This is a genomic window from Microvirga lenta (genome assembly GCF_020532555.1).
Taxonomy (GTDB): Bacteria; Pseudomonadota; Alphaproteobacteria; order Rhizobiales; family Beijerinckiaceae; genus Microvirga; species Microvirga lenta.
Genome location: NZ_JAJBBR010000009.1, coordinates 170,697 through 225,242, shown reverse-complemented (window position 1 = coordinate 225,242; position 54,546 = coordinate 170,697). Strand labels below are relative to the sequence as shown.

At 66.2% G+C, this 54,546-nt stretch carries 58 protein-coding genes, 1 tRNA gene and 1 riboswitch (2 of these 60 running past the window's edge); of the genes, 25 read left to right on the top strand and 34 right to left on the bottom strand.

Annotated features, from left to right (window positions below):
• The 3 genes from LGR44_RS15840 to LGR44_RS15830 form a co-directional block, all read left to right on the top strand.
• A protein-coding gene (locus tag LGR44_RS15840; protein ID WP_226741710.1) for a YfhO family protein crosses the window boundary here: on the top strand, window positions 1-1,511 show its 3' portion. The gene continues 949 nt to the left of window position 1, outside the view; the window shows 1,511 of its 2,460 coding nt (coding positions 950-2,460); its start codon lies off the left edge, out of view; it ends in the stop codon at window positions 1,509-1,511.
• Window positions 1,511-2,392, top strand: coding sequence for a hypothetical protein (locus LGR44_RS15835; protein WP_404809933.1), 882 nt, complete (start codon window positions 1,511-1,513; stop codon window positions 2,390-2,392). Before LGR44_RS15840 ends, LGR44_RS15835 begins: the two co-directional genes overlap by 1 nt.
• Window positions 2,393-2,492: 100 nt before the next feature.
• Entirely contained in the window at window positions 2,493-3,869 is a 1,377-nt protein-coding gene (locus LGR44_RS15830) for a CBS domain-containing protein (RefSeq protein ID WP_226741679.1), read from the top strand.
• Between the two features lie 94 nt (window positions 3,870-3,963).
• Here LGR44_RS15830 and thrS read toward each other — a convergent pair whose 3' ends face one another.
• The 3 genes from thrS to LGR44_RS15815 form a co-directional block, all read right to left on the bottom strand.
• Window positions 3,964-5,976 carry a threonine--tRNA ligase gene (thrS, locus tag LGR44_RS15825; RefSeq protein WP_226741678.1) on the bottom strand — a complete coding sequence of 671 codons (2,013 nt, stop codon included), beginning with the start codon at window positions 5,974-5,976 and terminating at the stop codon, window positions 3,964-3,966.
• 76 nt (window positions 5,977-6,052) lie between these two features.
• Entirely contained in the window at window positions 6,053-6,382 is a 330-nt protein-coding gene (gene yidD / locus LGR44_RS15820; protein ID WP_226741677.1) for a membrane protein insertion efficiency factor YidD, read from the bottom strand.
• 2 nt (window positions 6,383-6,384) lie between these two features.
• Window positions 6,385-6,831: an iron-sulfur cluster assembly scaffold protein gene (locus tag LGR44_RS15815; RefSeq protein ID WP_226741676.1), complete on the bottom strand. Its 447-nt coding sequence runs from the start codon at window positions 6,829-6,831 to the stop codon at window positions 6,385-6,387.
• A gap of 151 nt (window positions 6,832-6,982) precedes the next feature.
• Between LGR44_RS15815 and folE the strand changes: the two genes are divergently transcribed.
• On the top strand, window positions 6,983-7,615 hold the full coding sequence (gene folE, locus LGR44_RS15810; RefSeq protein ID WP_226741675.1) for a GTP cyclohydrolase I FolE: 633 nt from the start codon (window positions 6,983-6,985) through the stop codon (window positions 7,613-7,615).
• A gap of 55 nt (window positions 7,616-7,670) precedes the next feature.
• Window positions 7,671-8,102: a phosphoribosyl-AMP cyclohydrolase gene (gene hisI / locus LGR44_RS15805; RefSeq protein ID WP_226741674.1), complete on the top strand. Its 432-nt coding sequence runs from the start codon at window positions 7,671-7,673 to the stop codon at window positions 8,100-8,102.
• Here the strand turns inward: hisI and LGR44_RS15800 are convergent.
• The 3 genes from LGR44_RS15800 to LGR44_RS15790 form a co-directional block, all read right to left on the bottom strand.
• Window positions 8,087-10,522, bottom strand: a complete 2,436-nt coding sequence (locus tag LGR44_RS15800; protein WP_226741673.1) for an AI-2E family transporter — start codon at window positions 10,520-10,522, stop codon at window positions 8,087-8,089. The genes hisI and LGR44_RS15800 overlap by 16 nt on opposite strands.
• Before the next feature lie 144 nt (window positions 10,523-10,666).
• Entirely contained in the window at window positions 10,667-12,079 is a 1,413-nt protein-coding gene (gene chrA, locus LGR44_RS15795) for a chromate efflux transporter (RefSeq protein WP_226741672.1), read from the bottom strand.
• A complete protein-coding gene (locus LGR44_RS15790) occupies window positions 12,076-12,924 on the bottom strand; it encodes a chromate resistance protein ChrB domain-containing protein (RefSeq protein WP_226741671.1) in 849 nt (282 codons plus the stop codon). The genes chrA and LGR44_RS15790 overlap by 4 nt, the downstream gene beginning before the upstream one ends.
• A gap of 184 nt (window positions 12,925-13,108) precedes the next feature.
• On the opposite strand from LGR44_RS15790, the gene LGR44_RS15785 reads away from it, so the two are divergent.
• The gene (locus LGR44_RS15785) at window positions 13,109-14,254 is read left to right on the top strand and encodes an MFS transporter (RefSeq protein ID WP_226741670.1); all 1,146 of its coding nucleotides are present in this window, start codon (window positions 13,109-13,111) and stop codon (window positions 14,252-14,254) included.
• A 97-nt stretch (window positions 14,255-14,351) separates the two neighbouring features.
• A complete protein-coding gene (locus LGR44_RS15780; RefSeq protein WP_226741669.1) occupies window positions 14,352-15,368 on the top strand; it encodes a patatin-like phospholipase family protein in 1,017 nt (338 codons plus the stop codon).
• Here LGR44_RS15780 and LGR44_RS15775 read toward each other — a convergent pair.
• Window positions 15,365-15,796, bottom strand: a complete 432-nt coding sequence (locus LGR44_RS15775; protein WP_226741668.1) for a CBS domain-containing protein — start codon at window positions 15,794-15,796, stop codon at window positions 15,365-15,367. The genes LGR44_RS15780 and LGR44_RS15775 overlap by 4 nt on opposite strands.
• 134 nt (window positions 15,797-15,930) lie before the next feature.
• The gene (locus tag LGR44_RS15770; RefSeq protein ID WP_226741667.1) at window positions 15,931-16,752 is read right to left on the bottom strand and encodes a rhomboid family intramembrane serine protease; all 822 of its coding nucleotides are present in this window, start codon (window positions 16,750-16,752) and stop codon (window positions 15,931-15,933) included.
• Between the two features lie 397 nt (window positions 16,753-17,149).
• Between LGR44_RS15770 and LGR44_RS15765 the strand changes: the two genes are divergently transcribed.
• Entirely contained in the window at window positions 17,150-17,734 is a 585-nt protein-coding gene (locus LGR44_RS15765) for a transglutaminase-like cysteine peptidase (RefSeq protein ID WP_226741666.1), read from the top strand.
• Between the two features lie 79 nt (window positions 17,735-17,813).
• Here the strand turns inward: LGR44_RS15765 and LGR44_RS15760 are convergent, their stop codons facing one another.
• From LGR44_RS15760 to cysE, 3 genes are all read right to left on the bottom strand, one after another.
• Complete coding sequence (locus LGR44_RS15760) at window positions 17,814-18,344, bottom strand: gamma carbonic anhydrase family protein (RefSeq protein WP_226741665.1); 531 nt, start codon at window positions 18,342-18,344, stop codon at window positions 17,814-17,816.
• Between the two features lie 90 nt (window positions 18,345-18,434).
• A complete protein-coding gene (locus tag LGR44_RS15755; RefSeq protein WP_264196570.1) occupies window positions 18,435-18,632 on the bottom strand; it encodes a DUF3126 family protein in 198 nt (65 codons plus the stop codon).
• Window positions 18,633-18,714: 82 nt separating this feature from the next.
• Window positions 18,715-19,545 carry a serine O-acetyltransferase gene (gene cysE, locus LGR44_RS15750; protein WP_226741664.1) on the bottom strand — a complete coding sequence of 277 codons (831 nt, stop codon included), beginning with the start codon at window positions 19,543-19,545 and terminating at the stop codon, window positions 18,715-18,717.
• Between the two features lie 82 nt (window positions 19,546-19,627).
• Between cysE and LGR44_RS15745 the strand changes: the two genes are divergently transcribed.
• Both LGR44_RS15745 and LGR44_RS15740 read left to right on the top strand, forming a co-directional pair.
• Window positions 19,628-20,428 carry an enoyl-CoA hydratase gene (locus tag LGR44_RS15745; RefSeq protein ID WP_226741663.1) on the top strand — a complete coding sequence of 267 codons (801 nt, stop codon included), beginning with the start codon at window positions 19,628-19,630 and terminating at the stop codon, window positions 20,426-20,428.
• 281 nt (window positions 20,429-20,709) lie between these two features.
• A complete protein-coding gene (locus tag LGR44_RS15740) occupies window positions 20,710-21,186 on the top strand; it encodes a PRC-barrel domain-containing protein (protein WP_226741662.1) in 477 nt (158 codons plus the stop codon).
• A gap of 57 nt (window positions 21,187-21,243) precedes the next feature.
• On the opposite strand, the gene LGR44_RS15735 is transcribed toward LGR44_RS15740, so the two are convergent.
• Window positions 21,244-21,735, bottom strand: a complete 492-nt coding sequence (locus LGR44_RS15735) for a class I SAM-dependent methyltransferase (protein WP_226741661.1) — start codon at window positions 21,733-21,735, stop codon at window positions 21,244-21,246.
• A gap of 171 nt (window positions 21,736-21,906) precedes the next feature.
• Complete coding sequence (locus tag LGR44_RS15730) at window positions 21,907-22,671, bottom strand: alpha/beta fold hydrolase (protein ID WP_226741660.1); 765 nt, start codon at window positions 22,669-22,671, stop codon at window positions 21,907-21,909.
• Between the two features lie 232 nt (window positions 22,672-22,903).
• Here LGR44_RS15730 and LGR44_RS15725 point away from each other — a divergent pair, with 232 nt between their 5' ends.
• From LGR44_RS15725 to LGR44_RS15715, 3 genes are all read left to right on the top strand, one after another.
• On the top strand, window positions 22,904-23,167 hold the full coding sequence (locus tag LGR44_RS15725; protein WP_226741659.1) for a zinc-finger domain-containing protein: 264 nt from the start codon (window positions 22,904-22,906) through the stop codon (window positions 23,165-23,167).
• A 1-nt stretch (window position 23,168) separates the two neighbouring features.
• Window positions 23,169-24,356, top strand: a complete 1,188-nt coding sequence (locus LGR44_RS15720) for an FAD-dependent oxidoreductase (protein WP_226741658.1) — start codon at window positions 23,169-23,171, stop codon at window positions 24,354-24,356.
• A gap of 52 nt (window positions 24,357-24,408) precedes the next feature.
• A tRNA-Leu gene (locus LGR44_RS15715) sits at window positions 24,409-24,494 on the top strand.
• Between the two features lie 1,098 nt (window positions 24,495-25,592).
• Here LGR44_RS15715 and LGR44_RS15710 read toward each other — a convergent pair.
• The 6 genes from LGR44_RS15710 to LGR44_RS15685 all read right to left on the bottom strand — a co-directional run bounded on the left by LGR44_RS15710 (window position 25,593) and on the right by LGR44_RS15685 (window position 29,588).
• Window positions 25,593-26,519 (bottom strand): sensor histidine kinase, encoded by a 927-nt coding sequence (locus LGR44_RS15710; protein ID WP_226741657.1) that lies wholly within the window; start codon window positions 26,517-26,519, stop codon window positions 25,593-25,595.
• Between the two features lie 108 nt (window positions 26,520-26,627).
• Window positions 26,628-26,882: a DUF6894 family protein gene (locus LGR44_RS15705; protein WP_226741656.1), complete on the bottom strand. Its 255-nt coding sequence runs from the start codon at window positions 26,880-26,882 to the stop codon at window positions 26,628-26,630.
• Between the two features lie 132 nt (window positions 26,883-27,014).
• Window positions 27,015-27,419 carry a response regulator transcription factor gene (locus LGR44_RS15700; protein WP_226741655.1) on the bottom strand — a complete coding sequence of 135 codons (405 nt, stop codon included), beginning with the start codon at window positions 27,417-27,419 and terminating at the stop codon, window positions 27,015-27,017.
• 161 nt (window positions 27,420-27,580) lie between these two features.
• Complete coding sequence (locus LGR44_RS15695) at window positions 27,581-27,808, bottom strand: DUF6894 family protein (RefSeq protein ID WP_226741654.1); 228 nt, start codon at window positions 27,806-27,808, stop codon at window positions 27,581-27,583.
• Between the two features lie 97 nt (window positions 27,809-27,905).
• Window positions 27,906-28,328, bottom strand: a complete 423-nt coding sequence (locus tag LGR44_RS15690; protein WP_226741653.1) for a hypothetical protein — start codon at window positions 28,326-28,328, stop codon at window positions 27,906-27,908.
• A 297-nt stretch (window positions 28,329-28,625) separates the two neighbouring features.
• Window positions 28,626-29,588 carry a sensor histidine kinase gene (locus LGR44_RS15685; RefSeq protein WP_226741652.1) on the bottom strand — a complete coding sequence of 321 codons (963 nt, stop codon included), beginning with the start codon at window positions 29,586-29,588 and terminating at the stop codon, window positions 28,626-28,628.
• A 694-nt stretch (window positions 29,589-30,282) separates the two neighbouring features.
• Here LGR44_RS15685 and LGR44_RS15680 point away from each other — a divergent pair.
• Entirely contained in the window at window positions 30,283-32,553 is a 2,271-nt protein-coding gene (locus LGR44_RS15680; protein WP_226741651.1) for a putative bifunctional diguanylate cyclase/phosphodiesterase, read from the top strand.
• Between the two features lie 83 nt (window positions 32,554-32,636).
• Here the strand turns inward: LGR44_RS15680 and LGR44_RS15675 are convergent, their stop codons facing one another.
• Both LGR44_RS15675 and LGR44_RS15670 read right to left on the bottom strand, forming a co-directional pair.
• Window positions 32,637-33,035, bottom strand: a complete 399-nt coding sequence (locus LGR44_RS15675) for a response regulator (RefSeq protein ID WP_226741650.1) — start codon at window positions 33,033-33,035, stop codon at window positions 32,637-32,639.
• Window positions 33,025-33,249: a NepR family anti-sigma factor gene (locus LGR44_RS15670; protein WP_226741649.1), complete on the bottom strand. Its 225-nt coding sequence runs from the start codon at window positions 33,247-33,249 to the stop codon at window positions 33,025-33,027. The genes LGR44_RS15675 and LGR44_RS15670 overlap by 11 nt, the downstream gene beginning before the upstream one ends.
• Before the next feature lie 235 nt (window positions 33,250-33,484).
• On the opposite strand from LGR44_RS15670, the gene LGR44_RS15665 reads away from it, so the two are divergent.
• Window positions 33,485-33,673 (top strand): hypothetical protein, encoded by a 189-nt coding sequence (locus tag LGR44_RS15665; RefSeq protein ID WP_226741648.1) that lies wholly within the window; start codon window positions 33,485-33,487, stop codon window positions 33,671-33,673.
• 38 nt (window positions 33,674-33,711) lie between these two features.
• Here LGR44_RS15665 and LGR44_RS15660 read toward each other — a convergent pair whose 3' ends face one another.
• Entirely contained in the window at window positions 33,712-33,996 is a 285-nt protein-coding gene (locus LGR44_RS15660) for a hypothetical protein (protein WP_226741647.1), read from the bottom strand.
• Between the two features lie 196 nt (window positions 33,997-34,192).
• On the opposite strand from LGR44_RS15660, the gene LGR44_RS15655 reads away from it, so the two are divergent.
• The gene (locus LGR44_RS15655; RefSeq protein ID WP_226741646.1) at window positions 34,193-34,336 is read left to right on the top strand and encodes a hypothetical protein; all 144 of its coding nucleotides are present in this window, start codon (window positions 34,193-34,195) and stop codon (window positions 34,334-34,336) included.
• 72 nt (window positions 34,337-34,408) lie between these two features.
• On the opposite strand, the gene LGR44_RS15650 is transcribed toward LGR44_RS15655, so the two are convergent.
• From LGR44_RS15650 to LGR44_RS15625, 6 genes are all read right to left on the bottom strand, one after another.
• Window positions 34,409-35,533 (bottom strand): ribonucleotide-diphosphate reductase subunit beta, encoded by a 1,125-nt coding sequence (locus LGR44_RS15650; RefSeq protein ID WP_226741645.1) that lies wholly within the window; start codon window positions 35,531-35,533, stop codon window positions 34,409-34,411.
• 26 nt (window positions 35,534-35,559) lie between these two features.
• Window positions 35,560-38,436: a ribonucleoside-diphosphate reductase subunit alpha gene (locus LGR44_RS15645; RefSeq protein ID WP_226741644.1), complete on the bottom strand. Its 2,877-nt coding sequence runs from the start codon at window positions 38,434-38,436 to the stop codon at window positions 35,560-35,562.
• 114 nt (window positions 38,437-38,550) lie between these two features.
• A riboswitch (cobalamin riboswitch) is annotated at window positions 38,551-38,755 on the bottom strand.
• 171 nt (window positions 38,756-38,926) lie between these two features.
• Window positions 38,927-39,217 (bottom strand): hypothetical protein, encoded by a 291-nt coding sequence (locus LGR44_RS15640; RefSeq protein WP_226741643.1) that lies wholly within the window; start codon window positions 39,215-39,217, stop codon window positions 38,927-38,929.
• A gap of 88 nt (window positions 39,218-39,305) precedes the next feature.
• Window positions 39,306-40,862, bottom strand: coding sequence for an AMP-binding protein (locus LGR44_RS15635; protein ID WP_226741642.1), 1,557 nt, complete (start codon window positions 40,860-40,862; stop codon window positions 39,306-39,308).
• Between the two features lie 21 nt (window positions 40,863-40,883).
• On the bottom strand, window positions 40,884-41,390 hold the full coding sequence (gpt, locus tag LGR44_RS15630; RefSeq protein ID WP_226741641.1) for a xanthine phosphoribosyltransferase: 507 nt from the start codon (window positions 41,388-41,390) through the stop codon (window positions 40,884-40,886).
• Between the two features lie 38 nt (window positions 41,391-41,428).
• Window positions 41,429-42,175 (bottom strand): competence/damage-inducible protein A, encoded by a 747-nt coding sequence (locus LGR44_RS15625; protein ID WP_226741640.1) that lies wholly within the window; start codon window positions 42,173-42,175, stop codon window positions 41,429-41,431.
• A gap of 121 nt (window positions 42,176-42,296) precedes the next feature.
• Between LGR44_RS15625 and sfsA the strand changes: the two genes are divergently transcribed.
• Window positions 42,297-43,016, top strand: coding sequence for a DNA/RNA nuclease SfsA (gene sfsA / locus LGR44_RS15620; protein ID WP_226741639.1), 720 nt, complete (start codon window positions 42,297-42,299; stop codon window positions 43,014-43,016).
• Between the two features lie 31 nt (window positions 43,017-43,047).
• On the opposite strand, the gene LGR44_RS15615 is transcribed toward sfsA, so the two are convergent.
• Window positions 43,048-43,872, bottom strand: a complete 825-nt coding sequence (locus LGR44_RS15615; RefSeq protein ID WP_226741638.1) for an FkbM family methyltransferase — start codon at window positions 43,870-43,872, stop codon at window positions 43,048-43,050.
• A 200-nt stretch (window positions 43,873-44,072) separates the two neighbouring features.
• Between LGR44_RS15615 and map the strand changes: the two genes are divergently transcribed.
• Window positions 44,073-44,894: a type I methionyl aminopeptidase gene (gene map, locus LGR44_RS15610; RefSeq protein ID WP_226741637.1), complete on the top strand. Its 822-nt coding sequence runs from the start codon at window positions 44,073-44,075 to the stop codon at window positions 44,892-44,894.
• Window positions 44,895-44,934: 40 nt separating this feature from the next.
• On the opposite strand, the gene LGR44_RS15605 is transcribed toward map, so the two are convergent.
• Window positions 44,935-45,186, bottom strand: a complete 252-nt coding sequence (locus tag LGR44_RS15605) for a hypothetical protein (protein WP_226741636.1) — start codon at window positions 45,184-45,186, stop codon at window positions 44,935-44,937.
• A 123-nt stretch (window positions 45,187-45,309) separates the two neighbouring features.
• On the opposite strand from LGR44_RS15605, the gene radC reads away from it, so the two are divergent.
• On the top strand, window positions 45,310-45,996 hold the full coding sequence (gene radC / locus LGR44_RS15600; RefSeq protein ID WP_226741635.1) for a RadC family protein: 687 nt from the start codon (window positions 45,310-45,312) through the stop codon (window positions 45,994-45,996).
• Here the strand turns inward: radC and LGR44_RS15595 are convergent.
• From LGR44_RS15595 to LGR44_RS15585, 3 genes are all read right to left on the bottom strand, one after another.
• Window positions 45,993-46,703 (bottom strand): 2-phosphosulfolactate phosphatase, encoded by a 711-nt coding sequence (locus tag LGR44_RS15595; RefSeq protein ID WP_226741634.1) that lies wholly within the window; start codon window positions 46,701-46,703, stop codon window positions 45,993-45,995. The two genes, radC and LGR44_RS15595, sit on opposite strands and share 4 nt — an antisense overlap.
• Before the next feature lie 42 nt (window positions 46,704-46,745).
• Window positions 46,746-47,342, bottom strand: a complete 597-nt coding sequence (locus LGR44_RS15590; RefSeq protein WP_226741633.1) for an exopolysaccharide biosynthesis protein — start codon at window positions 47,340-47,342, stop codon at window positions 46,746-46,748.
• A 100-nt stretch (window positions 47,343-47,442) separates the two neighbouring features.
• Complete coding sequence (locus LGR44_RS15585) at window positions 47,443-47,712, bottom strand: usg protein (protein WP_226741632.1); 270 nt, start codon at window positions 47,710-47,712, stop codon at window positions 47,443-47,445.
• Window positions 47,713-47,949: 237 nt separating this feature from the next.
• On the opposite strand from LGR44_RS15585, the gene LGR44_RS15580 reads away from it, so the two are divergent.
• Window positions 47,950-49,413, top strand: coding sequence for a patatin-like phospholipase family protein (locus tag LGR44_RS15580; RefSeq protein ID WP_226741631.1), 1,464 nt, complete (start codon window positions 47,950-47,952; stop codon window positions 49,411-49,413).
• Between the two features lie 27 nt (window positions 49,414-49,440).
• Window positions 49,441-50,295 carry a methionyl-tRNA formyltransferase gene (locus LGR44_RS15575; protein WP_226741630.1) on the top strand — a complete coding sequence of 285 codons (855 nt, stop codon included), beginning with the start codon at window positions 49,441-49,443 and terminating at the stop codon, window positions 50,293-50,295.
• On the opposite strand, the gene LGR44_RS15570 is transcribed toward LGR44_RS15575, so the two are convergent.
• Complete coding sequence (locus tag LGR44_RS15570; protein ID WP_226741629.1) at window positions 50,292-50,816, bottom strand: flavin reductase family protein; 525 nt, start codon at window positions 50,814-50,816, stop codon at window positions 50,292-50,294. The genes LGR44_RS15575 and LGR44_RS15570 overlap by 4 nt on opposite strands.
• 273 nt (window positions 50,817-51,089) lie before the next feature.
• On the opposite strand from LGR44_RS15570, the gene LGR44_RS15565 reads away from it, so the two are divergent.
• The 4 genes in view from LGR44_RS15565 to LGR44_RS15550 are tightly spaced (at most 14 nt apart) and all read left to right on the top strand, a layout consistent with a single transcriptional unit that may run on beyond the window.
• Complete coding sequence (locus LGR44_RS15565; RefSeq protein ID WP_226741628.1) at window positions 51,090-52,010, top strand: branched-chain amino acid ABC transporter permease; 921 nt, start codon at window positions 51,090-51,092, stop codon at window positions 52,008-52,010.
• A 14-nt stretch (window positions 52,011-52,024) separates the two neighbouring features.
• Window positions 52,025-53,440, top strand: coding sequence for a high-affinity branched-chain amino acid ABC transporter permease LivM (gene livM / locus LGR44_RS15560; protein ID WP_226741627.1), 1,416 nt, complete (start codon window positions 52,025-52,027; stop codon window positions 53,438-53,440).
• Window positions 53,440-54,282, top strand: a complete 843-nt coding sequence (locus tag LGR44_RS15555) for an ABC transporter ATP-binding protein (RefSeq protein WP_226741626.1) — start codon at window positions 53,440-53,442, stop codon at window positions 54,280-54,282. The genes livM and LGR44_RS15555 overlap by 1 nt, the downstream gene beginning before the upstream one ends.
• A protein-coding gene (locus LGR44_RS15550; RefSeq protein WP_226741625.1) for an ABC transporter ATP-binding protein crosses the window boundary here: on the top strand, window positions 54,279-54,546 show its 5' portion. Its footprint extends 512 nt past the window's final position; the window shows 268 of its 780 coding nt (coding positions 1-268); its start codon is at window positions 54,279-54,281; its stop codon lies off the right edge, out of view. Before LGR44_RS15555 ends, LGR44_RS15550 begins: the two co-directional genes overlap by 4 nt.

Sequence of the window (54,546 nt, the reverse complement as noted above, 5' to 3'; positions counted from 1 at the left end):
GGGCCACGAACTACCTGTTCATCGGCACGCTTCCGGCCCTCCTCCTCATCTGGCACGGCATCGCCGGAGGGCGCCTCTTCGCCCGCGAATTCCGCTTCTTCCTCGTCGTCGGCATCATTGCCCTGTTCTACGCCCTGGGCCGCTACACTCCCGGATTCGAGGTCATCTTCGACTACATGCCGGGCGTGAACCTCTACCGCCGCCCGGCCGATGCGACCTTCCTCATCAACATCGCCCTCGCCTTCTCGGTCGGCTACCTGGTCCACCGCTATGTCACGGACGGGCTCCCGCAATGGAGCAGGGCCGCGTTGGGCCGCCTCCGGCTCGTCCTGCCCGGCCTCGCCGTCACGCTCGTCCTCGCCGCCATGGCGAGCGCCCTCGTCTTCGCCGTGAAGGCCGGGCAAGCCCCGGCGGCCCTGCGGGAGATCGGGATCGGCCTCCTTGCTGCCACGGCCGGCATCGTGTTGCTGCAGCGCTTCAGTGGCCCCTCCCGCTGGCGCGAGGCCGCCGCCCTTGCCCTCATCGCCCTGACCGGCACCGAACTCGTCTGGCGCCATGCGGCGTCAGCCCTCAATGCGGAGCCCGCGGAACGCTACGCGGTATTCCGCGAGCTGCCGCCGGAGCAGCTTCAGGGGCTGCGGATCCTGAAGAAGGAACTGGCCGGCCGGCATGCCCGCGGCGAGTACCCCCGCGTCGAGATCCTCGGCCTGCGCGGTCCGTGGCAGAACGCCTCGATGGTGCTGCAGATCGAGGACATCATCGGCTACAACCCGCTGCGCCTGGCCGATTACGAACGCGCCGTGGGGCCCGGCGAGAACGCGGAAGACCCCAACCTGCGCACCTTCCCGGCCACCTTCCGCGGCTACAAGTGCCGTCTCGCCAGCCTGCTCGGACTCGAATATCTGGTGCTCGACCGGCCCATCGAGAAGCTGCCGCGCCATTTCCCCCGCCTGCCGGGCGCCGAGGTGGTCTACGGTGCCGGCCAGATGTGGATCTATCGGGTGAACACGGCGAGCCCCCGGGCCTATGTCGCGCATCACGCGCATGTGGTCGATTCCGAAGCCGTGCTCGATCAGGAGGAGCTGCCCGAGTTCAACCGCCAGACGGAGGCCCTGATCGACGACGAGAGCGCTCCCCTGCTCAAGGCCAGCTTCGGTCCGTCCCCGGCCGAACCGGCCCAAAGCCGGGCCCGCATCGTCAGCTATCAGCGCAACTCGGTCGTGATCGAGGTCGAGACGGGCAAGCCGGGCATTCTCGTGCTCCACGACATCTATTACCCGGGCTGGGAGGTGCGGGTCGACGGGGAGCGCAGGCCGCTCCTGCGCGCCAACCTCCTGTTCCGCGGCGTCGAGGTTCCGGCAGGCCGGCACCGCGTCGAGTTCGAATTTCGCCCTCTTTCCCTGGACAATCTGGTTGCGGCCGCGTCCGAACTCGTGGACAGCGAGGAGGAAGCGATCAGGACGGCCGCCGCCCCCTGGTCCGCCGCCGGATCCCGAACCGACCAAGAATGATGCGTTTGTCGAACTCCCTGAGCCGCCTTCTCGGCTGTCTGGTGCTTCTCGCCGCCTCCGGCGCCGTCGCCCAGACGCCTGCCGTCCCGTCCCTGACCCAGACCCCTCCTCCGGTGGCGACAGGCCGGGTCACGGTCAATGCCAGCGCCGCCTTCGCGGACAACAACGAGCCGATCCGCTCCGGCCTCGTCTGGCGCGTCTACGAGGACCGGGGCGACACGACCCCGCCGACCATCGTCGCCCGGTCGAGCAGTCCGACACCGGGCTTCACCCTGCCGCCCGGCAACTACATCATGCATTTGTCCTACGGGTTCGCGAGCGCCTCCAAGCGGCTCAGCGTCCGATCGGGGCAGGTGAACGAACGGCTGACCGTGAGCGCGGGAGCGCTCAAGCTGAAGGGCGCCGTCGGCGACAGCCCCATCGCGCCGAACCGGCTGTCCTTCACGGTCTACGTTCCCAGCGGCCAGAACTCCGAAGGCCGCCTGGTCATCGCCAACGCCAAGGCGAACGACATCATCCGCCTGCCGGAGGGCACCTATCACGTGGTGTCCACCTATGGCGACGCCAACGCCATCATGCGCAGCGACCTCAAGGTGGAATCCGGCCGCGTCACGGAAGCGACCCTCAACCACCGCGCCGCGACGGTGACGCTGAAGCTCGTCGGCACGGAAGGCGGCGAGGCCTTCGCCGGAACGGCCTTCAGCGTGCTCACCCCGGGCGGCGACGTGATTCGCGAGGCCATCGGCGCCTTTCCGTCCGTGACCCTGGCCGAAGGCGAATACGTGCTGATCGCCCGGCACGAGGGCAAGGTCTATACCCGCGACTTCACGGTCGAGAGCGGGCTCGACCGGGATATCGAGATCGTCGTCCCGCCGACCTGAACCTTTTCCGCCTTCCCCGCATTGACCGGTCTCTGACGATCGGTCGCGCCGGGCAGGGACATCGAGCTCTCATGGCGTGGCCCTTACCGGGAGGACACCCATGAAGATTTCGGAAATCATGACACGCAACGTGCGCGTGGTCGCGCCCGACAAGACGATCCAGGAAGCCGCGAGGCTGATGGACGAGATGAATGTCGGCGTCTTGCCCGTCTGCGACGGCCGCCGGCTGCGGGGCATGATCACCGACCGCGACATCACCGTGCGCGCCACGGCGGCCGGCCTGCCGCCCGACACGACCCGCGTGCGCGACGTGATGTCCGACAATGTGTGGTGGTGCTTCGACGACGACGACGTGGATCACATCGTCGAGCTCATGAGCGATCACCAGATCCGCCGCCTCCCCGTCGTCGATCACGACAAGCACCTCGTCGGCATCGTCGCCCTCGGCGACCTTGCCACCGACCGGGAGGATCAGGCTTCCCACGCCCTGCATCGCATTTCGATTCCCTCCGAGCCGGACCGCACGGGCACGCTCAGTTCCTCCCGCGCCGATCAGACCCGGGACCGCAGGCCTTCTCCCCTCACCGGGGACGAGCGCCGCGAGCTGGAGCGCCGGATGCGCGGGGACGATGACGACTGGCGTCACCGTCCCAACGATTACCGCGAGCGCGAGGGCCGCGGGCAGTCCGGCCGGGCCCGTGGCGGAGACCAGTTCCGCTTCCGCGAGGAGGACGACGTGCGGGCGGCCTTCGGATCCTTCGGCTATCCGGGCCAGGAACCGCGGCGCGACGCCCGGATGCGCGGCGGCTACGGCGGCGAGGGATACCAGAATTACGGGGACGAATTCGCCGGTCGCGGCTCCGCCGGAAGAGGCTTCCATCCCCCGCGCTACGGCGCCTCGACCATCACGGGCGAGCGCGCCCGTCCCGGCGACGACAGCAGCGAGACCGACCGCCGGATGCAGGACCGCGAGCGCACCTGGAGCCTCGTGAACGAGCGCCGCGACCACAGCAACTACGGCAGCGGCCCCGGCAACAACCGGTTCAGCAACGATGCCACCGGAAGCTTCGGCGAGGTCCGCCGGGGCGAGCATAGCGGCCGCGGCCCGCGCAACTATCAGCGCTCCGACGACCGCATCCGGGAAGACATCAACGAGCGCCTGACGGACGATCCCCTCATCGACGCGTCCGAGATCGAGGTGACGGTGGAGAACCGCGAAGTGACCTTGAGCGGCACCGTCCGCGACCGCGGCGAGCGGCGCCGGGCGGAGGATCTGGCCGAGTCGGTTTCAGGCGTAAACCACGTGCAGAACAACCTGCGCGTCGGACAGCAGCAGGCAGGACACGGGACGGGAACGGAAGCGGGCGATGCCGGTGCCGCCACCGGCAATCCCGGCATCGGCCAGACAGGCTCCCGCGCCGGATCCCCTGCCGGCGGACGCAGCTCGGGGTCGGGACGCCAGCGCCAGACGACGTAAGGCCGCTTGGACGCGTCCCCTTGAAAAGCGATGGCCGGGGCTTGCCCCGGCCATCCTCGTTTGCAAACCTGAGGAAGATCGCTCTTCCGGCCGATCAAGCCACCGTGCGCTCGACCACGTGTTGCCCGTCGAGCGTCAGGTGGCCTTCGGGCTCCGCCGCGGCCTGGGACGCGCGCTTGCGGTCCGGCGTAATCGCCTCGGCGGCGAGCGCCCTGAGCGCGTCGCCGAGGGTCATGGTCCTCTGGTCGGGGCTGCCGAGGCGGCGGATCGACACCGTCCCTTCGGCGGCTTCCTTCTTTCCGACCACGAGCAGCACCGGCACCTTGGCGAGCGAGTGCTCGCGCACCTTGTAGGTGATCTTCTCGTTGCGCAGGTCGGCCTCGACCCGAAGCCCCATCCGCTCGGCGGCCCGCACCACCTCGGTGGCGTAGGCATCACCCTCCGAGGTGATGGTGGCGACCACGACCTGGACCGGAGCGAGCCAGAGCGGGAAATGGCCCGCGAAGTGCTCGATCAGGATGCCGGTGAAGCGCTCCATGGAACCGCAGATGGCCCGGTGGACCATGACCGGAGTCTTCTTCTGGCCGTCCTGATCGACATAGAACGCGCCGAACCGCTCCGGCAGGTTGAAGTCGACCTGGGTCGTGCCGCACTGCCAGTCGCGGCCGATGGCGTCGCGCAGCACATACTCGAACTTCGGCCCGTAGAACGCGCCCTCGCCCGGGTTGATCGCCGTCTTGATGCGTCCGCCCGACTGCTCCTCGATCTGCTTGAGCACGCGGGTCATCACCTCCTCGGCGTGATCCCACATCTCGTCGGTGCCGACGCGCTTCTCCGGCCGGGTCGAGAGCTTCACGACGATCTCCTCGAAGCCGAAATCGGCATAGGTCGAGAGGATCAGGTCGTTGATCTTCAGGCACTCGGAATCGAGCTGGTCTTCCGTGCAGAAGATGTGGGCGTCGTCCTGCGTGAAGCCGCGCACGCGCATCAGCCCGTGCAGGGCGCCGGAGGGCTCGTAGCGGTGCACGTTGCCGAACTCCGCCAGCCTGAGCGGCAGGTCGCGGTAGGATTTCAGCCCGTGCTTGAAGATCTGCACGTGGCCGGGGCAGTTCATCGGCTTGATGGCGAAGACGCGGTCGTCCTCGGTCTGGGTCGCGAACATGTTCTCGCGGTACCAGCCCCAGTGACCGGAGGTCTCCCACAGGGCCTTGTCGAGGATCTGCGGAGCGTTGACCTCCTGATAGTCGCCCTTGAGGCGGCGGCGCATGTAGGAGATCAGCTCCTGGAACAGGGTCCAGCCCTTGGCGTGCCAGAAGACGACGCCCGGCCCTTCCTCCTGGAAATGGAACAGGTCCATCTCGCGGCCGAGCCGCCGGTGGTCGCGCTTCTCGGCCTCCTCGAGCTGCTTGAGATAGGCGTCGAGCTCCTCCTGGTTCGCCCAGGCGGTGGCGTAGATGCGGGTCAGCATCGGGTTGTTCGAGTCGCCGCGCCAATAGGCGCCCGCCACCTTCATGAGCTTGAAGGCGTTGCCGATCTTGCCCGTGGAGGTCATGTGCGGGCCGCGGCAGAGATCGAACCAGTCGCCCTGGAAATAGATCTTGAGGTCCTGGCCTTCGGGGATCGCGTCGACGAGCTCGACCTTGTAGCTTTCGCCCTTTTCGGCGAAGACCTGCTTGGCCTTGTCGCGGCTCCACACCTCTTTGGTGAAGGGTTTGTCGCGCGCGATGATCTCGCGCATCTTCGCCTCGATGGCGGGAAAATCCTCGGGGGTGAAGGGCTCAGGGCGCGCGAAATCGTAATAGAAGCCGTTCTCGATCACCGGCCCGATGGTCACCTGCGTTCCCGGAAAGAGCTCCTGCACGGCCTCGGCCAGCACGTGGGCGCAATCGTGCCGGATCAGCTCCAGCGAGCGCGGGTCCTCGCGATTGAGGAATTCGATCCTGGCGTCCTGCGCGATGGGGTCGTTCAGGTCGGCGACGGTGCCGTCCAGAGCCATGGCGACGGTACGCTTGGCGAGGGACTTGGCGATGCCCTCCACAACCTCGCGGCCGGTCGTGCCGGGGCTGTACTGCTTCTGGGCGCCATCGGGAAAGGTCAGGGTAATCATGAGTGCGTTCTCCTGGCTCACTCCTGCCAACGGAGCAGGTAAGCGGGGGCCGACGGTTTGTTGGATGGGAGCGAGATCAGCCGCCGTCAGGTTCGACTGCCTCGCAGACGATCGGGGGAGCGTTCACGCCCCGCCAGCGACCATAGGCCCAGGGCTTATACCAGCCGGCCCCTTCGGGCAATGTTTCGGGCACCACATCGAGCCCGGACGTGCCGAAGGGCCCGCAACGGCAGATCCGCGACACGCCCATCCAGCCTCCGGCCCAGAAGCCGTGCCGCTGGATCGCCTCGTCGGTGTATTCCGAACAGGACGGCATGTGCCGGCACTGGCGGCCGATGAGGCCGGACAGGGTCAGCTGGTAGCCTCGGATCGCCCAGTGCGCTGCCCGTTGAGCGGGGCTCGCCATGCCTAGCCCGCCTCCTTCGTCCGCCCGGCCTCGATCTGGTCGAGGGCATCGACGACGGCATCGAAGGTGAGCATGATCGAGGGGTGGCGGGCCTTGTAGTCCCGCAGGGGCTCGAGGACCTTCAAGTCCTCCCACTTGCCTTCCGGGGCCTCTCCCCCGGCCCTGAGCATACGGCTCGCGATCTCCCGGACCTCGCGCAATTCCGCGGCGGTCGAGCCCAGCACGTGCCGGCCCATGATGGAGGAGGAGGCCTGGCCGAGGGCGCAGGCCTTCACGTCATGGGCGAAGCCCGTCACCACATCCCCGTCCAGGGCGAGGTCGACCGTGACGGTGGAGCCGCAGAGCTTCGACCGCGCGGTCGCAGTGGCCTGGGGCTCCGGCAGCCGTCCGAGGAGCGGAATGTCCGCAGCGAGCTCGAGGATGCGACGATTGTAGATGTCGTTCAGCATTTGGGCCTGATGACGCGTGGATGTCTCAGCCAATATATAGGAAACATCACTGAACTCTGCGACTGGGCTCCTGACGGCGCTTTCGCGGAAAGGGAATGGAAACGCCGGAGGCCTAGGGCCTCCCCAGTTCACGAGTTGAGAAAGGCACCGCATGAACGATGTGGTTAAGCCCTTGTCCCCGCGCCTGTCCGCAGTCGCCGACAAGCCAGGCGACCGGCCCAGCCGGGAGGAGGCGGAAGCCGCCGTCCGCACCCTGATCCGCTGGGCGGGGGACGATCCGCAGCTGGAGGGCCTGCGCGAGACGCCCAAGCGCGTCGCCAAGGCGTTCAGGGAGTTCTACTCGGGCTACGAGGACGACCCGCACGAGGTCCTGAACAAGATCTTCGCCGAGGTCGAGGGCTACGACGACATCGTTCTCGTGCGGGACATCCCGTTCTATTCCCATTGCGAGCACCACATGGTGCCGTTCTTCGGCATGGCCCACATCGCCTATTATCCCACGAAGGGCGTGGTCGGCCTGTCCAAGCTCGCCCGGCTGGTGGAGGTCTTCGCCAGGCGTCTCCAGACGCAGGAAACCATGACGGCCCAGATCGCCGATGCCATGGAGACCGCGCTCGAACCCCGCGGCGTCGCCGTGATGATCGAGGCCGAGCACATGTGCATGTCCATGCGCGGCGTGCAGAAGGCGGGAGCCATGACCCTGACGACCCAATTCACCGGCGCCTTCAAGGACCCTGCCGAACAGGTGCGCTTCCTGACCCTGGTGCGGCACGGAAAGGCTTGAGTTTTCGCGCCGTCCGGCGTTCTGAAGGGCATGTCCCCACCATCGAAGGTTTCCCATGTGCGCGTCCCACCCCTTCCCGGCTCCCGGTTCCAAGGCCGACCTTGAAGAAGGAGCGGCCCTCACCCCGCGTTTCGGCGCCGACGGCCTGATCACCTGCGTCACGACCGAGGCCGAGACCGGCGAACTCCTCATGGTCGCGCACATGAACGCGCAGGCCCTGGCGAAGACCCTTGAGACCGGAGAAGCCTGGTACTGGTCCCGCTCGCGGGGCGAACTCTGGCACAAGGGCGCCACGAGCGGCCAGATCCAGACCGTCGTCGAGATGAGGGTCGATTGCGACCAGGACGCCCTATGGCTCAAGGTCAAGGTCGCCGGCGACGGCGGCTGCTGCCACACGGGGCGGCAATCCTGCTTCTACCGGAAGGTGGAGTCTACGGAGGACGGGCCGAAGCTCGCATTGGCGGAAGCGACCTATCCGACCTCGTGACCCTGAGGCTCCGCGGATGAGCGGCTCGCCGGAACAGCGTCAGGGGAAGGATCCGCATCCTTCCTTGACCGGCCCTCCAGGTCCGCCATCAATGCGTCGGCCATCTGCTGGAGCCGCTGGCGATCCGGCTCCGGAAACTCGCGCGGCTTCGTGTCGATCAGGCACAGGGAGCCGATGACCACTCCGGAGGAGGCGCGCAGCGGAGCCCCGGCATAGAAGCGGATTCCCTTCTCCAGCACGATCGGGTCGTCGGCAAAGCGCGGATCCTTGGTCACATCCTCGGACACCAGCGCCTCGTTCGCCGCAATCACGTAGGCATCGAGCGATTCCCCGTGAGGATTCGGGCCATCCGCATGGCCGCCCTGGGGCGAAGCGGCCTCGTTCGAGGGCCGATGGACCTGATCGACGAGAGAAACGAGGGCGATGGGCGTGCCGAAGGCCTGAGCGACCTCCCTCGACACCCTGTCGAACTGCCGCTCCTTGACAGAGGTCAGACCGAGTTCCTCCAGCGCCGCGAGTTGCTCGTGTTCGGCGTCCTGAATGACCGGAGCCGCCCCGGTGGGCGAGGCCGGGCGGGAGACCCACGCATCCATCTGGTCGAGACAGGCCTCCAGGGAGGTGAACACCGCATCGGCCGCCATCTGCTTCGCGGGATCCTCCGGCCGCTCGGTCGCTGAGACCGGGTTCCAGCAGCAGACGACGAGCTTCACATGAGGCGCCCGGCGGCGCAGGCGGCGGCAGATGTAGCGCGCATAGACCTGCGGCTGCGGGTGCAGATAGGACAGGCACACCACATCCACGCCCTGGAGGTCGAGCTGTCCCAGGGCTCCCTGGCTGACGGCGATCGGCGGCAGGACGCGGGCGCCGATGCCCCGTTCATGGAGCACCTGAGACATCATCTCGGCCGCCGCGCGGTCGAGTTCCGTGCGCCCCGCCACGCAGAGGACGGCGGACGGCTTTGCCGCCCCTGTTGCCGACCGGCCTTCGCCCGTGTCCGCTTCGTCGTCCTTGTCGCGGATGTGGTCCTCGATCTCCCGGACGACGCAGATCGCCGTATCGGCGACAAGCCGCCGGTAATTCGTTTCCGTGGTGCTGCGCTGGCGGTCGTTCTCCGCCAGCCGGAGAGCGGGTATGGCCACGTTGTCGTAGAACTCGCGCGAGGAGCGTTCGTCGACGTAGTCTTCGGCCATTTCCACCGCCTCCTCCAGGTTGCCCGCCAAAAGGCGCTGGTAAAGGCGCTCCTCCGGCGCCAGCACCGGATCGCTGCCGAGGAGAACGCCGAGGAATTCGAGCTGGGGCACGTAGCGGCCGATCACCACGAGGCAGACCGTCAGGGGCGTTGCGAGAAACAGCCCGACCGGCCCCCACAGGCTGGTCCAGAAGATCGCCGCCATGATGATGGCGAGCGACGACAGGCCGGTGCTGGAGCCGTAGAGCCACGGCTCGATCACGTTGTTGCTGATGAGCTCCGCCATGAGGAAGAGCCCCACGACCCACAGCAGCATGGTCCAGCCCGGATCCACCGCGACCGCCAGGGCGATGGGGAAGAGAGCCGCCAGGAACGGCCCGAGATAGGGGATGAAACGCAGCACGGCCGCCAGCAGCCCCCACAGCACCGCATTGGGCACGCCGATGAAGTAGAGGGCGATGCCGATGGGAATGCCGTAGGTCAGGTTCACGACGAGCTGCATCAGGAGATAGCGGCTGACCCGCGCGGCCGCGTCGTTGATGGCTTGCGTGCTCTTCTGGAGATCGCCCGCCCCGGCAAGCTTGATGAAACGGTCGCGCAGGTCCTCCCGCTCGAGCAGCACGAAGATCACGAAGATGATGACTAGGCCGGCCGTGGCGAGCGGCGCCAGCAGCGGGCCGATAATGGTCTGGATCACCTCCAGCGGGCGCGGGCGTGGGGGCTCCAGCCTCACGGTGACGGGCTCCTCCAAGGTCCCCGCGCCGAGCGCGGAGCCCGGCGCCTGCGCCGGCTCGTCCTCGGGCTTCTCCTCGCCGGCAATCTCCTTGCCGAGATCCTCGATAGTCGTGGTGACTCTCTCGACCACGCCGCCGCCGGGCGCGGATTGCTGCAGGGACCGGATCTTTTGCGTGATGGTGGTCTGGTAGGCCGGAAGGTTGCTGGCGAGCTGCACGAGTTGACGGCCGACGACGAAGCCGATCCCGCCGATGAGGACGAAGGCAAGGGCAACGGCAACGAGCACTGCTGCGACCCGCGGCAGCTTCAGGCGCCGGAACCAGTTCACGAGAGGCGCGAGAGCGAAGCTCAGGAGAATGGCGAGCGCGAAGGGGATGAAGATATCCCGGCCGAAATAGAGGCCCCCGATGGCAAGGACGATGCCGCCGGCGGTCAAGACGGGAGAACTTGCGGGCCGCACGGCCGACGGGGGAGGAGGCAGAGCCGGATCGGCCATAGATGACGCCCTCAGCGACATTTCGCTGGAGACAACTCGACACGGTTTCTTTTGATCCGGTTTCGGCCGTAGAGCCCGTCCCGCACCCGGCGGACGGATCGCGCCTTCCTGCTGGCCTGGACCCGCAACGGCGCAGGCCGGTCCCTACAGGGGCGCTCCCGCAAGATAGAGGGCGATGCCCGCAACCGAGCTGGCCGCCAGGGTCGTCATCATGCCCGCCTTGAGCCGAATGACCGCGATCACCGCCGCTCCCGAGAGCAGGAGAGCCCACGGGTTGACGCTCGCGAGCACAGGGGCGTCGAAGGAGAGCCCGAAAGCGCGCACGGGCCATGTCTCGCGGAAGACCGTGTGAATCGCGAACCAGACGGCAAGGTTCAGGACGACGCCGACCACTGCCGCGGTAATGGCGGAAAGCGCCCCGTGCAGCGCCTGGTTGCCCCGCAGGGACTCGATCCAGGGTGCACCGAGAAAGATGAACAGGAAGCACGGGACGAAGGTGACCCATGTGGCGAGAAGGCCTCCGAGCACCCCGGCCGTCAGGGGCGACAGCGCCCCGGGATCCCGGAAGGCGCCCATGAAGCCCACGAACTGCAGCACCATGATGAGGGGTCCGGGCGTCGTCTCGGCCATGCCGAGGCCGTCGAGCATCTCGCCGGGGGCGAGCCAGCCGTAATTCTCCACGGCCTGCTGCGCCACGTAGGCCAGCACCGCATAGGCGCCTCCGAAGGTGACGACGGCCATTGTCGAGAAGAACGTGGCGATTTGGCTGAACACGTTGCCGGAGCCCAAGCCCGCCATCAGAAGCGCCACCGGGACCAGCCACAGCGTCATGCAGATTGCAGAGACCCGAAGGGCCCGGGCGACGGTCGGACGGGCGTGGTCCGGCAGTTCCTCCCCGAGCAGGGTCTCGGCATCGGCGACCTCCCTGCCTCCTCTCGCCGGGCCATGTCCGTTCCTCACCTGGAAAGCGGGAACGCCAGCGCGTCCTGCGAGAAACCCGATGATGCCCGCCGTGAAGATGATCGCCGGAAACGGAACGCCGAAGAAGAAGATCGCGCAGAACCCGGCGACGGCGATCACGACCATGACGCGGTTCTTCAGAGCCTTCGATCCGATGCGGAGAACCGCCTGCAGCACGACGGCGAGGACGGCGGCCTTGAGGCCGAAGAACAGGGCCGACACGATGCCGACCTTGCCGAACAGCGCATAGACGATGCTGAGCGCCATGATCGAGACGACGCCCGGCAGGACGAAGAGGACGCCCGCCATCACGCCGCCCAGGGTTCTGTGCATCAGCCAGCCGATATAGGTCGCAAGCTGCTGCGCCTCGGGCCCCGGCAGAAGCATGCAGTAGTTCAGCGCGTGCAGAAAGCGGTGCTCGCCGATCCACCGCTTCTCCTCCACGATGATGCGATGCATCACGGCGATCTGCCCGGCCGGGCCGCCGAAGGACAGCAAAGCAACCCGGATCCAGACCTTGAGAGCCTCCCGCAGGCTCACCCCATGCGACGGGGCCGCTTCCGTCGCGCACGTGGGAGTGGGAATGGACGCACTCATCGCGAACCCTCGAGCAGACGCCGGCTCTGCGGCTTGGTTCCCGGCCAGTTATGCGTCTCGTCGACCGCGTCACGGCACCAGCGGTAGAACGCATCGTAGAGGGTCATTCCCGCCTCGAGCTGCTCCAGGTCGTCCGCATACATGCGCGACAATCCGAGCGAGGCGGCGAGCAGGCCGGGCGCCTCAGGGGCGAGTTCGGGCCTGCCCGTATCGGCGCCCCGCACGATTGCGGCCAGTCGTAGGAGAGGCTCCGTCGCCAGGCCGAATTCCTCGACCATCGTGTCGAACGTGCAGTTCTCGCCCCGGTGGCTCCAGAACACGGTCTCGCCTTCGATGTCGAAGGGCGTTGCGGCAAAGCGCTCGGCAACTCCGGCGACGGCGGAGGGGCTGACGAACAGAAAGACGGCCTGTCGGTCGACGAAGCGACGGATGAGCCAGGGACATGCGATCCGGTCGATCTTGGGGCGCGAGCGCGTGACCCAGACGGTGCGTCCCTCGCGGTTGCGCGGAGGCAGTTTGGCTTCGGGAACCATCGGCAGCCCGGCCTGGGCCCATCCTGAGGAGCCTTCATCGAGATAGTCGGCGGGCGCACCCGTTTGGCGAAGCCAGGCAGCCACACCCTGGCTGAGCTTGAGGCCCCTGTGGCAGATGACGATGGCGGGCCGGCCGCGATAATCGGGAGCCCAGTCCGCGACAGCAGCCCATGGCCGGCGCACGGCCCCGGGGACCATGCGCGGATCGCACGCGAAGTCTTCATCGGTGCGCACGTCGATCAGGACGGGGCAGTCCGGCCTTCCGATGAGGCGCGCAAGCTTGTCTGTTGAGATGGAGTTGACTGACGACATGGGGCGTCCCCTTGAAAAAGAGATAGGACGCGATGCTTGGGCATGTCGCCTCGTGGGGAGATCGCATTCCCCATGGTGGGAACGGTTATCCCCTCGCCCGAAGTTGTCAAGACGCAGGGCTGACCGCCTCCCGGCGAAAATTGCCGGGGTGCAAAACCCGGTCTCCCGGTCTATGTCCCCGGGAATGAGACACCGTCACCTCCTCCCGGCGCGGGTGGCCGCGAGCGCCATCTTCTTCGGCAACGGCTTCGGCATCGGCACCTGGGCCGCCCAGCTGCCCCGGATCAAGGCCGCCCTCGGCCTGTCGGACGGGGAGCTGAGCCTCGCCCTTCTGGCCTTCGCCCTGGGAGCCATCGTGCTCATGCCCACCGTCGGCTGGCTGGTGGCGCGGGCAGGCAGCCGCAACGTCACGCTGACCGCCGCCTTCGCGTTCGCAGCCTGCCTGCTCCTTCCGGGTCTCGCCCCCGGGCTGCCGCTGCTCATCGGCGCCTCCCTGCTGGCCGGAGCCTCCAACGGGGCCATGGACGTGTCCATGAACACCAACGCCACGGAGGTGGAGCGCGCCTGGGGCGAGCCGATCATGTCGTCGTTCCACGCCTTCTTCAGCCTCGGGGGACTGACCGGCGCGGCGGCCTCGGGACTGATGATCGCGGCCGGGATCGGGATCCCCTCGACCCTGACCCTGTCCTGCGCCGCCATGGGCCTGCTGTTCCTGGCCGCCTCGTTCTGGACCCTGAACGAGACGGAGCGGCATGGCGGGGGACATGCCTTCGCCCTGCCCCGCCTGGAGATCATGGGGCTGGCCATGCTGACGCTGCTCTGCCTTCTGGTGGAGGGCGCCATGGTCGACTGGACCGCGATCTACCTCCAGACCGTCGCCGGGGCGAGCCTGGAAACCGCGGTCGCCGGCTTCGCGGCCTTCTCGCTGACCATGACCATCTGCCGGTTCATGGGCGACCTCGTAGTCCGGCGCCTCGGGCGGGCCGTCACCGTCAAGCTCGGCGGCCTTCTGGCGGCGCTGGGCCTCGGGCTCGCCATGGCCCTGCCCTATCCCGTCACGGCCACCATCGGCTTCGCTCTCGTCGGCCTGGGCTTGGCGAACGCGGTGCCGGTGCTGTTCAGCACGGCGGGCGAGACCAAAGGCATCCCGCCGAGCATGGGCGTGGCGATGGTGGCCACGATGGGCTATGCGGGGCTGCTCCTCGGCCCGCCCCTCATCGGCTTCGGCGGCGACCTCATGGGACTGCGCAATACCCTCGGCGTGCTGATCCTTTTCGCCGTGGTCATCATGCTCCTCTCCCGAAGGGTTCTGCGTCCCTCTACCGTTTAGTTTGGCCAAGCGTGACCTAAATGAAACTCTGAGGCGTTGTTCATGAGGTCTTCATGAGCGTGTGGCATGAAGGCTCGAGGCCTTGGAGTTCGCAGTCATGTTGTGGGACGGGATCACCCGGCGCAGCGCCGGGTCTGGCGGTGGCGGGGGGATCGCGGAAATGAACGCTCCGATCGAGCGCGACCCGCGGACGAAGGTGAAAATCGGCCTCGCCCTCGGCGGCGGTGCGGCGCGGGGCTGGTCCCATATCGGCGTGCTGCGCGTCCTGGCCGAGGCCGGAATCGTGCCGGACGTCATCGCCGGCTGCTCCATCGGGGCGGTGGTCGGCGGCTGCTACGCCGCCGGAAAGCTCGACGAGCTCGAGGCCTTCGCCCTCTCCCTGACCAAGCGGCGGGTCATGGGGCTTCTCGACTTCCATTTCAGCGGCGCCGGCCTGATCGCGGGCGGGCGGCTGCAGCGCCTTCTCGACCAGGATCTCATGGACCGCCGGGTCGAGACGCTCCCGATCAAGTTCTGCACCATCGCGACCGAACTCACCAGCGGTCACGAAATCTGGCTCACGCGGGGGCCGCTGGTCCAGGCGATGCGCGCCTCCTATGCCCTGCCGGGCGTCTTCGACCCGGTGATGATCGGCGGGCGCTGGCTCATGGACGGCGCCCTGGTCAACCCCATCCCGATCACCGCGGCCCGCGCTCTCGGCGCCGACATCGTGATCTGCGTCAACCTCAATGGCGAGATCCGCGTCCGCGGCACGGTCATCCAGTCCTACGACGCCGACACCAGCGACGAGAAGGAGATCGAGGAGGCCCTCGAGACCGCACCGCGGCGCTGGGGCCTGTTCTCCCCCTCGCGAGACGAGAAACCGCGCAAGCCCAACGCGCCGGGCCTCGCCACGGTCATGGTCGACGCCTTCAACATCACCCAGGACCGGATCGCCCGCTCCCGGCTCGCCGGCGACCCGCCGGACATCATGGTCGCCCCCAAGCTCGCGAAGATGGGCCTGTTCGAATTCCATCGCGCTCAGGAATGCATCGCCCTGGGCCGGCAGGCCACGGAGCGCGCCCTGCCGGACATCATGGAGATCCTGCAGGAGGCCCAGAGCGTACGGAGCTAGGCGGTGGCGATATATTCCCTGATCGCCTGAGCCTCGGCCTCGACCTCCTCGACCCGCAGCTTCACCACGTCGCCGATCGAGACGATCCCCCGCAGCGACCCGCCCTCGACCACCGGAACGTGCCGGAACTTGCCCTGGGTCATGACCTCCATCACGTCGTTGATGGAGGTGTCGCCCGTGCAGGTCACCACCTTCTCGGTCATGTAGCGGGAGACGGGCTCGTCCAGAGCCGCGGCTCCTCGGGCGGCTATCGCCCTGACGATGTCGCGCTCCGAGATGATGCCGAGGAACGGCCGGTCTCCGTCGCGGACGAGAACGGCGCCGATCCGCTTCTCGGACAGCGTCCGGGCGGCCTCGCTGAGGCTCCGGTCCGGCCCGATGGCGACGACGTCGCGGCCTTTGATGGAAAGGATGCGGTTGACGATCATGTTCGCCTCCGTTGCAGGGATGCGAAGGCCGTCATGCTTCGCGTCCGCAAGGCTGAAGACGAGTTTCACGTCCCATGACGGCGGGATAGTGACCCTGCGTCAGCTCTTGATGATCCGGCTAAACCGCGGCGGTTTCAAGCCAGGATGCGCCCCGGCCGCGGCGGGAGAGGATCGAGCAGGGGAAAAAGGGCCAGCCCGACCAGGAATCCGCCGAGATGCGCCTCCCACGCGATGCTCGCATCGGTGACGCCCAGCGGCTGGACGAAGGCGAAGACGTAGTTGGCCGCGAACCAGACGCCGAGGAAGATCAGGACCTGCCGGTTGCGGAACATGTCGAGAAGGCCCTCCCGGAGCCTCTCGTGCGGCTGGGTCAGGCGGCCTTCCGGCAGCCAGTCCGCCGGGGCGAACATGAACCAGGAAGCCGCCGCCATCATGCCCGAGACGGCGCCCGAGGCGCCGATCATCGGCAGGATCTGCAGGGGGTTCATGAAGGCGTACACAGCCGCCCCGCCGACGGCCGAAGCCGCCGCCAGGGTGAAGAAGCGCACTGCTCCGATGCGGCGGACGAGCGGCGTTCCGAAAGCCGCGAGCCAGACGCAGTTGATGAGGACATGGGCCCAGGATCCGTGCAGGAAGGCATAGGTCAGCCCCGTCCAGGGCCGCCCCTCGCCGTCGGCCAGCACGTATTGGGCCAGGGCCGCGAAAGGCGACAACCCGTCCTCGCTCCCGCCCGGTCCCTGGAGGGCATTCACGATCTCGTCGGCCTGGACGCTGCCGAACGCCACCGACCACCGGGCGGGAATCACGGCCCAGTCGATGATGAGGGTGAAGTCGGTCTCGTCGGACAGAAGCAGCCGGAGGGCGTGGATCCCCACCAGGGCCGCGACGCTGAGGGCGACGACGGTCGGGAGATTGAAGATCGGCTCGCGAGCCGGGCGGTCGGTGTGAGGCGGCATGGACAAGTTCTACGATCCGATTGCGCGGCAGACCACAATCGGCCACGTTCCAGGGTGACGGGATGACCTAGCGTTGATTCTCGACAGGGGTCGAGTCGCGCCGGTTTCGAACGGCTTTCGAAGGGTTTGGCCCGGCCGGATTAAAGAACGCCCGGAGCCATCAATCTTCGTAAATTTTTCGTTAACGTTAATGGAACTAGACGGGCCCGCGACGCGTTAACTCACCTTTTACTTTTCACTTGAGCCCCGCCCGCAACCGTGTCAGCTTGGTTAAAAGAACATTACCGGCTGGTGGGGCATGCAGCAGGATTATTTCGCAAACAAAGGTTTTAACGGTCGTAAGGCAAAGGCTTCCTTAACGGCCAAGTTCGTCAAAACGGCATTTATCGGCCTGTCCATGATGTTTCTGGGCTCGGCCGCCCAGGCACAGACCGTGGCGGCCCTCCCCGTGGCGAGCAATCCGATCATGAATCTGGGATCCGCCAAGCCGATCCTCGGCTGGGTGAAATTCTGCGACAGCTTTCCGTCGGAATGCGCCGTGAATGTGTCGGAGCCGGATATCATCCAGCTGACGCCGCAGATCTGGAGGACGATCGTTTCCGTGAACCAGCGCGTGAATTCCGGCATCAAGGCCATCACGGACGCGGATCACTGGGGTGTCGTCGATGCGTGGGGCTTCCCCGACGACGGCCAGGGCGATTGCGAGGATTTCCAGCTTCTCAAGCGCCGCATCCTGGTCGAGAGCGGGCTGCCGCGCCGCGCCATGCGCATGACGGTCGTCATCGACGAACTCGGCGAGGGTCACGCCGTCCTGATGATTCGCACCAACCAGGGCGACTACGTTCTCGACAACAAGACCTCGGCGGTTCTTCCCTGGTACCGGACCGGCTACGCCTACGTGAAGCGCGAGAGCGAGAACGCGGTGGGCTGGGTTTCGCTGGGCGGCATCACCACCTCGCCGACCACCACGGCGAATCGCTGAGACTTCAGTGGCTCAGAAAAGAAAGGAGCCGCCTCCACGTCGGTGGAAGCGGCCCTGACGACCGGAAAACGGCGGCGGGTCAATCGATCCGCCGCATTCCTTTTGCGTAGCGCTTCCAATTCTCCACATAGTGACGGGCCGACCAGCGCAGCCGCTCGATGGCGGCCTCGTCGAGCACCCGGATGGCCTTCGCCGGAGCACCGACGATGAGGGAATTGTCAGGGAATTCCTTGCCTTCCGTCACCAGCGCATTGGCACCGACGAGGCTGTTGGCGCCGATCCGCGCGTGGTTGAGGACGGTCGCCCCCATCCCGATCAGGGAGTTCTCGCCAATGGTGCAGCCGTGCAGGATCGCATGGTGGCCGATGGTGCAGCCCGCCCCCACGGTCAGGGGCGCCCCCTCGTCCGTGTGAAGGAGGGAGCCTTCCTGGATGTTGGTCGCCTCACCGATGTCGATCAGCTCGTTGTCGCCGCGAAGCACGGACCCGAACCAGATCCCCACGTCCCGTCCAAGCCGGACCCGCCCGATCACGTGGGCGTCCGGCGCAATCCAGAACCGGTCCGGCTCGGGCAGAATCGGGGAGACATCGTCGAGGCTGTAGATCGGCATCGCTTGCTGGATTCCTGAGCTGACGGGACGAATCGCCCCCCGAAACGACGGCAGCAGGATCCGGGTGAGGATTCTGCTGCGGCAGGCTGATCAGTCTTCCAGATCCGTGTCGAGGATCGCCATGGTGAAGTTGTAGGAGCGATCCCCGTCCTCGTCGTCGACGAACAGGACGCCCACGAACTCCTCGCCGATATAGACCTCTGCCGAATCGGTCTTCTTCGGGCGACCGACCACGCGAATCGAGTGGTTTGCAAAAGTCTGGCGCATGTACCGCTCGACCTTCGCCATCTCCGATTTATCCACCACGAACCCTTTCTTCGTTTTCAAGGATGCTGCACTTGCCACGCCGGGCCAACGTGAGCAAGCGCCGTTAGATCCCCTCGGACAGGAAGTGATCCATGGAGCGGAACGGCTCCGGGCACCCGGCGGAGCCGACGACCTTGGCCGGAACGCCGGCGACCGTGGCATTGTGGGGCACGGGCTTGAGCACCACCGAGCCGGCGGCGATGCGGGCGCAGTGGCCGATCTCGATATTGCCGAGGATCTTCGCTCCGGCCCCGATCAGCACCCCGTGACGGATCTTGGGATGGCGGTCTCCCCGCTCCTTCCCGGTGCCGCCGAGCGTCACGTCCTGGAGCATGGAGACGTTGTCCTCGATGACCGCCGTCGAGCCGACCACCAGGCCGGTGGCATGGTCGAGGAAGATTCCGCGGCCGATTCGGGCGGCCGGGTGAATGTCGGTCTGGAACACCTCGGACGAGCGGCTCTGCAGGTAGAGCGCGAAATCCTGCCGGTCGTGGCGCCACAGCCAATGGGCCAGCCGGTGAGTCTGAATCGCGTGGAAACCCTTGAAGTAGAGCACGGGCTCGACGACCCGGTTCGTGGCCGGATCGCGGTCGAGGACGGCGCTGATATCCGCCCGGAAAGCCGCTCCGATGGCCGGGTCGCGCTCGACCGCCTCCAGGAAGGTCTGCTCGACGATGTCGGCGGCGACGGCGGGATGACCCAGGCGGCAGGCGACCCGATGGATCACGGCGGCTTCGAGGCTCGGCTGCTGGAGAATGGCGCCGTGGATGAAGCTTGCCAGGGCAGGCTCGTCGTGCAGGATGATCTCCGCCTCCTGCCGCAGCCGATCCCATAGAGGATCCACGGTTCCAGCGACCAGTTCCGGTGCTCCAGGCTTCATTTTGGTCTGCGCCATGACGGTCTCCCTGCCGGCCCGAGGCCGAATGAACATGGATGAGATAAGAAGTCCCCGCCCTTTACCCTAGATCACACGCCCCATGAGTGTCTTTTTTTCGTCGCCCACGCCCAAGCTCGCGGTTTCCCTGGACGATTCCGTCGCGACGGTCGCCGTCGACAACCCCTCCAAGCACAACGCCTTCGACCTCGAGATGTGGAAGGCCCTGCCGCCGATCTTCAGCGCGCTCGACCAGGACGAGCGGGTCCGGGCGGTCATCCTGCGCGGCGCGGGGGCACACGCCTTCGCGTCCGGCGCGGATATCGGGGAGTTCGCCACCTTAAGGGCCGACGCCGAAGGCGGGCGCCTCTACGAGGCCGAGAACGAGGCCGCCTTCTGGGCCGTGGCGCGATGCTCGAAACCCGTCATCGCCATGATCCGCAGCTTCTGCCTGGGAGGCGGCTTCGGCCTCGCCCTCTCCTGCGACCTGCGCATCGCGGCGGACAATGCGGTCTTCGGCATTCCGGCCGCGCGGCTCGGCATCGCATACCCGCCGGGCGCGATGAGGATCGTCACCGCGGCCGTCGGAGCCCCGGCCGCGCGGGACCTGTTCTATACCGCGCGCCGGATCGGCGCCGCCGAGGCCGAGCGTCTGGGCGTCGTCCAACGGGTCGTGCCGGATGCGGATCTCGAAACCGCCACCCTGTCCCTGGTCCGGCAGATCGCGGAGAACGCACCGCTGACCATCAGGGCCGCGAAGGCGGCGATCGACCGCTCCGTGGGCATCGCCGCGCCGGACACGGATCCGGTGGCGCTCGCCGATCTCTGTTTCGACAGCGCGGATGCGGCGGAAGGCCGGAACGCCTTTCTGGAGAAGCGCGCGCCCGTGTTCAAGGGGCGGTGACGGACCGCAGGCGAAGCATTGCGGAGAGACGAGAATGATCTTTTCGCGTGCTTCGAAATACTCATCCCGAGCTCACGCCCTGTCATGGAGTACAGTTTCCACTGTTTCACAGGGAAGGCGACTTTTGCATTGTCGCTTACCGTACTGACAACTCGACTCCCACGCCGACGATCCTCGGATCGTCTCGGGAACGACCGCTCGGGACGACCATTAGTCCCCATATGGAAACGGTCTGCGCGCGGTTACCGCCGTGCCGATCGAATCGAGCATAGGAGGAGAGAATGCGTCTTCTGACGAGCGTTGCTGTACTTGCCCTTCTGGCAGGACCGGCCGTGGCTCAGGTCTCGAATCCCGTCGCTACCGCCGCCGATCCGGCCGGCTTCCGGGATATCGACGTGATCGAGCTCGAGGATACCGAGGTGGTGAGCATCGAAGGCGAGGAACTCGGCGAGATCGAGGATGTGGTTCGCGGTCCGAACGGGAACCTCTTCGCCGTGATGGAATTCGGCGGCTTCCTCGACATCGGCGAGGAGAAGCGGATGGTCGATCTGAGCCGCATGTACTGGCGTGACAATGCCCTCGTCCTGCCCGGCGTCACCGAGGCCGAGCTGGAGGCCCTGCCGGAATGGCAGGACGGCATGGCCGGCTACACGGCGCTGGACGACGATTACGGGGCTCGGGTCTCCCTGTACGAGGACGAGCCGGTCGCCACGGGCGCCATCGGGAACGAGCCCGCCATCGGCGAGGTGAACGAGTAAGTCGTCTCTGCCCCACTCCCGGGAAGGGCCGCGCCGAAGCGGCCCTTTTCCTTTGCCCTAGGCATCCCGGCGATAGACGAAGTAGCGCCCCTGCGCCACGCCGATCTCGGACGAGATGTCGGTGCAGCTCGGCAGGTCGAAGGCCCTGTCGCCGAGGAGAAGCCCTCCCGGCTGCAGCAGCGATTCGAGGAGCGGAGACAGGCGCCTCGCGACCTCGCGGTTCCGCGTCTCGTCGCCGGTCCCGATATCGATATGGATCAACGCGGCCACCCCCTCCCCGAAGCGCTGCGTGAACGACGGCAGCGTCTCGAACACGTCGCCGACGATGAGCTTTTCTTCCGGAGGCATGCAGTCGGGATGGGCAGCGGGCGAACGCTCGAAAACGTAGATCTCGCGCCCCGGAAGCCGGGAGCGCAGGTGATCGTAGGTCCTGCCGTTGCCGAGGCCGACCTCCAGAACCAGCCCTGCGGGAGCAATCTCCCGGCTGGCCCAGTCCAGCAGATCGCGTTGTGCCGTCAATCTCCTGATGGCGCTGTCGAGACGGGTCATACGATTCTCCTGAAGCAACCTGATCCGGACGGATGAAGAGCCAAATCAACGGGTTGGCGCCCGGCCTTGAAACGGCGCATCGGGACTGGCCCGTTCCCCTGCGGCCTGATCCCGGACGGCAGGGCCGGGCCGCAAGCGCTTCCGCCGCCTCGCCTTTTCGTCACGGCGCACTCACGGCCGGCGGGACAGGAACTCCAACACGCCCTGCTTGTGCGTCCGGTCGCCGACGGCAAGATTGTGGTCCCGCCCGGGAATGTCGAGGGCGGTCGCATTCGGCATCAGCTTCACGAGCTCATGGCCGGAACCGGCAACATCGTCCTTCGTGCCGACGGAAACCAGCGTCGGGAGCGTGATCGAGGCGACCTGGTCCTCGGTGAGCGACTGCCGGGTTCCGCGGATGCAGGCGGCGAGGGCCTTGAGGTCGCTCCTCGTCTGCTCGGCGAAGGCGCGGAACATGCGCTGCATCGGATCCGTCAGGTCGTCGAGGGACGGCACCTCCATCGCATCGGCGATGCCGAGGGGCAGGCCGACGCCGTCGACCAGATGAATGCCCAATCCGCCCAGAAGCGCGGAGCGCATCCGCTCGGGCGCGGCAAGGGCCATGTGGGCGGTGATCCGCGCGCCCATGGAATAGCCCATCACGTCGGCCTTCTCGATCCCGAGATGGTCGAGAAGGCGCCGGGCATCCTCCGCCATGACGAAGGAGTTGTACGCGGCGGGATCGTAGATTTTCTCGCTCTCCCCGTGCCCCCTGTTGTCGAAGGCGACGACGCGGTATCCGGCCTTGGTCAGCGTCTTCACCCAGAGGGTGTTGACCCAGTTCACCGCGTGGTTCGACGCGAAGCCGTGGATGAGGAGGATCGGGTCGCCATGACCCTCGTCCGGCATGACATCGATATAGGCGATGCTGACGCCGTTGGAGTTGAAGAAGCGCATTGGACCGGAATGGATGGAAAACGGAGGGTTGGAGTTCGGCGCACCCTAAGCCACCCTTGGGTCCGGAAGCAATCGCAACCGGCCGGACGCCCTGCCGGGGATCCCGGCCCATGTCCTTGTTTTGCCGACGAATCCCCGCCGAAGCGGCGCTGCATCGCGCGAATTAGCTCTAGGCGCATGGCGCATCGGACATTATGGTGCGCGCAAATTCCATAGCTCGCGAGCGACGACCATGGCCGACAAAGGCACTCCGCATTTCCACAATCAGCCGGGCGTTCCCGTCATTCATGTGGGCTCGAAGGAGTTCATGTGCATCGGCGCCCTGCCCCCGTTCGATCATCCGCATGTCTTCATCGACATGGGCTATGACAGCGAGACCATCTGCTCCTATTGCTCGACCCTGTTCAAATACGACGCATCGCTGAAGGCCGACGAGGCCCGCCCGGCGGAATGCGTCTGGGAGCCGGACTTCGCCACCGATCCCGCCTCGCGCTGAGGTGTCGGGACTTTCGATTGCTGTCGTCGGCGCCGGAATCGGCGGCCTGACCGCGGCCCTGGTGCTCGCCCGTCAAGGCCATGCCGTCACCCTGATCGAGCGGCGGCCCGGCTTCAGCGAGGTCGGCGCGGGCCTTCAGCTCTCTCCCAATGCCAGCCGCGTCCTGGTCGATCTCGGCCTCGGCCCCGCCCTGCGGCGGGTCGTGACGGAGCCGCAGCGCGTGGTGGTGCGCGACGTCAAAAGCGGCCGCGAGATCGGGCAGGTCGCCCTCGGCCCCTTCATGCGCGAGCGCTTCGGCGCCCCTTACTGGGTGGCGCACCGGGCCGACCTGCAGACGATCCTTCTCGACGCGGTGCGTTCGCTGCCGTCCATCCGCCTGGTCATGGGCCGCATGGTCGAGGACGTGCGCGAGGATGCGGGCCGCCCCACCCTCACGACGGTGACGGCGAAGGGCGCCCGCGAGACCGGCGCCTTCGACCTCGTGGTCGGAGCCGACGGAATCTGGTCGAAGGTGCGCCGCGCGCTCGGCGACGGAAAGCCCCCAACCTTCCGGGGCTACGTCGCCTGGCGTACGACCCTCGAACGGGCCAAGGCGCCCGCCGCGCTGGCCGGCGATGAGACCGGCCTCTGGCTCGGCCCGCGCAGCCACGTGGTGCACTACCCCATCGCAGGCGGAAAGCTGATCAACGTGGTGGCGATCCAAAGGACCGCCGACCCTGTCGAGGGCTGGGCCGATCCCGGCGACGGCCGGGACCTGCTGGCCGGCTACGCCTCGGCGGCCCCTGCCCTGCGGCAACTCCTGGCGCAGCCCGATCAGTGGCTGCGCTGGTCGCTCTTCGACCATCCGGTGCAGCGCCTCGCGGCAGGACGCATCGCCCTCCTGGGCGATGCCGGCCACCCGGTTCTGCCCTTCCTCGCGCAGGGCGCCGCGCTCGCCATCGAGGACGCGGCCGCCCTCGCGGCCCGCCTGGACCAGACGCCCGAATCGCCGCCGCAGGCCCTGGCCCGCTACGAGGCGGATCGTCTGGAGCGCGCGCAGCGGGTCCAGAAGGCCGCCCGGCAGAACGGGCGCGTCTATCATGCGCGCGGTCCGATTGCGTTCGGGCGCAACCTCGTCATGCGCCGGCTCGGCCCGCAGGGAATGACCGAGCGCTATTCCTGGCTCTACGGCTACCGGCCCCCGGCCTGATCTCCCGTCAGGCTTGCGCTTCGCGCCCCGGCCCGGTAACCGTCCTCGTGAAGCGGACGTGGCGAAACTGGTAGACGCAAGGGACTTAAAATCCCTCGGGCTTTGCCCGTACGGGTTCGACCCCCGTCGTCCGCACCATTCACGATGGATCTTTCTTGCAGGCCGGTAGCTTCCTTACGCTGCAAGGCTCTCCCTTGAGGGTTCATCCTTCGCGGCGGATGGAAGCCCGAACCTCCAACGGCTCGGCCGCCGAACGATTCCTGGCAGGCTGCGGTCCTACGAGAGCAGGAAGGCCGAGGCCAGGACTGTCGCCGCATAGGCCGACACGATCAGGAACGGCGCCAGAACGAACGCCGACACCAGCAGGGCAAGCGAGAGTTTGAGGGTCCGCATCATCAAGGCTCCTTTGCATTTGAGGCCCGAGCCTAAGGGGCAAGGTCTTAACCTTAAGCAAACCTTGGCTGCAAAGGTGTTACAGTTCGGGCGGCGGCGGACGCGCCGCCCTGCCCGCAATTCCTCACAGAGGCCATGATCCTGGGGTGACCTGAGGCCAGACGGCTTTCGAGAGGACCCTGACCGTGGTCATAGACTTCGAACTCCTTCTCCTGCTGCCCCTTGCGGTTCTTACCGGAGCCTTCGGGCTTCGCTTCATGTGGACCCGCCATAGGTTCCCGACGCCTCGAAGGGTCATGCCTACGGCGCTTGATCCGGTCACAGGCACCGGGGACCGGCCTTCGGTCTATGACTCGGGCGGCGCGTTCATCCCCATGCCGAACCATCTGAAGACGAACCATGAGATGGTCGCATGGATGACCGACGAGCTTCCGCGGCTCACCGCTGAACGGTCCAACCCTCGCCCTTGAGGTTCGTCCGAACCTTCGGAACCACCACCCCTGGGTCCGGTTGTTCCATGCGGCCAACCAGGGAAACGGGTAGGTGCCATGATGCCCAAGGACCGGAGCGACGGCTCTGAAAGCCGAACAGGCCAAACCAAGCACGGGCCCGGCAGCAATCCACCCGACCGCGCCCTTCCCCAAAAGAGCGAGGGACCCAATCCGCCGGGTGGTAACGAGCAGCCCAAGAACGACCGTCGCAAACGGGGCGATATCGGCAAGCGCCGAGCCCATGTGCCTCCAGGTCAATGAGGCTCGCGCGAGGGCAGGCATCCTGGGCGATTGCCAGCCAGGGGCCAGCCCGGACAACCTGTTGCGGCCTCACCGGTCTTGAAACCGCTTGCTAGCCCAGCGGAGCCTCGAACCGGCAGACGACGCCGGTCGGGGCGAAGTCGATATCGGCACTTCCATCGAGATCATGGGCGAGGCTTCGCTCGATCAGGCGGGTGCCGAAGCCGCGGGTGAGCGGCGGGCTCACGGGCGGGCCGCCCCTCTCCTCCCACTGGAGCTGGAGACGTGGCGCCCCCGATGTTTCGGTCACGGACCAGGTCAGGTGCACCTCGCCCTCCGCGCTGGAAAGAGCGCCGTATTTCGTCGCGTTCGTCGCGAGTTCCTGGAGGGCCATGGCGATGGCGAGGGCCACGATGTCATGAAGACCTGCGCCTTGCCAATGTTCGCGGGTGAGCACGTCGTGAGCGCGTGCGAGCGCCTTCAGGCGTTGCTCGACGGCGATCTGGGCATCGTCCTTGGACGGAGAGCTGCGCAAGGTCTGGGACACGATGGCCTGCACGGTCGCCAGGGTGTTCTTCACACGATGGTTCAGCTCGTTCGTCAGCAGCCGCTGACGCTCCTCGCCGCGCTTGCGCTCCGTAATGTCCACCGCGATCAGCACGGCGCCCACCATCTCGCCGTTCCGCATCACGGGCGCGTTGGAACAGGCCACATGGATCGGCGTGCCATCGCGGTGGAAGAACACGTCCTCGTGCTTCTCCAGCCGCCTTTGGGCCTGGAACACCTGTCCGAGAGGACATTCCATCATGGGAAAGGGCCGCCCATCGGGATAGTGGTGGTGCACGACGTCGTGAAGAATTTTGCCGACGAGTTCCTCTCTCGACCAGCCGAAGGTGCGTTCCGCGGCCGGATTGGCGAAAACCGTACGCCCTTCCACGTCCATCACGAAGATGGAATCGGCGGCATTCTCGACAGTAAGCTGTGCGAGATCGATCAGTCGGGAATTCCCATCAATTCCCAAGGGCAGCAGGATTGTCATGGCCGCCCATCAGTCACAGCAAAACAGCGCTTTGTCCAGGGCACCGGAGGTGTTGCGGCCGCGATCATCCTTCGATCGCTCCTGGAAGCCGCCCTGCGCATGGCAGCCCTACGCTTCACTCGGCATCTTGGCCCCTTGCCGGCGGGCGAACGGCACCGTCAGGAGCGTCCGCCCCTTCTCGTCGACGATCTCGAAGGACATCCTGTCGAGGGGTTCGGGATCGCCGTCGCTCCAATCCTGCAGCAGCTCCTGGATGACCCGCGACGCCTCCGCCTGCGCGGCATGGACGTCGCTCAGCTCCATTCCCTCGGGGTCCTCCTCGCATTTGAACCCGCGCCAGAGACGGAAATAGTAACGGGGCATCTATCTACCTTTTAGCTTCTTGATCTGGAGGGAGCCGCAGCGGACGCCCTCCGCAGCGATGCCGTCGGGGCATCGGGACCGGCTCTCACGTCCAGGGCCACAGATGGCGGCCACTCTCGGATTGTGAGGGATCTAGCGCCCGATCATCGCATTCGCGGTCGTGAGGACGGTGTCGGGATAGAAGGGCTTGGCGATGAAGTTCGCGCCTTCGGGAAGGTCGCCCTGTTGCGGACTGGCACGCCCCGACACGATGATGATGCCGATGTTCGGACGCTCCTCGGCGACGCGCCGGGCGAGCGTGAAGCCGTTGATCGAGCCCGGCATCTCCACGTCGCTGATGACCAGATCCACATCGTCCCGGCGGTTGAGCGCGAGCAGCGCCTCGTCCGCGCTGGTGGCCTCGATCACCTCGAAACCGTCGTCCATCAGCGTATCGACGAGAACCATGCGGACCAGCATCTCGTCCTCGACGATGAGGGCGACGGGGTGCTGACGGCCTGCAGAAGCCTGGGAGTCCAGAGGTGCAACCGGATTCATGGGCATTGACGGGGATCGGTGAGACAGGGAGTGTCGTCTTACTCGTTCAGATGTGAACCATCTACCTCGGCACGGGCTCCTTATTGTCGCAGCGGCGGCCCTGTGGGCCAAGGATGGCCCGGATTTCGCTCCGGCCGAGCGGCTCGCGCATCCTGCGTGCCCTAGTGGGGCGGCGTATTGAGATCGAACGAATAAAGGAGGGTTCCCTGAGGGCAGACGATGTCGAGCCGCCAGCCGCGCCATTCCTCGGATGCTCCCACCAGCTCCTGGCGCAGCTCCCGGATGGCCTTCATCGCTTCGAACTTCGCCGTCTCGAGATCGGGAACCTCAATGCCGGTGTCGTCCAGGATAGCGTCGAAATCGCTTACAAGGTGAAAGAAGCACCGCATCTGGAACCCACAACACAGACAGCCTCGACTCGTTGCTAGCCATCCCCCTTCAGCAAGTAAAGGCGCGTAAGATTAAAGCTTGGTAATGCCCGGGACGTTATTCCTTGAAAGCGTCCTCTCCCTGAAGCGGCACCAGCCCGTCGATGGAGACCCAGCCCACATCGGGGCGCTGGCACGGCACGAGATAGGCACGCCCGTCCTCGATCCTCTCCACGCGGCAGGGGATGGCTCTCTTCTCCGATGGCGGCCGGTAGACGACGATGGCCCCGACCCGGAGCCGGTCCCCCGGATCTTCGTCCGCACCCAAGGCCGCAGGTCCCGCGGCCGGGCCTTGCGACGGCACGGCCTCTGCCTTGCTGGCCCGGATCCGCTCCAAGGCGGCGATGGCGACCCGTGCCCGATCCTTGTAGCGCTCGCTCACAACCCTCAGGAGTGGGCCAGGGGTGCGGCCCGGATACCAGGACACGCCGCCGATCTTCGCGAGCTCCTCGGCAACGGCTTCAACTTCTTCTTCCGTCATTGTCCCCCCTGACAAGTCCACGCAACCAAGATGAAACTTTAATACCAAAGCCTGATAGAAACGTTAAAACAGCCAAGCTCAGTCGCGAAATAAACGAAAGAGGTAGCTCAATCACATTCCCGTTATGCAAAAGGGATTATTGCGCTGCAACGTAGGAGGACAAGGTTCTCAGGAAACAAACCACTTTCCGGCAGGCGCCATTTCATCTCCTATATTATAAAATTACATATTCGTCCATAGGTCGGATACCTCTCCCCCACGCGACCCGCTCCTCCCGACAAGCACCATCTCCGGCGATCAGACGGAGATCGATGCCACAACCCGGCAGCCGGGATTTCCCGCCTCGCGAGCAATGGTGCCGCCGACCTGCTGGACCAGCAGCCGGACAAGGCGGGAACCGAGCCCTTCCTTGACCTCTAGGGGGCACCCGACGCCGTTATCCTCCACCACGAGCATGATGGTGCCGGGTTCGCTTCGGCGGAAGGTGACGATGACCACCCCATCCTGACTGTCCGGGAATGCATACTTGAAGGCGTTCGTGACGAGCTCGTTCACGATGAGGCCGATCGGCACGGCGGTTTCGGTGCTCAGCTCAATGGGATCGGCCTCGACCCTCACGGCCACGGGCCTGACATCGCGCAGGCTGTCGCCGAGATCCCGGCAGAGATCGCCGAGATAGGACCGCATGTCCACCATGGATCTGTCGCCGCTCGGCTGAAGCTGGGAATGGGCATTGGCGATGACCCTGACGCGGGTGACGGCGGCGTCGAAGATCCGCTTGACCTCGGGATCCTCGACGCTCCGGGCCTGGAGGGCCAGCACGGAGGCGATGATCTGCAGGTTGTTCTTGGTCCGGTGCGCCAGCTCCTGGAACAGGAGATCCTTCTCGCGCTCGGCCCTCTGTGCCCGTTCGAGCGCCCGGCGCAAGGCTTCGCTGAGCACGGCGATGCCGCAGCTGATGAGCACGTAGAGAACGAGGGGAGGAACCTGCTCGACCGGCGGAACGAGGGTGTAGCGCGGCTCGATGAAGAAGTAGACCGCCAGGACCGTGGTGAGGAAGGTCGCCAGGAAGCCGGAGCCGCGGTCGAACAGGATCGACGAAAGAAAGACGGCCGGGAAGAAGATCAGGAACGGATATCCGCCGCCCAACGGGAGGCCGAGACGGATCAGGAAGAAGACGAGGACGATGACCGTGGTCAGTCCGTACCGCATCAGCGTCGATGGAGGACTGGACGGCAAAATACGGAGGAGGTTTTCCATCACTCGATCCGTGGGAGGCGAGGTGGAAAAACAGGAACGCATCCGCTCCAGACGCTACCCCGACGCTTCCGAGCGGTGCCGATTTCAAGGCAGGTCCGTGGTCACCCGAGCCCTCGGCGGGCCGCCGTGAGACGGGGGACACCGCCCCTTCCGAGACGGTGACCTGTCGCCGTGAGGATCTCTACCGGAACCAGGCTCCTGCCTGCTTGTCCGGACCGTTACCTCAATCCGAGGAACGAAAGGATCGCAAGGACGACGACAATGGCTCCGATAATCCAGATGATGTTGTTCATGACGATAGTCTCCAACAGTGAACACCTGAGCCCAACGGCCAGGGTCGGGGTTCGTTCCTTCGCCGGTACGGCTAAGTTGAGGCTCCGCCTTTCGAGCCAAGTCTATCCCTCAAATGATGACGAGCGCTTCTTGCGATTACTTGCCCCGGCGATGCCAACGTCGGAGCTGCTGTCCCAAGGCTTATGGGCGGACCGGAAAAACCCGCATCACCAAGGTGTTGTCGCGGCGGGAGGAGCCCACGGCAACAGCTCTGGAGGAACAGGACCCGGGACATTCCCCTGCGGCCACCCTTCTCAAAACTAGGCGGAAGCCAAGAAGACCTATGAAGATCCAAGCAAAACAACAATTGTTAATTCTCTGCCGGTAGAACAGGGAAAACACTAATTGCTGCGGGGCTCCAGTGTTACGCCAGGTTTATTCGACCACCCGTCCCGGGTGGCGTTCTCCCACAAGGATTCTACTGCCGGTCGGCCTCGTCACGCTGGTTGCAATCGTTCTGGCCGCCTTCTCCCTGTTCTGGGCCGTGCGCCAGAGCAACGACGTTTCCGTCGAGCGGCAGATCCGCACGACGGAGCGCAGCATTCAGGCCGTCGTCAGCGAGCTGGCGCAACAGCAGGAGATGGTGGCGGTCTGGGACGATGCGGTGGAGAAGCTTCGCGAACCGCAGCTCGATTTCGACTGGCTGGATGCCAATATGGGCATCTGGCTGCATCGCACCTTCGGCCAGGATCAGGTCTATATCCTGAACGAGCGGAATGAGCCGGTCGACGCGATGATCGGCGGGGAGCGCGTTCCCGTCAGCGAGTTCGGTCTCATTCGCCCCAGCCTGAACAGCTTTATCCGCGACATTCGCCAAACCGCGGATGAGCATGGAGGGCACGGTCACGAGCGAGCGGGCAGCTCCTATCTCACGACGGGCAAAGCGGTCCACGACGCTCACGTGATTCAGCTGCTCGGGCGCCCCGCCGCCGTGAGCGTGATGAAGATCGTGAGGGAATCGGATGACATTCCGCAGGAACCCGGCACCGAGCCTCTCCTCGTCAGCGTCCGCTTTCTCGACGACACGTTTCCCAAGCAGCTGGCCGAACGCAACCTGATCGAGGGCCTGCACTTTTCGTCCTCCAACCTGCCCCGGCCCGGCGAGGTCTCCGTTCCGCTCAAATCCGACTACGGCGATACCATCGGGTACTTCATCTGGAAGCCGGAATTGCCCGGCTCGAAGATCCTGAAGGTGATCGGGCCCAGCACCGCGCTCGTCTGCGCCCTCATGATCGTCGTGATGGGCTGGCTCGTCCGCTCGCTGCGTTCCTCCATGGCGCGGCTGGAATCCACGGTGGTCGAGCTTCGCGCGAGCGAGGCCCATGCCCAGCACCTCGCCTTCCACGATGTGCTGACCGGGCTGCCCAACCGGGCCCTGTTCGACGATCGCCTCGACCGGGCCCTGTCCCGCAGCGCCGGCGGCGAGAAATCCGCTCTCCTGATGCTCGATCTCGACCGCTTCAAGAACGTCAACGACACCCTCGGGCATCAGGCCGGCGACAACCTCATTCGCGAGCTCGCCGGCAGGTTGTCCGGTTTGGTCCGCACCCACGACACGGTGGCCCGCCTCGGCGGCGACGAGTTCGCCATCCTCCTGTTCGACATCGGCGGCAGAACCGATGTCGAGGTCCTGTGCTCACGCATCTTCGATGCGGTCCATCAGCCCTTCGACCTGCTCGGCAGCCAGGCCTTCGTGGGCGTCAGCATCGGAATCGTCATGATGCCGGACGAGGGCGTCGACCGCATCGACCTGCTCCGGAAAGCCGACATCGCGCTTTATCATGCCAAGAACGACGGGCGGGGCTGCCATCGCTATTTCGAACTCTGCATGGACGAGGACGTGAAGCGGCGTGCCACGATCGAGGAGGAACTGCGCGAGGCGCTGGAGACCGGCGATTCCCTGAAGGTCCATTATCAGCCCCAGGTGGCTGCCGCCGGCCGGCCGGTGATCGGTCTCGAGGCGCTGATCCGGTGGCAGCACCCGACGCGGGGGCTGATCGCGCCGGATCAGTTCCTGCCCATCGCGGAGGATACGGGGCTGATCGTCCCTCTGGGGGACATGGTGCTGCGGCACGTCTGCGCGACCTCCAAGCGCTGGCCCAACCTGTTCATCGCCATCAACCTGTCCCCCGCCCAGTTCCGCTCCAACGGATTTGCGGAACGCATCGTGAAGATCGTCCGCGAGTGCGGGGCCGACCCGCGGAAGATCGAGCTGGAAGTGACCGAAAACGTGCTGCTGGGGGACAAGCTGACCCGCGATGCGCTCCGGAAGCTGCGCAGCTCCGGCTTTCGGATCGCGCTCGACGATTTCGGAAGTGGGCATTCGAGCCTGAGCTATCTGCGCCGCTACGAGGTCGACAAGATCAAGATCGACCGTTCCTTCGTGCAGCATCTGGGCCACACCGCCGACGCGGACTCGGCCGCCATCATCAAGGCCATTACGACCCTCGGCCAGACGATCGGCCTGACCGTGACGGCCGAGGGCGTGGAGACGGAGGACCAGAGGCGGTTCCTGGAAACCACGGGATGCATGGAGCTGCAGGGCCACCTGTTCGCCAAGGCCCTGCCGGAGGACAGGATCGCGGGCCTGATGGCGAGCGACATGCGCGCCCGTCCATCCGCGAGGACGTGACCGGCCGGATGAAGCGGCCGTCAAAGGCAACAGGGAGAGGCCGGAGGCCCGCCCTGCGCCGCTGACCCGATCTATCTTTCTGCCTACGAAAGCCTGCTGCCGGCCTGCGCGGCCCGCTCGGCCTCCATGAGAACCTCCAGGGCCCTCCAGGGCTTCGGCATGAAGCGGACATCGCGGGGCATGTCCTCGGACGTGTCCGCCAGAGGCTGCCCGGAGGTGAGAACCGTCCTGACCCAGGGCCATTTCAGGCGCACCGTGCGCGCCAGGTCCACGCCGTTCATCAGGCAAGGCAGGCGGACATCGGCGAACAGGAATGCGACGTCTTCCGCATGGTGGCGCAGATAATCCAGGGCCTCCTCGGCGCTGGACGCTTCGGTGACCTGAAGATCGGTCTCCTCGAGAAGGGCGGCCGCCAGTTCGCGAACCTCGACGTCGTCCTCGACGATCAACGCAACGCGTGCGGGTTTGATACTACGTCCCATTCCGCAACTCTCCTCTTTCCGGTGGGGGATTGCTGGACCGGTCACAGCGCTGCAGCACTTCGAGAAGGCGCTCGGGAACCGGTTCGTTGAGAAGATCGTCATACATGGCGCGCAGGCGCGACCCGATCATGCCGGAAAGCACCGGGTCGGTGATGTCGAGAACTGCAATGCGCTCGCTGTCCGGCTCTGAGCCGTTATGGCTTCTGACAGTCATCGGAAGGTCCCAGTCGCGAGACCTCAAACGGCCCACGTCGTTACAAATGTGTCGTTATTGAACGGGACCCCAGGAGCTGAGTTTCAGCTTGGCCGCAGATAAATTGGTTTTTCATGTGGGAGTTGCCGGAACTTTCAGTTAAACTCCAGCTTGTCGGCAACGGGGTTTTCACGGACTTTCAGCGGTGTTCAAGGAGCAGCAACTTCGTCAGGAACTTCGAAACCTGGAGCAGCGCATGTCGCTCCTGGACCGTCAGTTGGCCGATGCCATGCACCGCATCCAGCACAGCAAGTCAGCCGACCTCGTCGAGCAGGCGGCACAGGACGAGAAGGCCTATCTCGCGCAGCTCGACCGGCTGATGACGCGGATGAGGGCCATCGAAGGACAGCTGCTTCAGATGGACAAGCAGGCGACCCGGCACTGAACGCCTTCCCTCGCAGGCGGAAATCCCGGACCGGAACGTCAGAACACGGGATCGGGGGCCGCCTCGTCGCAGACCTGCGTATCCGTGACGACCATATTCCCGTACGGATCGACGCCCCGCCGCGCCACGCCTCGGCACTCCTCGCTTCCGAAGCCCCTGTCCGTGTCCGCATAGACACGGCGCTCGTAGACCCGCTCGGCTTCGTAGCCGGGGCCGAACTGATACTCGCCATAGGACACATCGGCGGTGGCGGTGCACCCGCCGAGGGCGCCGGCTGTCAGGACAAGAGCGATGGGAACGACGCGAACGCAACGAGACATCATGAAGTTCTTCTCCTCGATCCGGACGGACCGCCCTGCCGGGCTCCTGGAAAATCGGTCCCGACGATTGAACGGCCCGTGAACGGCTGAAATGAGGCCGTCTCCCCTGATCGTCAGGTGCGATTTGGCACCTCGCGAACGGCTCGGCGGGTCCAATCTCCCCCCATTCTTTTAGTGATCCTGTCTGGAGGAACGAACAATGAGTCCTCTTCGCTTTCATCGCGTTCCGGATATTTCGGAGAGCACCGACCTGAACCGGTGCCGTTTTCCCTTCATCCCCGCCCTGATCGGCACTCTGGCCGCCATGAACGTCGCATCCGTGGTCCTGACGCTGATCGAGTGACGCGTTTCCCCGTTCGGCGCCGCAGCCGCCGGAGGCCGGGTTTCGAGCCCGGCCCCGACGGCTCGGCTCGTCCTAGTCCCAGCTCAGCGCGCCGCCGTTCTGGTATTCGATCACCCGGGTCTCGAAGAAGTTCTTCTCCTTCTTGAGGTCCATCGCCTCGGACATCCACGGGAACGGGTTCTCCGTTTCCGGGAAGACGGGCGCGAGCCCGAGCTGCGCGCAGCGGCGGTTGGCGATGAAGTGCATGTACTGCTCGCACGAGGCCGCGTTGAGCCCCAGGAAGCCGCGGGGCATGGTGTCCCGCCCGTAGGCCGCCTCGAGCTCGGCCGCCTCGCGCAGCATGGTGCGCACCTCCTCCTGGAAGGCGCTCGTCCAGACATGCGGGTTCTCCGCCTTGATCTGGTTGATCACGTCGATGCCGAAGTTGAGGTGGATGGATTCGTCGCGCAGGATGTACTGGTACTGCTCGGCGATGCCGACCATCTTGTTGCGCCGGCCGAGCGACAGGATCTGCGCGAAGCCCGTGTAGAACCACATTCCCTCGAACACCACGTAGAAGGCGATGAGATCGCGCACGAAGGCGCGGTCGGCCTCCGGCGTGCCGGTCTGGAACGACGGATCCGCGAGGCTCTGCGTGTAGTTGAGCGCCCAGGCCGCCTTGTCGGTGATCGAAGGCACCTCCCGGTACATGTTGAAGAGCTCGCCTTCGTCGAGGCCGAGGCTTTCCACGATGTACTGGAAGGTGTGCGTGTGCACCGCCTCCTCGAAGGCCTGCCGCAGCAGGTATTGCCGGCATTCCGGGTTGGTGAGGTGGCGGTAGATCGCCAGCACGATGTTGTTGGCGACGAGGGATTCGGACGCCGCGAAGAAGCCGAGATTGCGCTTCACCGCCCGCCGCTCGTCCTCGGTGAGCCCGTCCCGCGACTTCCACAGGGCGATATCCGCCTGCATGGACACCTCGGTCGGCATCCAGTGATTGTTGCAGCCGGCGAGATATTTCTCCCACGCCCAGCGGTACTTGAAGGGCAGGAGCTGGTTCACGTCGGCGCGGCAGTTGATCATCGCCTTGTCGTCGACGCTCACGCGCCCGCCGCCGCGGTCGATTTCTCCGAGGCCGGTGGCATCGGCGGGCGTGAGGTTCCGGCCGGTCAGGATCGGCGAGGTGCGGCCGGAGGTTGGTTCGGACCAATCGAGCATTGTTGTCGTCCTTCGATACGCGGGAGTTACTGGCAGGCTTCGCAGGTGGGATCGTCGATGGAGCAGGCCATCGGCGCGGCAGCCGGAACCTCGATCGGCCGGGGTGCGGATGCGAGCGGCGCGACCGAGACCGCGTTGAGCTTTCCGTCCGTGCCCTTGAGGGTGGATTTCTCCACATGCGTCGCGCCCATGGAGCGCAGGTAATAGGTGGTCTTGAGGCCGCGCTTCCAGGCCAGCCGGTAGAGCGCGTCGAGCTTCCGGCCGCTCGGATTGGCGATGTAGAGGTTGAGCGACTGCGCCTGGTCGATCCATTTCTGGCGCCGCGCCGCCGCCTCGATCAGCCAGGACGAGTCGATCTCGAAGGCCGTGGCATAGAGTGCCTTCAGGTCGTCCGGAACCCGGTCGATGTTCCCCAGGCTGCCGTCGAAATACTTGAGGTCGCTGATCATGACCTCGTCCCACAGCCCGCGCGCCTTGAGGTCGCGCACGAGGGCCGGGTTCACCACCGTGAAGTCGCCGGACATGTTCGCCTTCACGTAGAGGTTCCGGTAGGCGGGCTCGATGGATTGCGCCACGCCGCAGATGTTGGAGATCGTCGCGGTCGGCGCGATGGCCATGACGTTGGAGTTGCGCATTCCCACGCTGCGCACCCGTTCGCGCAGGGCGCTCCAGTCGAGGGTCGAGGAGCGGTCGAGATCGAGCCCGTCCCGGGCCTCGGCGAGGAGCTCCACCGAGTCGATGGGGAGAATCCCCCTGCTCCAGAGCGAGCCGTCGAAGGTGGGATAGCGCCCGCGCTCGGCAGCGAGATCGGACGAGGCCGAGATCGCGTAATAGCTGATCGCCTCCATGCTTGTATCGGCGAAGCGCACCGCCTCGTTGGACGCGATGGCGATGCGCAGATGCTGGAGCGCATCCTGGAAGCCCATGAGGCCCAGGCCCACCGGCCGGTGGCGCAGGTTGGAGCGGCGCGCCTCGGGGATCGTGTAGAAGTTGATGTCGATCACGTTGTCGAGCATCCGCACCGCGGTGCGGACCGTGCGCTCCAGCCGCGGCAGGTCGAGGCCGTTCTCGCCGAGATGATTGGCGAGGTTGACGGAGCCGAGATTGCACACGGCCACCTCGTCGTCGGAGGTGTTGAGGGTGATTTCCGTGCAGAGGTTGGACGAGTGGACGACGCCCGCATGGCCCTGGGGCGAGCGGATGTTGCACGGGTCCTTGAATGTGATCCAGGGATGCCCGGTCTCGAACAGCATGGTCAGCATGCGTCGCCAGAGATCGGCCGCGCGCAGGCGCTTGAACACCTTGATCTCGCCGCGCTCGGCCTTCGCCTCGTAGGCCTCGTAGGCCGCCGCGAAAGCGGGGCCGTAGAGATCGTGCAGATCCGGCGCCTCGTCCGGCGAGAACAGGGTCCATTCGCCGTTGGCCTCCACCCGCTGCATGAACAGGTCCGGCACCCAGTTGGCCGTGTTCATGTCGTGGGTGCGGCGACGGTCGTCGCCGGTGTTCTTGCGAAGGTCGAGGAACTCCTCGATGTCGATGTGCCAGGTTTCCAGATAGGCGCAGACCGCACCCTTTCGCTTACCGCCCTGGTTCACCGCAATCGCGGTGTCGTTCGCCACCTTCAGGAACGGCACCACGCCTTGCGACTCGCCGTTGGTGCCCTTGATGTGGGCGCCCAGGCCCCGCACGCGGGTCCAGTCGTTGCCGAGGCCGCCGGAATACTTGGCGAGCAGCGCGTTGTCCTTGACCGACTTGAAGATGCCGTCGAGATCGTCGGGCACGCTCGTCAGGAAGCAGGACGAAAGCTGCGGACGCAGCGTGCCGGAATTGAACAGGGTCGGCGTGGAGCACATGAAGTCGAATGTCGAGAGCAGGTCGTAGAACTCGATCGCCCTCGCCTCCCGGTCGATCTCGCGAAGCGCCAGCCCCATGGCGACGCGCATGAAGAAAGCCTGCGGCAGCTCGAAGCGGATCCCCTTCGTCTGCAGGAAATAGCGGTCGTAGAGGGTCTGCAGCCCCAGGAACTGGAAGTTCAAGTCCCGCTCCGGCTTCAGGGCCGCGCCGAGACGCGCGAGGTCGAAGCGCGCCAGCTCGGGATCGAGCAGCTGGACCTCGATGCCCTTGCTGACGAAGGCCGCGAAATACTCGCCGTAGCGCTCGCCCATCTCGGTCTGCCGGGCCTGCTCGGCGCGGCCATGGACGAAGCTCAGGGCCTCCCGGCGCAGCATGTCGAGGAGGAGGCGCGCGCTCACCTGGCTGTAATTGGGCTCGGTCTCGATCAGGGTGCGCGCCGCGAGGATCGGCGCCAGGGCGAGTTCGTCGATGGCGATGCCGTCATAGAGATTGCGCTGGGTCTCCGCCAGGATGCGCTCTGCCGACACGTCGGCGAGGCCGGCGCAGGCCTCCTCCACCACGCGGGTCAGGCGCGCGGCGTCGAGGGGGACGAGCTGCCCGTCCTCGGTCTTGACGCGCAGGCTCGTCTGCACGGACGGCGCGGCCTGCACCTCCGTGGCGCGGGCCTTCGCCCGTTCTTCCCGGTAGAGCACATAGGCGCGGGCGACCTTGTGGTGCTCGCCGCGCATGAGGGCCAGTTCCACCTGGTCCTGGACCTCCTCGATGTGGAAGGCACGACCGTGATCGCCCCGGCGGACGAGGGCGTCGACGATCTGCCGGGTCAGCCCCTCCACGATCTCGTGGATGCGCCGGGACGCGGCGGCGGAACTGCCTTCGACGGCCAGGAACGCCTTGGTCAGGGCGACGGCGATCTTGGACGGATCGAATGGCGTCACGGCGCCGTTGCGGCGGATGACCCGGTAGCCGGGCTCGGCGCTCACAGCCGCATGGGCGGCCGATGTGACGGGCAGCGGCGACCCGGCGACGGTTTCGGAATGAAGAAGAGACATCGGCAAACCCCATGTTGTTGGGGGCTTGGGCCGAGGAACGCGCAGGCCTGAGGAACGGCGGACGAAACCCGCCACGACAGGTGAGCGATCCAACGGGGCACCCCGCCCGAGGAACGTGATCGACTGTCGAATGCAGGTCTCCTGGCTCGCGGATCATCGCCTTCGCCAGCCTTCCCAGTGACCTTGATCACCAGTGGCGTGTTCGACGAAGGCTCGCCGCTTACAGTTGCGGGGGCAGCATCGGCCTTGCCTGACGGCGCACCGATTTCCCTCTTCGCTTCGGATAGCGAATCCGAAGACATTCGACAGCTACATATGGTGGGGAGAGGCCTCTGCGCGTCAATAGATTGTGGAGCTTGTCCACCACGCAATCGGCAGCATCGTTAACGGGTCGTTCTCAGACGAGGAGGCCGCGCATGGGCCAAAGCGCGGCCGTTCCAGGAGCGGAGAGCCGTTCCGGTGCTTCAATGCGGAACCGTGGATCCGCCGTTCAATCGCCGAACAGGAACGGATCGTCGTCCGTGCACCGATAGACCGGGCATTGCGGCGTGTCCTGGGCAGGCACCCAGGCGGCCTCGATGAACTCGTTGATCTGGCAGAAGCTGCGGTCGCGGACGTAGCGGTCGTAGGTGTTGGCACCGGTGCTCAGCACCACGGCGCCGCTCGCGAAGACGGTCTGCTGGATCTGGCCGCACGGCATGCGCGGCGTGAAGGGCCGTGGCTGCGCCTGGACTGCGCTTGCGGATGCCATCACGGCCAGGGCGAGGACGAACTTCTTCATGGTGATCCCAAATCGGATGATGCAAAACGTCAGGCATGTGCCTGTTATGCCAACGCATCAGCCCCCGCTTTGTTACGGACCTCCTCCGTCAGAGCATCGCCTGCAGCCTGTGGGCCATTTCCACGGCGGCGGCGTAGTCCGTCTTGCCGGAACCGAGCACGGGAATGCCGGCGACGAGGATCGACTTCGGCACCCACAATTCGGGAAAACCCTGCTCCCTGGCGTGGGCGAGGAGCGCGTCCCGGTCCGCATCCGGCTTGTCCGTGATCAGGACGATCTGCTCGCCCTTGCGGGGATCCGGCAGGGCGACGACCACGTGGTTGCAATCGGGCCAGAGCCTCTGGGTCATCGCCTCGATGGCCGCGAGCGAGATCATCTCGCCGCCGATCTTCGCGAAGCGCTTGGCCCGGCCGCGGATGGTGACCAGCCCGTCGTCGAGGGTCACGATGTCGCCCGTATCGTGCCAGCCCTCCGGAGGCGGAGCGACGCCGCCCGGCGCCTGCGGATCGAGATAGCCCTTCATGACGTTGGGGCCGCGCACATGGAGACGTCCGCCCTCGTGAATGCCCTCGACGGGATCGAGACGCCATTCGATGCCCGGCAGGATGGGACCGGCCGATCCCGGGCGGTTCCGGTCGGGCAGGCTCACGGCGATGACCGGCGAGCATTCGGTGGCGCCGTAGCCCTCTAGGATCACGGTGCCGTGGCGGCTCCAGAGCCTGCGCGTCTCCTCCTTCACGCGCTCGGCGCCCGCGATCACGTAGCGGACGGTCGCGAGATCGTTCTCGCCGGCGGCGCGGGCATAGCCCTGCAGGAAGGTGTCGGTGGCGAGCATGATCGTGGCCCGCGTTCCCGCCACGAGCTTCGGGATCTGCCGGTAATGGAGCGGGCTCGGATAGAGCACCGACTTCATGCCGTTGAGGATCGCCGTCAGCAGCCCGGCCGTCAGGCCGAAGGAATGGAAGATCGGCAGCGGGTTGAAGAACACGTCGTCCGGCGTCAGCACGTTGCCCGCATGGGCCTTCACCTGGTAGGCGTTGGCGACGAGATTGGCGTTCGACAGCACGACGCCCTTCGGCTTGCCCTCCGATCCGGACGTGAAGAGCAGGACCCCGGCATCGTCGGGAGAAAGCCCCGTCTTGGCGTGAACCCGACGCGCCATCCAGGAATCCACGAGACCGCGCAGCTTGTCGAAGCTCGTGATGGTCGCGCGCACATCCTCCAGCCAGACGATCCGCCGCCCCTCTTCGAGAGCGGAGACCACGTCGTCGAGCTTTCCCTGCTCGACGAAGCGTCGCGACGTCACGATGGTGCCGACCTCGGCCACCTCGCAGGCCGCCTTCAGGTTGACGGTGCCCGCCGTGAAGTTCAGGAAGGCGGGCACCCGGCCGAAGGCATTGAGGGCGAACAGGGTGACCGCGATGCCCTGCACGTTGGGCAGGAGCACGCCGACATGCTCGCGCGGGGCGGTGAGGCCCGCGAGCTTGCGCCCGAGCACCAGCGAGGCCAGCACGAGGCGGCCGAAGCTGATGGGCTGGCGCTCCAGGTCCTCGAGCGCGATCTTGTTGCGCCCGAACCGGTCTCGCGCATCGAGGAGCGCGCCGAACAGGGTCTTCCGGGTCGATGAGAGATCGAAATCAGCCACGGCGCCCGCTCCCAGATTTGGTTATCCCGCCGAGCCTTCCCGGATCGGCGCCTGGTAGGCAAGGCCCATATCCCAGGGGAAGTAGATCCAGGTATCCTGGCTCACTTCCGTGACGAAGGTGTCGATCAGCGGCCGTCCGGCGGGCTTGGCGTATACGGCGGCGAAATGGGCGCCGGGGAGCATGTCGCGCACGATCCGGGCGGTCTTGCCGGTATCGGTGAGGTCGTCGATCACCAGCACGCCCTTGCCGGCGCCGTCGCCGAGCGCCTTGACCGAAGGAGCGATGTCCTTGAGCACCTGGAGTTCGCCCTGGTTCTTGTAGTCGTGGTAGCTGGCGATGCAGACGCTTTCGATCAGCCGCACGTCGAGCTCGCGCGCCACGATGGCGGCGGGCACGAGGCCGCCGCGCGTGATGCACACGATGGCCTCGAAGGGCCCGGCCGAGGCCAGGCGCCAGGCGAGCGCCCGGCAATCGCGGTGGAACTGATCCCAGGAGACAGGGAAGGCTTTCGGTGAGGTCGGGGACATCGGCTTGCTCTTCTCGGGCGTTTGGCTCTGTTGAACTCTCAAAGGGGCGCCCGGTCGCCTTTCAGGCGACGGAGCAGGTCGTTGACGGCCAGGGTGGCGTTCGCGACGGCGGCCGGGTCCTTGCCCCGCACCACGATCTGGTTGCGAAAACCGCCGGCGGAAAAGGACGGATAGGATCCGATCGACACGCCCTCGTGCGACGATGCGACGGCGGCGAGGCCCTCCGCGTAGTTGCCTTCGGCGAGGCCCTCCGCGTCGATGGTCTCGGCGATCATGCGGGCGCCCGTCTGGAGGGTCGGAGAGATGTTGTCGAGCATGGCCTGCATGATCGACGGCACCCCGGCCATGACGAACACGTTGCCGAGCCGGAAGCCGGGGGCCCGGGAGATCGGGTTCTCGATGAGGTCGGCCCCATGCGGGATCCGGGCCATGCGCAGGCGGGCCTCGTTCAGCTCGTCGGGCTGGTAGCGCTCGCGCAGCATGGCGACGGCCCGGGGGTCGTGGTCGATGCCCACCCCGAAGGCCTTGGCGATGCAATCGGCCGTGATGTCGTCATGGGTGGGGCCGATGCCGCCGGTGGTGAACAGGTAGGTGTAGCGCTGCCGCAGGGCGTTGACCGCGCCCACGATCTCCTCCTCCACGTCCGGCACGATCCGGACCTCGCGCAGGTCGATGCCGATCCCGGTGAGGTACTCGGCGATATAGCCGATGTTCTTGTCCTTGGTGCGCCCGGTCAGGATCTCGTCGCCAATGACGAGAAGGGCGGCGGTAACGGAAGCGGCCATGCGGAACGATCCTTTTGAGGGCCTTTAGCGCCGGATGCGGCAATTCTCAAGCAAGCCTTCGGTTGAAGCCGGGGCTTCTCCCCTGCTACGGAGCCCCCTTTCCTTTCAATGACGGATCCCGATGCGTTTTCAAGAACCCCTGCTCGAAGGCCGCCTCATCGAGCGCTACAAGCGCTTCCTCGCCGATGTCGTCCTTGCCAGCGGCGAGCAGGTGACGGCCCATTGCGCCAATCCCGGGGCGATGATGGGGCTGAAGGAGCCGGGCAGCCGCGTCTTCCTGTCCCGGGCCCACAACCCCGCCCGCAAGCTCAAGTACAATTGGGAGTTCGTCGAGGTTCCGGCCGGCGGCGGGCCGGAGCAACTCATCGGCATCAACACCTCCCGCCCCAACCTCCTGGTGGCCGAAGCCCTGCGGGACGGACGGCTCGCCCCTTTCGCCGGCTATGACAGCGTGCGGCCGGAGGTGAAGTACGGCCGCAACAGCCGGGTCGACTTCCTGCTGGAGAAGGACGGTGAGCCGCCCTGCTATCTGGAGGTGAAGAACTGCCATCTCATGCGCGAGGCGGGCTTCGCCGAATTCCCGGATTGCGTCGCGGCCCGCAGCGCCAAGCACCTCTACGAGCTGGCCGACATGGCCGCTTCGGGAGCCCGGGCGGCCCTGGTCTACGTGATCCAGATGGACGCGGAGCGCTTCGACGTGGCCCGCGACATCGACCCGACCTACGACAAGGCCTTCCGCCATGCCCTCGCGGCGGGGGTCGAATCCTATGCCTATGTCTGCCGGATCAGCACAGAGGAGGTGGTCATCGACCGGCCGATCCCCATCGTGACGCCGCGCTGACCCTCGGCCGACCTCGCCCGCCGGGAGGGCCTCAGGCCTTTTCGTAGACCAGGTTGAGCCGCGTCTGGAGGATCAGCCTGTAGCCGTGGCCTTCCAGGAGCTTCGGCAGGTCGATCTGCCACTGGTCCCTTCCGTCCTCGATCACGATGAGGGAGGGATGGAGCGAGGCCGGGGCGTCGCGGAAGAAGGGATCGAGGATCAGGTCCTCGGCGCCCTCCACGTCGATCTTGACCGCGTCCACGCGATCGAAGTTCTCCCGCCGCAGGAGGTCGAGGAGCGTCACGGCCGGGACGCGCACCGCGTTCGACTGGCTCGAACCCACGATCTTGACGCTGGATTCGCCCTTGTTCCGGGGGTCGAGGAACAGGGTCAGCTCCCCGGTCTTGTCGGCCACGGCGCAGGCGATGGCCTTGATGGTGCCGAAGGGGTTCTGGCGGATGTTGTAGGTCAGCCGGTCGAAGATCTCGGGCTGCGGCTCCAGGGCCAGGATCCGGGCCGAGCGCCCGGCCCGGGCCGCCACGAAGAGTGCGTAGCCCCCCACATTGGCGCCCACGTCCACGAAGGCGAAGCCCTCCTTGATCCGGGTCTCGAGCAGGGCGAGCTCCTGGGGATCGAAGAACTGCGGGGTGAACAGAATGCGCTTCTCGCAGACGTTGTTGTAGGGATAAAGCCGCATCCGGGCGCCCAGGGTCTCCACGTCCAGGGGCGCGCCCCTCAGGGACCGGACCGCGAGGCGGCGCAGGAGAAAGGCGAGGCGGCGGGCGGCCCAGCCGCCGGACAGGGCGCGGGTGCGCTCGATGGCCCAGCGGGTGAAGCCCGAGGGCGCATAGGTGCCGAAGGGGCGAGGATCGTTCATTTCCCGTAACCTGACGCCGGACGACCGGCTGGATTGGGGCTGCTCATGACACCCTTGCGGCCCAATCGCAAGCCGGCCCCATCGTCACCCGGTCCTGGTGCGGTCGCAGAACCCGTGCCGTTCGGCCCATGCCGCCACCCATGTCTTTGCTTGCGTCGCGCGCGCCAATCCCTACATTCGCCTTAACTCAAGGATCGACGATGACTGACACCGACGTGATGGAACGCAAGCGGGCCTCCGAGATCCCGCTTCATGGCCCGGAGGCGTTCGAGGCCATGCGGCGGGTGGGCCGCATGACCGCCGAATGCCTCGACCTGCTGGCCGAGCACGCCAAGCCCGGCGTGACCACGGACGCCCTCGACAGGCTGGCCTTCGAGTTCATCCGGGACAACGGCGCCTATCCGGCCTGCCTGCACTATCGCGGCTACACCAAGACCATCTGCACCTCGATCAACCATGTGGTCTGCCACGGCATTCCCAACGACAAGCCCCTGCGCGACGGCGACATCGTCAATATCGACGTGACCCTCATCCTCGACGGGTGGCACGGGGATTCGAGCCGCATGTACTATATCGGCGACGTGCCCCGCCGGGCGCAGCGCCTGTGCGAGATCACCTATGAGTGCCTGCTGCGCGGCATCGCGGTCGTGAAGCCGGGCGCCACCACCAACGACATCGGCGCCGCCATCCAGACCTACGCCGAAGCCGAGCGCTGCTCGGTGGTGCGCGACTTCTGCGGCCACGGCCTCGGCCGGGTCTTCCACGATTCGCCGACGATCCTCCATTACGTGGAGCCGGCCTATAACGTGGAGCTGAAGCCCGGCATGCTCTTCACCATCGAGCCGATGATCAATCTCGGCCGCCCCCAGGTGAAGGTGCTCTCCGACGGCTGGACCGCCGTGACTCGCGACCGGTCCCTCTCGGCCCAGTTCGAGCACACGGTGGGCGTGACCGAGACCGGCGTCGAGGTCTTCACCTTCTCGCCCAAGGGCTACGACAAGCCGCCGTTCAGCTTGGCTTGACCGGCAAGGGGCCATGGCTGACACGCCGTGGCCTTTTTCTTTACCAGAGGTGCCGGACCAGCAGCGTGTATGAGCGCACGAACGCCCATATGAAGCCGACGATTGCACTGAGGAACAGAGTATAAAAACCCACTGTGAGCGGATCGAAACTGTAAGTTACGAAAGTAAAAAGGAAGACGGCTACCATTCCGGCGAGATAGCCAATGGCGGCGCCAAAAACCGCACCCGCGAGACCGCCCAAGCTTGAGAGAAGCAGGAAGAGCAAGAGCTTCGCATAGTAAGCCGCATTCATTCAATTCCCTCTGTCACCTTGACATCCGGATCTACCCAGCCTCAAAAGCTACATTGTTTCAAAAACGTGGGCAATTGCGGTCTTTGCCCTTTGGCAACTGAAACCTTGTGAGCAACGGCGGGCATGAGCGACGACGGGTCTCCCCATTATCACGGCCATCGCGACCGGCTGCGCGCCCGGTTCCTGCAGGTCGGGGGCGATGCGCTGCCGGATTACGAACTTTTGGAACTGGTCCTGTTCCGGCTCATTCCCCGCCGGGACGTGAAGCCCATCGCCAAGGAGCTCTTAAAGCGATTCGGCACCTTCGCCGAGGTTCTGGCCGCCCCGCCCGCCCGGCTGATGGAGGTGGATGGGATCGGCGCGAATGTCGTGACCGACCTGAAGGTGATCGAGGCCGCCGCCCGTCGGCTGGTGAAGGGCGACGTGGCCAAGCGGCAGGTCCTGTCCTCCTGGACTTCGGTGATCGACTATTGCCGGGCCGCCATGGCCTTCATGGACAAGGAGCAGTTCCGGCTGCTCTTCCTCGACAAGCGCAACGGCCTCATCGCCGACGAGGTGCAGCAATCGGGCACGGTCGACCACACGCCGGTCTACCCCCGCGAGGTGGTGAAGCGCGCCCTCGAACTCTCCGCCTCGGCTTTGATCCTCGTCCACAACCACCCTTCCGGGGACCCGACCCCCTCGCCGGCCGACATCAAGATGACCCGCGAGATCATGGAGGTCGCCAAGCCCCTCGGCATCACCGTCCACGACCACATCATCGTCGGACGGGAGGGCCATGCGAGCCTGAAGGGCCTCAAGCTGATCTAGCGGCAGGCCCGGTAGGCGCCGTCGCGCAGCACGGGCGCGCAGGCGCTGATGCCCGATTCCAGGGCCATTTCAACATCGCTGCCGAAACCGCCGTCGATCAGTTCCCGGCCGGACATCGAAGCCCGGATCAGGCGCGGGAGGTCCGCTCCCACGGCGCGGTAGGCTGCCCGGGCGATCTCGGCTTCGGCCGAAAGCGAGCCGTCCAGATGATGGAGGATGGCGCCCGCGCCCAGCAGGTCCTCGACGGCCGGACGCAGGCTGCCGTCCGGCCAGAGTTCACCCGCCGGCACCACGCCGATGGCGCCCTCGCCCGCGACGATCCGAGCCGCCCGCGCGACGGCGGCGGCATTCCGCAGACAACCGGCCAGAACCGGCGTCCCGCCGCAGGATAGCGACAGGCGTGAGCCGTTGGGCGACGGGAGCATCAGGCGCATCCCGTCCGGAACCGTCGCAAGGCTGGCCGGCGACAGGCTGAACTGACCGCCCGCTGCGCGCCGGGGCCGGGCCAGCACCGCCCCGAGCCGTTCGGCCTCGCGCTGCGCGGCCTCCCGCTCGCCGTAGGGAAACGGATAGACCGTCGCCCCTTTCGAGACCGCAACGTCGACCGCAGTCGAAAAGGACAGGACATCCACGATCACCACGGCCGCCACCCGGCCGAGCAGGGCCTCGATCCCGGACAAGCCCCATTCGCAGAAGACGTATGTCATGCGTGGACGATGGATGAAGGCATTCGTGCCTCCGTTGAATGCTCAGAGCAGCGTGTCGATGCCCGACAGGATCGCGTAGACGAAGCCGAGGCTCAAGGTGAGGCCGACGCTGCCGATGACGAGGCCGCCCAGCACCACGAGGCCGTCGCGCTCCACGAGGCCCAGGCCCACGAGGCACACGGCGAGGCCGAGCGGGATCTGACCGACGAAGGGCGGCGCGAAGAGAAGGCCCAGCGCCAGGATCAGGATGACGGCTCCCATGAGGCGCATGGCGATGGGCGTGTCGAGAAAGGTCATGCGCGGGCGGGAGACGCGCTCGAGACGGCGGAACGCGGGCATGGCGCGGCCGACGGCCCGCTCCACGTCGGTCTGGGCGATGGAGCGGTTGAGAAGCGTGCTCGGCAGCCATGGCGTCGGACGGCCGAAGAGGATCTGGATCGCCACGAGGGCCAGCAGCAGGCCGCAGACCAGGGGGATCGGCGGCGGCATGGGAAGGCAATTCGGCAACCCGAGCAGAACCACCAGAAGGGCGAACGCCCGATCCTGGAGCACGGCCATGATGTCTCGGACCGTCAGACGCTCGCCCGGCTGGGATGCGAGCGCGGCCAGGATCTGGGAGGTACGCGCGTTGGAGAACAAGGAGCCCCGGCAAGTTCAAGGACGCTCAAGAGAGGCTTCTCTACCCGAGTTGCGTGCCGGGGCCAAGCCCGGCTTGGTGCCGCCGAGGGCCGCATACCCCTTAATGGAGCGTGAGTTCGCCCTCGACCGCCCGGAACTCCGCCGGCCTGATCAGGCGGGCGTGGGTCACCGTGACGGAATGAAGCGGTCCGGCCAGTTCCCGCTGCCAGAAATCCAGGAATTCCAGAAGGATCGGGAAGTCCGGGGCGAGATCGTAATCCTGCCAGATGTAGGTCTGCAGGAGCGCGGGGTGATCGGGCAGACGGTAGAGGATGTTGGCGGTGGTCAGCCCGTAGCCTTCGAGCTGACGGATGAAATCCTTCGATGCCATGCGGCCTCCTTCCAGCAGGCCGGACTGTCCCTCAGGGCCTCCGGCCGGACAATCGGGGCGAGGATCGCCCATGCTCAAGGTTAAGTCGCCAGCGTTGTCCCCAGTTCCCGCCCGCCGCCTGACCATGCTGACGGCACGCTCCCGGCAAGTAACGATGACCGTGAAGACTTTCCCGACGACTATTGAGAGTTTTCCTGGGTCACGGTATTGCGTTCGTCATTGGCTGGGTGGACGACAATGAAAAAGTATAGGGGCCTGTTCGGACGCTGGGTGCTTGCGGGCACCATGGTCATGGCGGTTTCCGCCTGTGCGGGTTCGGTCGACAACACGCCGATCAACGGCCCCATCGCGGCGGCCGCCGACCAGAGCGGCTGGCCCCTCGGCCCTGAGCAGTTCGGTTCGACCGTGGTCGGCGTCGCGTTCTCCGGCGGCGGCATGCGGGCCTCGGCCTTCTCCTACGGCGTCCTGAACGAACTCGACCGCTACGAGATGACGACGGAGCGCGGCCAGAACCGCCTGACGGACATGGTCGACCTCGTGACCGGCGTGTCCGGCGGCTCGGTGACGGCCGCGTATTTCGGCCTCAAGGGCCGCGAGGGGCTCCCGGATTTCCGCACCCGTTTCCTGGAGCGCAATGCCGAGCAGGGCTTCGACACGGAGGTCTCCCTGGGCAACGTCCTGCGCATCGTGGAGGACGGTGGCGTCAACGACCGCTCCAAATTCCCCCGCTGGCTCGACGACAACCTGTTCGACGGCGCCACCTACGCGGATCTCTTCGCCCGCGGGCGTCCCCTGGTCTGGATCGCCGCGTCCGACATCTACAGCCGCGTGCCCTTCGTGTTCGAGCCGATCACGTTCAACGTGCTGTGCAGCGACCTGAGCAAGGTGCGCCTGTCGGAGGCGGTCGCCGCATCGGCGGCCGTGCCGGGCCTCTTCATTCCGATGAACGTCGAGAATTTCGGCGCGACCTGCGGCGGCAAGGTCCCGCAATGGTACCAGCGCGGCATCGCCGACCCGACCGCCCCCGCGACCTTGAAGGCCAGCGCCGCCGCGGTGATGCGCTACCGCAGCGATCCGGAAAAATACCGCTACGTGAAGCTCCTCGACGGCGGCCTCACGGACAATTTCGGCATCCATTCGCTGGCCGTCGCCCGCACCAACCGGGACCGGCCCTACATGCCGATGACCGCCGAGCAGGCCGTGCGGGTCAAGCGCTTCCTGTTCCTCGTCGTCGATGCGGGCCGCGATCCGGCCGGCAACTGGCCCCGCAACCTCGCCTCCCCGTCCGGCTTCGAACTCGCCGGGGTCGTGACCGACGCGGCCATCGATTCCGGCGTCTACAAGGGCTACGACTACTTCACGACCATCATGCGCGACTGGCAGGACGACCTGCGGCGCTGGCGCTGCTCCCTGTCCAGCGCGGAGGTCGTGAAGCTGCGCGGCACGCTCGCCGGCTGGAACTGCGCCGACGTCACCTTCACCGTCGGCCGGGTCTCCTTCGAGGATGCGGGCCCCGAGCTCAAGGCGCGGCTCGACAAGGTCCCGACCCGGTTCAAGCTCGACCCGCAGACCCTCGACACCGTCATCAGCGCCGGCGAGACGGCCTTGCGCAACAATGCGATCTTCCGTTCATTTATCAGGAAGGGGCCGAGGCGGGCGCTGACCGCCTCGGTGGACACGGGCATGAGCAGAGCCGAGTAAGGGACCCGGCAGGGAGGATCACCGCGAATGCGCTTCGCCTTCGCCGGAATCGATTTCCTCGGAGACGTCTTCGAGGCTCTGCTGGCCAAGGGCTGGGAGCCGGTCAAACTCTTCAGCCGCCCCTGCGACGGCATCTACGATTTCAACGAGGTCACCATCGCCCGTGCCCGCAGCTACCGGGTGCCGATCCAGATGGCGCGGATCTCCCTGGCGGATCTGGCGAGCCTCAGGGCCATGCGCTGCCAGGCGCTGGTCGTGGCCGGATATCCCTGGCTCGTCAAAGGCTGGGAGCCGTATCTGCCCTATGCGCTGAACTTCCACCCCTCGCCCCTTCCGGTCGGGCGCGGCCCCTATCCGCTGTTCCAGGCGATCCTCGAGGACCGGGAGGAATGGGGCGTGACCGCTCATGTGCTGGAGCCGTCCTTCGATACGGGCGCCATCATCGCGCAGGAGCGGTTTCCCCTGTCCCCGCACGAGAACCACGACCTCCTCCTCGCCCGGTGCCAGATGGCGGCCAGGCGCATCGCCGGCTCCCTCGCGGAGGAGCTGCCCCGGCTCTGGGCGGAGGCGAAGCCGCAGGGCGAGGGCTCCTACTGGCCGCGCATGACCCAGGCCGAGCGCACCCTCGACTGGACGAAGAGCGTGCGCGAGGTCCTGCGGACGATGCGCACCTTCGGGTCCATCGAGACCTTCGCCAAGGTGGATTCCCGGTTCATCTACGTCTGGGAGGGCGGCGGCTGGGAGGAGCGGCACGGCTACAAGCCCGGCACCCTCGTCCACAGGCACCGGAGGCACCTGGTCGTCGCCGTGAGCGACGGGTTCGTCCAGCTCACCGGGTGGAGCCCCTACGCGCCCAAGGGGCAGCGCTCGGGCCGGGATTAAAGCTCGTGGTAGAGCCGGTTCTGATAGACCAGGGCCGGCTGCGTCTCCCCGATCCGGATGGCGACGATCTCGCCGATGATCACGTGGTGGGTGGCCACGATCCGCGCCTCGCTCAGACGGCAGTCGAAGGACACGAGGCTCGTGCCAAGGACGGGAGCGCCGGTCGCGAGGGTTTCCCAGCGCCCGCGGGAGAACCGGTCCTGGCCGTGAAGATCGGCCCGCCCCGCGAAGATGTCCGCGACCTCCCGGTCGGCGGCGCCCAGGGTGTTGACGCAGAAGACCCCGTTGGCGAGCAGCGACTGGCCGGAGCGGCCCTCGGTGTTGACGCAGACCAGCAGGGAGGCGGGACTGTCGGTGACGGGCGTGACCGCGGTCGCGGTAAAGCCCGCGCGGCCCGCGGGCCCGTCGGTCGTGACCACGTGCACGGCCGCGGCCACGTGGCTCATGCCCTCCCGGAAGAGGACGGAATCGAGGCCGGAGGCACCGGTGGCGGAGTCGGGGAAGGGCTGCTTTTTCAACATCTGGATCCGGACAAGCCTCTTCCACCCTTTTTGGCCGAGCACAAGGTCATAGGAGGCATATGGTCTTCGCTGCCTATTTTGAAAGCGGCCCCTGACGCTAGTTTGGACTCCGGGTCCATTCGTGGAACTGATAGGAAACTTAACAGAACGTTGTCGAACGGAATCCCGTTTGCTAGAGACACCTCACCTTAGGTCCGGCTTGGCCTCGACCACGCATCGTGCTTTGCTGGCCTTCACCAACAATGACCCCATCCAGAGGGGCAAGGGTAGGACATGGAAATCTTTGTGCAGCAGCTCATCAACGGGCTGACGCTGGGGTCGATCTACGGCCTCATCGCCATCGGTTACACGATGGTCTTCGGCATCATCGGCATGGTGAACTTCGCCCACGGCGACGTCTTCATGCTCTCCGCCTTCATCGCGCTCATCTTCTTCGTGATCCTGACCACCTGGCTCGGGATCTCGTCGGTGGTGCTGGCCCTGTTCATCGTGCTCCTCATCGCGATGGCGCTGACCTCGCTGTGGGGCTGGACCGTGGAACGGATCGCCTACCGGCCCCTGCGCGGCTCCTTCCGCCTGGCGCCGCTGATCTCGGCCATCGGCGTGTCGATCTTCCTGTCGAACTTCGTTCAGGTGGCCCAGGGCGCCCGTAACAAGCCGACGCCCCCCATGGTCGGCGAGGTGATCGTGCTGTTCCAGGGCGAGAGCGGCTACAACGTGGCCCTCTCCTACAAGCAGATCATCATCATGGTCTCGACGGCCGTTCTGCTGTCGATCTTCTGGTACATCGTGCAGAAGACCTCCCTCGGCCGGGCCCAGCGCGCCTGCGAGCAGGACCGCAAGATGGCGGCGCTGCTCGGCATCAACGTGGACCGGACGATCTCCCTCACCTTCGTCATCGGCGCCGCCCTCGCGGCCGTCGCCGGCACCATGTATCTGCTGTATTATGGCGTCGTGAGCTTCAGCGACGGCTTCGTTCCCGGCGTGAAGGCCTTCACCGCGGCGGTTCTGGGCGGCATCGGCTCCCTGCCGGGCGCGGTTCTCGGCGGCTTGATCATCGGTCTCATCGAGACCTTCTGGTCGGCCTATTTTTCGATCGAGTACAAGGACGTGGCGGCCTTCTCCATTCTGGCCATCGTCCTGATCTTCATGCCCTCCGGCATTCTCGGACGGCCTGAGGTCGAGAAGGTTTAAGGAGCCCGCAGCCCATGAACGCTCCTTCCATCACCACGAGCTCGGCGCGAAGCCCGGCCGTTCCCACGCGCTTCGACCTCGCGGCGGCCCTCAAGGATTCCGCGAAGAGCGCCCTGATCGCCTTCGGCCTGTCGATCCCGATCGTCGCCTACCGCACCGACCAGAGCGGCGCGGACCTGTTCCTGAACCCGCGCTGGGACATGGTGGCGATCTTCTGCGCCATCGTCTTCGGCCTCCGCCTGGCGCAGCACGCCTTCATGGCGTCCCGGGCCGCCCGCGAGGCCGTCCCGAGCCCCACCCAGGCGACGGAGCTGGTCCATGCGGAGCCGAGCGCCTTCCAGAAGGCGTCCCGCTTCGGCATTCCCTTCTTCCTAGGGGTCGCCCTCGCCTTCCCCATCCTGATCTACCTGATCCAGGGCGGCCTGAACGAATCCCGCTACTGGGTCGATCTGGGCATCCTGATCCTCACCTACGTGATGCTCGGCTGGGGCCTGAACATCGTGGTGGGCCTCGCCGGTCTTCTGGACCTGGGCTACGTGGCGTTCTACGCGGTCGGCGCCTATTCCTACGCCCTGCTCTCGACCACGTTCGGGCTGTCGTTCTGGATCTGCCTCCCGCTGGCGGGCATTCTCGCCGCCTTCTGGGGCATCGTCCTGGGCTTCCCGGTGCTGCGCCTGCGCGGCGACTATCTCGCCATCGTGACCCTCGCCTTCGGCGAGATCATCCGCCTCGTCCTCATCAACTGGGTGGACCTGACGAATGGCGGCGCCGGCATCTCCTCGATCCCGCGCGCGACCTTCTTCGGCATCCCGTTCACGGCGGGAGAAGGCGGTTTCGCGGACACCTTCGGGCTCGAGTTCAACGGTATGCACAGGATGATCTTCCTGTACTACCTGATCCTGGCCCTGGCGCTGCTGACCAACTTCGTGACGATGCGCCTGCGCAAGCTGCCCGTCGGCCGCGCCTGGGAAGCCCTGCGCGAGGACGAGATCGCCTGCCGGTCTCTGGGCATCAACACCACGAACACCAAGCTGACGGCCTTCGCCATCGGCGCCATGTTCGGCGGCTTCGCCGGATCGTTCTTCGCGGTCCGTCAGGGCTTCATCTCGCCGGAAAGCTTCAACTTCCTGGAATCCGCGATCATCCTGGCCATCGTGGTCATGGGCGGCATGGGTTCCCAGATCGGCGTCGCCATCGCGGCCATCGTGCTCGTGGGCGGGCCGGAGGTGCTGCGTAACCTGACCTTCCTCCAGGCCGTCTTCGGTTCGGGCTTCGACCCGAACGAGTACCGCCTCCTGCTCTTCGGCGCCGGCATGGTGGCCATGATGGTGTGGCGTCCGCGCGGCCTCATCTCGGAGCGTCAACCCTCGGTGATCTTGAAAGAGCGCAAGGCGATTTCCGGCTCGCTCGTGAAGGAAGGACACGGCTAATGCGCTGGCTTCAGGACCCCATCCTCGACGTTCAGCATCTCACGATGCGCTTCGGCGGCCTCGTCGCCATCAACGACCTCTCCTTCAAGGCCGGGCGCGGCGACATCACCGCGCTCATCGGCCCCAACGGCGCCGGCAAGACCACGGTCTTCAACTGCATCACCGGCTTCTACAAGCCGACGGAGGGCATGATCGCGCTCCGCAAGCCGGACGGTTCGCACCTGCTCCTCGAGAGGCTTCCGGGCTACGACATCAACTGGAAGGCCAAGGTCGCCCGCACCTTCCAGAACATCCGCCTGTTCTCGGGCATGACCGTGCTCGAGAACCTGCTGGTGGCGCAGCACAACCCGCTGATGATCGCCTCCGGCTTCACCTTCCTCGGCGTGCTCGGCCTCGGCCGCTACCGCGATGCCGAGAAGGAGGCCATCGAGCGGGCGAAGTTCTGGCTGGAAAAGACCCGTCTCACCCACAGGGCCGACGACCCGGCCGGCGACCTGCCCTACGGCGACCAGCGCCGCCTGGAGATCGCCCGCGCCATGTGCACGGATCCGCTCCTGCTCTGCCTCGACGAGCCGGCGGCGGGTCTCAACCCGCGTGAATCCCTCGAGCTGAACGAGCTTCTCCTGTCGATCCGGAAGGATCACGGCACCTCGATCCTGCTCATCGAGCACGACATGTCGGTGGTGATGGAGATCTCCGATCACGTGGTGGTGCTCGATTACGGCACCAAGATCTCGGACGGCACGCCGGCCCAGGTCAGGGACGATCCGAAGGTGATCGCCGCCTATCTCGGCGTCGACGATTCGGAAGTGGAACAGGTGGAAGCGGAGATCGGCGCATGAGCACCGCTGGAGCACAGACACACCGCCAGCCCGGCGCGAGCCCGGCCGCGGGCCGCCAGCCGCTTCTCAGCGTGCGCGGCGTGAAGACCTATTACGGCAACATCATCGCCCTCAAGGGCGTGGACATGGACGTCCACGAAGGCGAGATCGTCACCCTGATCGGGGCCAACGGCGCCGGCAAGTCGACGCTGATGATGACGATCTTCGGCAACCCGCGGGCCCGCGAGGGCACGATCACCTATGCGGGCCGGGACATCACCAAGA

Coding starts and splice junctions, on each gene's coding strand:
- LGR44_RS15640 (WP_226741643.1), bottom strand. CDS start 39,217: ATGAAGAAGTTCGTCCTCGCCCTGGCCGTGATGGCATCCGCAAGCGCA.
- LGR44_RS15585 (WP_226741632.1), bottom strand. CDS start 47,712: ATGGCATCGAAGGATTTCATCCGTCAGCTCGAAGGCTACGGGCTGACC.
- LGR44_RS15660 (WP_226741647.1), bottom strand. CDS start 33,996: ATGATGTCTCGTTGCGTTCGCGTCGTTCCCATCGCTCTTGTCCTGACA.
- LGR44_RS15685 (WP_226741652.1), bottom strand. CDS start 29,588: ATGGAAAACCTCCTCCGTATTTTGCCGTCCAGTCCTCCATCGACGCTG.
- LGR44_RS15745 (WP_226741663.1), top strand. CDS start 19,628: ATGAGTGTCTTTTTTTCGTCGCCCACGCCCAAGCTCGCGGTTTCCCTG.
- radC (WP_226741635.1), top strand. CDS start 45,310: ATGAGCGACGACGGGTCTCCCCATTATCACGGCCATCGCGACCGGCTG.
- LGR44_RS15830 (WP_226741679.1), top strand. CDS start 2,493: ATGAAGATTTCGGAAATCATGACACGCAACGTGCGCGTGGTCGCGCCC.
- hisI (WP_226741674.1), top strand. CDS start 7,671: ATGTGCGCGTCCCACCCCTTCCCGGCTCCCGGTTCCAAGGCCGACCTT.
- LGR44_RS15675 (WP_226741650.1), bottom strand. CDS start 33,035: ATGGGACGTAGTATCAAACCCGCACGCGTTGCGTTGATCGTCGAGGAC.
- yidD (WP_226741677.1), bottom strand. CDS start 6,382: ATGGCGAGCCCCGCTCAACGGGCAGCGCACTGGGCGATCCGAGGCTAC.
- sfsA (WP_226741639.1), top strand. CDS start 42,297: ATGCGTTTTCAAGAACCCCTGCTCGAAGGCCGCCTCATCGAGCGCTAC.
- LGR44_RS15740 (WP_226741662.1), top strand. CDS start 20,710: ATGCGTCTTCTGACGAGCGTTGCTGTACTTGCCCTTCTGGCAGGACCG.
- livM (WP_226741627.1), top strand. CDS start 52,025: ATGAACGCTCCTTCCATCACCACGAGCTCGGCGCGAAGCCCGGCCGTT.
- LGR44_RS15690 (WP_226741653.1), bottom strand. CDS start 28,328: ATGACGGAAGAAGAAGTTGAAGCCGTTGCCGAGGAGCTCGCGAAGATC.
- LGR44_RS15625 (WP_226741640.1), bottom strand. CDS start 42,175: ATGGCCGCTTCCGTTACCGCCGCCCTTCTCGTCATTGGCGACGAGATC.
- gpt (WP_226741641.1), bottom strand. CDS start 41,390: ATGTCCCCGACCTCACCGAAAGCCTTCCCTGTCTCCTGGGATCAGTTC.
- LGR44_RS15565 (WP_226741628.1), top strand. CDS start 51,090: ATGGAAATCTTTGTGCAGCAGCTCATCAACGGGCTGACGCTGGGGTCG.
- LGR44_RS15785 (WP_226741670.1), top strand. CDS start 13,109: ATGAGACACCGTCACCTCCTCCCGGCGCGGGTGGCCGCGAGCGCCATC.
- LGR44_RS15670 (WP_226741649.1), bottom strand. CDS start 33,249: ATGACTGTCAGAAGCCATAACGGCTCAGAGCCGGACAGCGAGCGCATT.
- LGR44_RS15730 (WP_226741660.1), bottom strand. CDS start 22,671: ATGCGCTTCTTCAACTCCAACGGCGTCAGCATCGCCTATATCGATGTC.
- thrS (WP_226741678.1), bottom strand. CDS start 5,976: ATGATTACCCTGACCTTTCCCGATGGCGCCCAGAAGCAGTACAGCCCC.
- LGR44_RS15770 (WP_226741667.1), bottom strand. CDS start 16,752: ATGCCGCCTCACACCGACCGCCCGGCTCGCGAGCCGATCTTCAATCTC.
- LGR44_RS15815 (WP_226741676.1), bottom strand. CDS start 6,831: ATGCTGAACGACATCTACAATCGTCGCATCCTCGAGCTCGCTGCGGAC.
- LGR44_RS15835 (WP_404809933.1), top strand. CDS start 1,511: ATGCGTTTGTCGAACTCCCTGAGCCGCCTTCTCGGCTGTCTGGTGCTT.
- LGR44_RS15800 (WP_226741673.1), bottom strand. CDS start 10,522: ATGGCCGATCCGGCTCTGCCTCCTCCCCCGTCGGCCGTGCGGCCCGCA.
- chrA (WP_226741672.1), bottom strand. CDS start 12,079: ATGAGTGCGTCCATTCCCACTCCCACGTGCGCGACGGAAGCGGCCCCG.
- LGR44_RS15615 (WP_226741638.1), bottom strand. CDS start 43,872: ATGAACGATCCTCGCCCCTTCGGCACCTATGCGCCCTCGGGCTTCACC.
- LGR44_RS15760 (WP_226741665.1), bottom strand. CDS start 18,344: ATGCCGATCTACAGCCTCGACGATGTCTCCCCGATTCTGCCCGAGCCG.
- LGR44_RS15755 (WP_264196570.1), bottom strand. CDS start 18,632: ATGGCGAAGGTCGAGCGGTACATGCGCCAGACTTTTGCAAACCACTCG.
- LGR44_RS15665 (WP_226741648.1), top strand. CDS start 33,485: ATGTCGCTCCTGGACCGTCAGTTGGCCGATGCCATGCACCGCATCCAG.
- LGR44_RS15790 (WP_226741671.1), bottom strand. CDS start 12,924: ATGTCGTCAGTCAACTCCATCTCAACAGACAAGCTTGCGCGCCTCATC.
- LGR44_RS15575 (WP_226741630.1), top strand. CDS start 49,441: ATGCGCTTCGCCTTCGCCGGAATCGATTTCCTCGGAGACGTCTTCGAG.
- LGR44_RS15595 (WP_226741634.1), bottom strand. CDS start 46,703: ATGACATACGTCTTCTGCGAATGGGGCTTGTCCGGGATCGAGGCCCTG.
- LGR44_RS15735 (WP_226741661.1), bottom strand. CDS start 21,735: ATGACCCGTCTCGACAGCGCCATCAGGAGATTGACGGCACAACGCGAT.
- LGR44_RS15700 (WP_226741655.1), bottom strand. CDS start 27,419: ATGAATCCGGTTGCACCTCTGGACTCCCAGGCTTCTGCAGGCCGTCAG.
- LGR44_RS15555 (WP_226741626.1), top strand. CDS start 53,440: ATGCGCTGGCTTCAGGACCCCATCCTCGACGTTCAGCATCTCACGATG.
- LGR44_RS15775 (WP_226741668.1), bottom strand. CDS start 15,796: ATGATCGTCAACCGCATCCTTTCCATCAAAGGCCGCGACGTCGTCGCC.
- map (WP_226741637.1), top strand. CDS start 44,073: ATGACTGACACCGACGTGATGGAACGCAAGCGGGCCTCCGAGATCCCG.
- LGR44_RS15570 (WP_226741629.1), bottom strand. CDS start 50,816: ATGTTGAAAAAGCAGCCCTTCCCCGACTCCGCCACCGGTGCCTCCGGC.
- LGR44_RS15710 (WP_226741657.1), bottom strand. CDS start 26,519: ATGACAATCCTGCTGCCCTTGGGAATTGATGGGAATTCCCGACTGATC.
- LGR44_RS15695 (WP_226741654.1), bottom strand. CDS start 27,808: ATGCGGTGCTTCTTTCACCTTGTAAGCGATTTCGACGCTATCCTGGAC.
- LGR44_RS15655 (WP_226741646.1), top strand. CDS start 34,193: ATGAGTCCTCTTCGCTTTCATCGCGTTCCGGATATTTCGGAGAGCACC.
- LGR44_RS15645 (WP_226741644.1), bottom strand. CDS start 38,436: ATGTCTCTTCTTCATTCCGAAACCGTCGCCGGGTCGCCGCTGCCCGTC.
- folE (WP_226741675.1), top strand. CDS start 6,983: ATGAACGATGTGGTTAAGCCCTTGTCCCCGCGCCTGTCCGCAGTCGCC.
- cysE (WP_226741664.1), bottom strand. CDS start 19,545: ATGGCGCAGACCAAAATGAAGCCTGGAGCACCGGAACTGGTCGCTGGA.
- LGR44_RS15705 (WP_226741656.1), bottom strand. CDS start 26,882: ATGCCCCGTTACTATTTCCGTCTCTGGCGCGGGTTCAAATGCGAGGAG.
- LGR44_RS15765 (WP_226741666.1), top strand. CDS start 17,150: ATGATGTTTCTGGGCTCGGCCGCCCAGGCACAGACCGTGGCGGCCCTC.
- LGR44_RS15580 (WP_226741631.1), top strand. CDS start 47,950: ATGAAAAAGTATAGGGGCCTGTTCGGACGCTGGGTGCTTGCGGGCACC.
- LGR44_RS15725 (WP_226741659.1), top strand. CDS start 22,904: ATGGCCGACAAAGGCACTCCGCATTTCCACAATCAGCCGGGCGTTCCC.
- LGR44_RS15650 (WP_226741645.1), bottom strand. CDS start 35,533: ATGCTCGATTGGTCCGAACCAACCTCCGGCCGCACCTCGCCGATCCTG.
- LGR44_RS15780 (WP_226741669.1), top strand. CDS start 14,352: ATGTTGTGGGACGGGATCACCCGGCGCAGCGCCGGGTCTGGCGGTGGC.
- LGR44_RS15605 (WP_226741636.1), bottom strand. CDS start 45,186: ATGAATGCGGCTTACTATGCGAAGCTCTTGCTCTTCCTGCTTCTCTCA.